Genomic DNA, 57671 nt, shown 5'->3' on the forward strand with positions numbered 1-57671 from the left:
TGTCAATACATATAAGGCTTTTGGCAAAATAAAGATGCTTTTTTTGTGTTTATATGAGTGCTATAACTAATAATTTGGCATAATAGCTACTGAAGAACCAAAATTTTATTCAATAGCTGAACCCGCTAAGAGAAAAAGTCAATAAGTCTTAATTTTCGTTAAAGTGGGATAACAATCAAAGTGTGAGGGTTGATACTGTATGCGAGTCCTACTGGTGTATCCAATATTTCCAAAAACCTTTTGGTCTTACGAAAAAATTTTGGACTTAGTCGATCGCAAGGTTTTGTTACCACCTTTGGGTTTAGTCACAGTGGCGGCGATTCTCCCTCAAGAATGGGAATATAAATTAGTCGATCGCAATATTCGCCCAGCTACCGAAGCAGAATGGGCTTGGGCTGATATAGTCATTTTCTCCGCCATGATTGTCCAAAAACAGGACTTACTCGACCAAATCCAAGAAGCAAAGCAGCGTGGTAAGTTAGTTGCTGTGGGTGGCCCCTATCCCACTTCTACACCCCATGAAGTGCAAAATGTTGGCGCAGATTTTCTCATCCTCGATGAAGGGGAAATTACCTTACCGATGTTTGTCGAGGCGGTTCAACGGGGCGAGACTTCTGGAACTTTCCGCACCAGCGAAAAACCAGATGTCACTACTACACCAGTACCCCGCTTTGATTTATTAGAACTTAATGCTTATGACATGATGTCCGTGCAGTTTTCGCGTGGGTGTCCCTTCCAGTGCGAATTCTGTGACATTATTGTTCTCTATGGTCGCAAACCGCGCACCAAAACACCAGCCCAATTGTTAGCCGAGTTAGATTACCTTTATGAGTTGGGTTGGCGACGGGGCGTGTTTATGGTTGACGACAACTTTATCGGTAACAAGCGCAACGTGAAATTGTTGCTGAAAGAGTTGAAAGTCTGGATGCAAGAACATCAATATCCCTTCCGGTTTGACACTGAAGCTTCCATTGATTTAGCACAAGACACGGAATTACTAGAGTTGATGGTTGAGTCTGGTTTCTCCGCAGTATTTTTGGGGATTGAAACACCAGATGAAGATAGCTTGCAAATGACCAAAAAGTTTCAAAATACCCGTAGCTCTTTAACTGATGCGGTGCAAACTATCATTAAAGCCGGATTGCGCCCAATGGCTGGATTTATCATCGGATTTGATGGAGAAAAAGCAGGCGCAGGCGATCGCATTGTCCGGTTTGCGGAACAAGCAGCTATTCCTTCTACTACCTTCGCTATGTTACAAGCGCTACCTAATACAGCCTTGTGGCATCGCCTGAAAAAAGAAGGCAGATTACGGGAAAACAAAGACGGTAACATCAACCAAACTACTTTGATGAACTTTGTACCTACCCGTCCACTGGAAGATATTGCCAGAGAATATATTGAGGCTTTCTGTGCTTTATACGACCCAGTTAAATATTTAGATCGCACTTATCGCTGCTTTTTAATGATGGGTGCGCCAAATTGGAAAGCACCGTTTAAATGGCCAGAATTGATCGTGATTAAAGCACTGTTAATTGTCATTTGGCGACAAGGAATTAAACGCGAAACTCGTTGGAAATTCTGGCATCACTTGTTTAGCATTATCAAGCGTAACCCAGGAGTAGCCGAGCATTATCTTTCTGCTTGTGCTCATAACGAGCATTTTCTCGAATATCGTCAAATTGTCCGCGATCAAATTGAAAGCCAGCTAGCAGAATATCTCGCACAAGGTACAGAAAAACCCTATGTAGTACCTGTGAAAGAAAAAGCTGAAGTTGTCGCTAGTTAATTATATTGGTCTGTCGCAAAAGTTTTGAGCTTACATATTTAACAAAACAATGTAACAGAATATTAGGGCACAACATGGTTGTGCCCTAATTAATATCTGCTGTGTCGCCAATATTATTTGCTAGATACGCGAGTAACGAAAATGCAGCCTGAGTAGACGTAACCAACGCATCCAAACAAGTGAAGGTTGTTCAAAAAATGTGAAAATATCTCCGAAACCTTGGTTTGTTTTTTGATGGTGTAACCAATGTCTTTCAGGAGTAGTAATAAAGAGAATTTGGCACAAAATAGTGACAAATTTTGGGGTTTTCCAATCCAAAACACTAATGTGTCTCCACCATACATGCAATTGACCTAAAATCAGCCCAGAAATCACGCCAATTGGGGAGAAAGACCACAAAATCAAAGCCATTAATAAATAAGGTAAAGCACCCAAAATTCCATCTAATAAAACTTGGGTATTTAAAGTCAAAATCGCATAATGGCGAAAGTCTTTCTTCCAACAATGATGGGTTTTTAAGTGGAGACTACCAAAAACATGCTCAGGAACGTGGTAAACGAAAGTTGAGAGAAAATCACCAAAAAACAATAATAACCAAGCAACTGCGATCGCCTCAAACATTTGTACTCCTCACATCCAAATTAAAAGAACTCTACAGCGAAAATGCAGATGTCACACTGAAGATGTAGACACTGCTCATATCAATTCGTAATTGCGAAATTTTTAGAGAATTGGTAGAACACTGTTTATGGCAAAATGCTACTCAGTCAAACAAGAGAAGCATCTATTCGGAAATTTATGCGCACAGTGTTATTCAGGAAATTCTGCAACATTAATTTCCCTAATTTCTGCTATCTATCGCTATCCGATTTGATTTTTTCAAAAACTCTAATTTTGATTTTGTCTCTGGGGTGATGGGACAAATACATCTTGACTCCAATCGGAATACCGTAGTTTAGCATATTCACCCCACAATCTTCTTATTAAGACTGACAGTATTAGCAAAGATTGAGTTAAAATTGGTAAAAATTTAGGTTAAGGCATTCTGTAAAAGTGTCTAGCCTGAATATGGGTTGATAAAGGCGATCGCCTAAATATTATAAATATAAATATTACCAAACCATAATCGAATTTTTACCAAATCTTGCAATATCAAACCAGAAACAACATTCAATACTAGGGAGCAGAGAAATTGATTGACTTTGAGGAGATCCAAGTTATAACATTCGATTGCTACGGGACTCTGATTGACTGGGAAAGTGGCATTTTAGCAGCAATCAAGCCACTTTTATCGGCTAAAGGGCATAACTTAGATGAGGAAAATATTCTGCAATTATTTGCCAGATTTGAGGCTGAAATTCAGCAGGGAGAATATTTGATTTATCGAGAAGTGCTGAAAAGGGTATTAGAAAAATTTGGCGCGCATTTTAGCTTTGTTCTTGCTAATGAAGAATTATATGCGCTGGCTGATTCAATTCGTTATTGGCTACCTTTTCTCGATACAGTTCAAGCATTGAAAGTGCTGAAGCAGAAATATAAATTGGCAATTATTTCTAATGTCGATGATAATCTCTTTGCTTTTTCGGCTCAACATTTAGAAGTAAAATTTGACTGGATTATTACCGCAGAGCAGGTAAAAAGCTATAAACCATCGCTGAATAACTTTACAGTGGCGATGGAGAGAATTAACTTACCTAAAGAACAGATATTACATGTGGCTGGCAGTATTTATCATGATATTGTGCCGGCAAAATCTTTAGGAATATCAACAGTTTGGGTAAATCGCAGAGCAGGTAAAGAAGGTGCTGGTGCTAGTTTACCAGTAGTTGCTCAGGCTGATTTAGAAGTACCAGATTTGCAGACTCTCGCCATTTTAAGTACAGGTTCTGAAGATTAATTACTACTGTGGGTAAAATTCTTCATGCCTGAATTGGGAATACTCAATCAAGGCGTGTGAGGATGAATAATGGCAGAGGAACGGGCGTATTGGTTAGCTTGGGCGCAAATTTCTGGGATTGGCCCTGTATTACTCAGGCGCTTGCAACAGCATTTTGGGACGCTGGCGACAGCTTGGAAAGCTACTGCGGCTGAATTAGCTCAGGTGGAGGGTTTTGGCGCGCAGACATTAGAAAAAGTGATCAAACAGCGATCGCGTCTCAATCCAGAGCAATTACTCCTCAAGCACCAAGCAGAAAACCCCCATTTTTGGACGCCAGCAGACGTAGATTATCCCCGCTTGCTTTTAGAAACACCCAGCCCCCCTGCAAGTTTGTACTATCGCGGAGAAGTAGAATTACAAGAAAATCTGGGAAACATACCCTTAGTTGGGATTGTCGGGACTCGTCAACCTTCAGATTATGGTATCCGTTGGACTCGCCAAATTAGCACAGCTTTAGCCAAAAACGGTTTCACAGTAGTTTCGGGAATGGCTGAGGGAATTGACACCGAAAGTCACCTAGCCACGATGAAAGCAGGTGGAAGAACGATCGCAGTTTTAGGTACAGGTGTTGATGTGATCTATCCACCGAAAAATCGAGATTTGTACAAACAGATTTTGACCTCAGGATTAGTAGTTAGTGAATATCCCGCCAAAACGCCACCAGATCGCAGTCATTTTCCTCGCCGCAATCGCATTATTGCAGGTTTAAGTCGGGCGATTTTAGTAATAGAAGCGCCAATAAAATCGGGTGCATTAATTACCGCTACCTACGCTAATGATTTCGGTAGAGATGTTTATGCATTACCTGGGAGATTAGACGATTTACCGTCTCAAGGATGTTTAAAATTAATTAGTCAAGGCGCTTCTATAATACTCAAAGAACTCGATGAACTGTTAAAAATGCTGGGAGCCATACCAAAATTAGATGTAATTACAGAATCATCAGCACCCCAGCAATTAACTTTGCCAAATTTAGCGCCAGAATTGCAACAAGTAATAGATACTTTAGCCTGTGATGCCTTACCTTTTGATTTTATTGTGCAAAAAACTGGCTTGAATACAGGCTCAGTTTCTAGCGCTTTATTACAGTTAGAATTGATGGGTTTGGTTACGCAGCTTCCAGGAATGCGATATCAGAAAACATAACAATTCAAAATTCAAAATTAAAGACATGCGATCGCAACTTAAGGACAAAATCTAACGTTCGCCATATTCCATCCCATTAGCGTCAGCATAGCGATACATAAACCGCATAAATCTTTCCCAACTATCGTCTTGCTCAATTTCAAATTTACATTCAACTTGCTTGAGTTCATCGCCTTCATCACCACCAAAAATGAAGCGCGTAGAAGAAGGTGTCACATTAATTTCGCCTTCTTCATCAGTTAATCGTAAGGAATTTAAAGACGGTTTAGTAAAGCTATTAAACCCTTCTAAGGCTTGTAATTTTTCAAAAAACATCACAACAATACGTTTCCCGGTGCGGACTTCCCGCCGCAAACTGACATTACTTAGTTCTTCACTAAGTCCGGCAAAAAATTCGATTGTAGGTGTAGTTGGTTCCATGTTAAATGAAGGATGAAATGTAAAGTATTGAAAATAAAATGGAAAATTAAGCTTTCCATTCTCATTTTCAACCTTAAGGGTAATTACTTATCCTTTTTTTCATACTTCATTATCTTTCTGTTAACTTATAGTCAACAGTCAACATTACCTGGGTGGATAATATGGGGGGTTCATCATTGGCGATGATGGATAAACAGTGTTAGGCATAGGATTAACCATGCCGTTAGGATAAGGAGTCATCACTGGGGGTGGATAACCATTCATGGGTACAGTCGGAGCCATCATGGGTGACTGATAACCTGTTGCCGGCATAGTATTTGTCGGCATATTGTTTGTCGGTATGGGTACTGCGCTATTGGGTACTGCGCTATTGGGTAGCAGATTATTTTGGCTAAATTGCTGGTAAGTTGTGCGAGAAATGGCGCTAATTAGTTTTTGGGCACGGGAGTCGTTGTTAGGTCGTTGTACCATAACTGCGGCTATATAGCGTTTGCCTGTTGGGATATCAACTAAACCCGCATCTGCTAGCATTGTGCCGATGTCGCCTGTTTTGTGGGCAATGGTAGCACCTGCTCCTAAACCGGATGGTAATAACTCATCCCTTTGGGTTTGGCGCATGATATCCAGCAAGCGATCGCGCGATCGCATATTCACTAAATTCCCTTGATGTACCATCGCCATCAATGTGGCTAATTCTTTGGGACTGGTGGTATTTGTTCCTTGTAAATCTGGAAGTTGATTGCGAATAGCTGTAGTTGTCAAACCCCAACTGCGGAACCGCTGGTTTAGCGCCTCTATTCCTCCCAGTCGCGCAATCAGCATATTTGTAGCTGTATTGTCGCTGATGGTAATCATTTTACTGGCGACTTCTAAAGCGGTAAACTGAGTTCCCGCTGGCTTGTATTGCATATTACCAGAACCACCAGCGATCATTTGTTGCTGCATGGTCAGCATTTCATCAAGGCGGATTTTCCCCGCATCCAAATCTTGGAAGAAAGCTACCAAAATGGGAATTTTAATGGTACTAGCTGCGGGAAAGCTGGCGTTGCTATTAATATCTACATAACTACCTGTATCCAAATCTACTAACATCACTCCCGGTGTGAGATTTGGATTGGCTGCTACAAGGTTTTGTACGGCGCTTTTTAACTGAAAATTTTCCTGAGATAAATTTAATCCTGAAGGCGTTCCCCCATTGGGAGTATTTTGGTTTTGGGATTGTCCGACATTGGTATTAGCTGGTGTGGAAGAACTAGGAGCCATGCGCGTAGCCGGGTCTAACACTGACAGCAGCGTCCCCATAATTGCGCCGATACCAACCCCCACAATTAACAACCGCATGGTGTACAACAAAGTTCTGGCCATTGGCTTTAAACGTGTTTTACGCGATCGCACTGGGTTTCTCGTACCTCTAGGCGATCGCGGATCTACCCGCACTGTCTTCATCTTCACAGTACCAGATTGTACTTGAGGAGCCGCCACCCTTGTTCTCGGTATTGGTTTGACCGCAGTCGGCATTACCAGCCCATTTTTTGACCCACTTTTTGACCTGGATACCCCAGTCGTCATTGGCGAGGAATTGACAGGCTTAGTTATATATGTAATTTGCGCTTCTTTCGCGACACCGCGCTTTTGATTAGGCGCTTTGACTTTCTTTGCTTCCACATTTTGGACTTTACGTGGACGCTGGCGGCGGTTTCCGGGTGGACGCCGCGAGAAAGCTCTTAGTTTGTCACTCGATTCTGACACCGCTACTCCTTGTGACCCACTTGATGGTTTTCCTGCTGACTCCCGACCCAAAACTCACTCCTCAAGTACTTTAATACTTTAATACTGAATTCACTTTTTGCCAGTAAGTAGCATTTTTGTGTTTAGTTTAAGCTATATTATCTATTTTGGGAGGGTGAATGGGTACATATTAGCGTAAGTTCCTTTCGTTGATTGAGCAAGATGAAAGACGCAGGGAATGACAACCAAATATTATTGCCCAATGCCAATGCCCAATGCCCAATGCCCCATACCCCATACCAACTATTCACGATAATTTGTAATCGCCCATTCTATCTGCCGCAAAATTCCTCGCAACATCGCGACTTCAGTGGTTTGCAGCTGTGTACGATTATATAATTGCCGAAATTTCTCCATCCTGCTAGTTGCTGTATGTGGATAAAGATAACCAATTTTGAGCAATAAAGATTCTAATTGTTGATAATAGGCTTCCAACAAATCCCAAGATGCGAGTTCTGGGGGTGTTGGGGACTCATTTGCTGGCTGCGCTGTTAATTGTGCCAATTCATAACAACAAATACCCACAGCCGTGGCTAAATTTAAAGATTGATAACTTTCATGGGTGGGAATCTGCACGAACTTCTGTGCATAGTTTAATTCTTCGTTGCTTAATCCTCGGTCTTCTCTGCCAAAAATTACGGCTACTGGTTTTTCTGGTTCTTCGAGTAACCAAGGTAAAGCTGTGCGGGGGTTTTCTAAAGGAATTTCCCAACTACTAACTCTACCTGTAGTGGCTATTACCCTGACACATCCTTGCAAAGCTTCTGGTAATGTCTGCACAACTACCGCAGATTCTAAAATTTCCTTTGCATGAACCGCCATTTTCATCGCATCCGGTGAGAGGCGATCGCATTGGGGATTGACGATCACTAGCTGATTCAGTCCAAAATTTTTCATTACCCGCGCGATCGCACCCAGGTTTAAGGGGCCAGCTGGCTCGACTAATACAATTCTTAATCCAGCTAATCCCATGTTTGTACCTCCTGCCATCTGCTCTGAATCTACTTGCACAATAGTTCAGAAGTTACCGCCAAGACAAGACCTAGAAGAATAAGGGACTTCCAAGTAAAAAAATATTCCATTGCTATTGTTCACTGTTGACGGTTGACTGTTAACTATGAACCGTCAACTGTCAACAGTCAACGTTTAACGGAATAATTTATTTTTTGGAGTTCCCTAACACTTTTTTACAACATACCCGACTTTTCAAACATACTCTAACATTGTGGGATAAAGCAGTAATTCTGCGGATTCATTTACAATTAAAGAATATAAACCCAAAAATCATTATGAATTCCTTCTTATCTTCAACATCGCAAACTAGCCAAGATGCTAACGAAGTCCTGGTCAATGTTATTGTAAAACAACAAGCTGATGGTAGAACAGTGGCTAGCGTTCCAGGGTTACCAGAATTACAAGTAGAAGCAAGCGATCGCACGACAGCCCTATCTGAACTTCAGCAACGCTTAGAAACTCATCTAGCTGGGGCAGAAATTGTATCTTTACCTGTCAAATTACCATCTAGCGATCTGAAAAATCCCTGGTTAGCAATGGCTGGAGTTTTTAAAGACGATCCACAATTTGAGCAGGTGCTAACAGCTATAGAAAACTATCGTCAGGAACTAGATAAATATACAGATGATAATTTTCCGCAAGCATAAAAGCATATTTTTTTAGGTAAAAGTCAGATGGCAAAATGGGTAATTGATACTGATCATGTTTCGCTACTCCAAAGAGTTCATCCAGTAGTAGTGAATAAAGTATCTACAGTCAATTCTGCGGAAATCGCAGTTACAATAATAACTATTGTTGAGCAAATGTACGGTCGTTTAGATGTAATTAACTGAGCAAAATCAAAACAAGAATTAGTTACAGGTTATACTTTATTAAAAGAAACATTTAATTTGCTAAGTCAAGCTAATATTCTTAATTTTAATGAAGTCGCATGTGATATCTATAACGATTTATTAAAACAAAAAATTCGTGTAGGTACACAAGATTTAAGAATTGCGTCTATTGCACTTGCGTTTAATTGTACATTGGTAACGCGCAATTTTAAAGATTTTCAGAAAATTCCTAATTTACAAATTGTCGATTGGTCGATTATATAAGGCAGTTAAATTAATGTTCTGGCTCAAAAGGACGCCTCAAGGAGTACAATATCCGAGGTTTGATTAACAATGCTGTATCCCATGCCGATCAGAAGAACCAGAAAATTGCACTTGCTGAAAGTAATCAAAAATTTCGTAATTTTACTATTAGTCTTAGTACTATTATTACTAGGATTTATTACTTATAATGTGCGTCAATCCTTTCCTGTAGAAAATGGCGCGATCGCACTTGGAGGACTAAAAGCTGAGGTAACTGTCCAGCGCGATCGCTGGGGTGTTCCCCACATTTATGCAGCCAATTCTCACGATCTATTTATGGCGCAAGGATACATCCACGCCCAAGACCGTTTTTGGCAAATGGACTTTTGGCGACACATAGGTTCTGGGCGGCTTTCAGAAATGTTTGGTTCTTCTCAAATCGCCACAGATAAGTATTTGCGGACAATGGGTTGGGCGAGGATAGCGCAGCAAGAAATCGCCCAAGTGAATGCAGAGATGAAGGCATATCTGCAAGCCTACGCTGATGGGGTCAATGCTTATTTAGCAGACCATCAAGGTAGTAAACTCAGTCTAGAATATGCAGTGTTGAAATTCCTCAATCCTGGGTATAAACCAGAACCTTGGCAAATGCTACACTCCCTTACTTGGGGTAAAGTCATGGCTTACGACTTGGGGAGGAATTTTGAGCGAGAAATCGAACGGACAATCTTACTGAAAACTCTGACTTTGGCGCAGGTAGAAGAACTTTTCCCCCCATACCCCCAAGATTTACCTGTGATTTTACCTGACCGGCAAAAAAAGCAAACGGGAGAGGAGAACAATTTTGATGAGACAGAGTTGATTGCTTCGAGTATTCAAGATGCAAAAGCAGCAATTACCCCAGCTTTGGAATCAATTACTCAGCCGATGCTGGCTGTAGAGAAATTAATCGGTTCTAGGGGAATTGGAATTGGTTCAAATAATTGGGTAATCTCTGGGAAACTTACGACTACAGGTAAGCCTATCTTAGCAAATGACCCGCACCTAGCAGTGCAAATGCCTTCGATTTGGTATGAGGTGGGATTACACTGTACAACCAAGACTGCGGAATGTCCTTTTAACGTGACAGGCTTTTCCTTTGCGGGGATGTTAGGAGTAATTATCGGTCATAGCGATCGCATTGCTTGGGGTGTAACCAATGTTGAACCAGATGTGATGGATTTATACATTGAAAAAATTAACCCTAACAACCCCAACCAATATGAGGTAAATGGTAAATGGGTAGATATGCAACTAGTCCAAGAGACAATTCAAGTTGCAGGAAGTCAACCAATTCTCCAAACAGTGCGCTACACCAGACACGGCCCCATTCTCTCTGATGTTTCACCCAAGTTACAGCAGTTACCAGGAAATCAGGTCATAGAAATCCCGCAACAATACGCTGTAGCTTTGCGCTGGACAGCTTTAGAACCATCAACCTTAGGATATGCAATTCCCCTACTAAATCGGGCGCAAAACTGGGAAGATTTTCGCGCAGCGGCGAAAAACTATGATGTACCTGCCCAGAATCTAGTTTATGCTGATATTGATGGCAATATAGGCTACCAAATGCCTGGTAAATTCCCCATCCGCGCTAAGGGTAACGGGCGTTATCCCGTTCCTGGATGGACAGATGAATATGAATGGTTAGGCTATATTGACTTTGAGCAATTGCCTAAAAGTTTTAACCCGCCTCAAGGTTACATTGCTACCGCTAACAATTTAGTACAAAATAAATATCCTTATTTAATTACCACTGACTGGGTGTATGGCTACCGTGCACAGCGGATTGTAGAGATGATTAGCCAAGCAAATGAACCTCTATCTCTGTTGGATGTAGAGACAATTCAGGGTGATAACCGCAATTTGAATGCGCGAAATCTATTACCACTATTGAAAAATATTGACCTCAATCAACAAAATTTACAACCAAATTTGGCATCCGCAAAAAAATTACTGATCGATTGGGATATGCAGCTAGAAATGCCATCCCCAGCGGCGGCTTTGTTTGAAGTATTCTGGAAACACTTACTAGCAGATACCTTTCACGATCAGTTACCTCAAGATTATTTTCCTAATGGCGGCGATCGCTGGTATGAAGTTGTCAAAAATATTATTAAGCAGCCCAATAGTAGCTGGTGGGATAACCGCAACACCCCCAAGGTAGAAAATCGCGACCAAATTCTGCGACAGGCGTTTACCGAGGCGGTGAATGAACTGGAAAAGATTCAAGGGAAAGATCCAAAGTCTTGGAATTGGGGTGATTTACATAGAATTACATTTCGTAATGCAACTTTAGGCAAATCTGGAGTTGGAGCCATCGAAGCTTTGTTCAATCGTGGTGCTTTTGCAACAGCGGGGAACGGGGAAACTGTCAACGCTAATCGCTGGAAAGCTAGCCAATCTTTTGAAGTGACAGATATTCCTTCTTTACGGATGATTATAGATTTAAAAAATCTTGATAATTCCCTAGCAATTCATGCCCCAGGACAATCCGGCCATGCTTTCCACAAACACTATACAGATATGGTTGACTCTTGGCGCAAAATTGCATATCATCCCATGCTTTGGCAACAGGATAATGTGAATGTAAATACAGCAGCAACACTTAAGTTAAGGACTTCTAAGTAAAAATATTTCATTGCTATTGTTGATTGTTGACCTTTCACAGTCAACAGTCAACAGTCAACGACTGGAAGCGGAATTTTTTTGGCGTTCCCTTAATTCCCAAAAACTTGAGATCTGATAACAATGTGAAAAAATAATGCGACAGATGGTAGGGTCAAGGCATTGCCTTGCCCTCTAGAATATATTGATGTGTCGCAAACATTATTTGAATGGGGATGAAGAAAAATATGTAAATTTATAGCCTAATAAATTAGTATAACTTAATAGTATTGAGCGAAAGTATAGAGTATAAATTAACATAACCAATCTTCACTCTGGATTGAGCAAAATATACGAGGAGAAAATCAATAAAATGCAACTTCTTAAAAGAATTACTATGATTTCCGGAACGGCAGCGATCGCTTTTGTATTTGTAGGTTGTGGAGAGTCTAAAGTTGCTCAATGTAACAAAATAATTAAAGTTGCCAATCAGGCAGTAACATTAGGTCAAGATTTCGGCAAAAATCCTAATCCGCAAAAAGGCTCTAAAGCCTTAACGGAAGTTGCTGCAAAAATAGACACAATTACTACAGAAATGAAAGGTCTGGAAATCAAAGATGAAAAATTGCAAGGTTATCAAGGGCGCTTTCTTAGTCTGTATGACAATACTAGTAAGGGTTTGAAAGATACAGCAACTGCCATAGATAAAAAGAATTTAAAAGGTGCAAATGCCGCTTTGGTAAATTTGAGAAAAAATGGTAGTGAAGAAACTAAATTGGTAAATGAAATTAATACTTACTGCTCTGGAAAATAAGAAATTTCTCATTAGTTAGTTGTCAGTTGTAAGTTTTTATTTCTGTGCTGTTTTGTGTTTGTTATTTGCTTATATACTCTATCTGGTTGGTGAGAATTACTATTAATTTAATTCTCTGCCGGGATTTTTAATAAAGGTAATACCTTCTGCTTTAACAATCTAATTAAAGCTGCTTCCATATACTCATATTCATCGGGAATATGCAAACAGATGACTCTTTTATCTTTAAGAAAGGGCTGAAAATTTTTGGTTAACTTCTGTTTATGGGACTTTTCCATCACAAAAATTATATCAGCCCATTCAATTGCTTCTGTTGACACTGGTACTTCAGCATAACGATCTAAACCTGCTGAATCTGTTTCAATTCCTGCATATTCAGAAAATACAACTTCAGCTGTTGGGCTACGCAGTCGATTTTGACTACATAAAAATAAAAGTTTCTTCATAAATTGATATTTTAAAGCATTTTTAATTATAAAAATGAGATTGGTCAGTTGCGCGATCGCACTTCCTTTTCCAATCATCCATATAGATTTTTCTGAGCTTATTTTCCTCTAACTGACAGTATCCATGTCAGTCTGAAGTTTATACAGCGTTCTGAGCCATCTCATATTTCACAACAAATGACAACCAATTGACATAGGGTAGCAATACACGATACATCATGAGTCAATCGTTCAATGATTTAAGATGCCGAATTTCTTTCATTGTCAGTTATATCAGCATCAGGAGGGATGACGATGGATAGTAGCTTAATTATATCCAACTTCCTGAATCCGCCTGTTCTGTTTTTCTTTCTAGGGATGGCTGCGGTTTTTGTCAAGTCTGATTTAGAAATTCCTGCACCAATACCTAAACTATTCTCACTTTATTTGCTGTTTGCGATTGGCTTTAAAGGCGGAGTAGAATTGATTAAAAGTGGCATCACTCAAGAAGTTGTTTTGACGCTCTCGGCAGCGATGTTAATGGCTTGTTTTGTGCCGATTTACACGTTTTTTATCCTCAGACTCAAGCTTGATACCTACGATGCTGCTGCGATCGCTGCAACTTATGGTTCAATCAGTGCTGTCACCTTTATCACTGCTAGTGCTTTTTTAACTGAGCTTGGTATTAGTTTTGATGGCTTCATGGTAGCAGCTCTGGCTCTCATGGAATCTCCTGCCATCATTGTTGGTCTGATCCTGGTGAATATATTTACGGTAGATGAGAAACGGGAATTTTCTTGGTCAGAAGTGTTACAAGAAGCATTTTTGAATAGTTCCGTTTTTCTTTTGGTAGGTAGTCTTCTCATTGGCTTCATTACAGGAGAACATGGTTGGCACGTTTTAGAACCTTTTACTCAAGGTTTATTTTATGGCGTTCTCACCTTCTTTTTATTAGATATGGGCTTAGTCGCCGCCAGAAGAATTAAGGAGTTGCAAAAAACCGGAGTTTTCCTGATCTTATTTGCCATATTAATTCCCTTAGTCAATGCAGCCATTGCCTTAGTCATATCCAAATTCATCGGTATGTCTCAGGGAGATGCACTTCTGTTTGCGGTACTGTGTGCTAGCGCTTCCTACATTGCTGTCCCCGCAGCTATGCGGATGACAGTTCCTGAAGCAAATCCTAGTTTGTACGTTTCTACAGCTCTAGCAGTCACATTTCCGTTCAACATTATTATCGGAATTCCGCTATATCTATACGGAATTAACCTATTTTGGAGGTAATAATATGCATTTAGTTAAAAAGATAGAAATTATCGCCAACTCTTTTGAACTAGCCAAAATATTAGATAGTTTAGACAAGTCAGGCGTACATGGTCATGCAGTAATTCGAGATGTTGCTGGTAAAGGATTACGGGGTACAGCAGAAGATTTAGATATGACAATGCTTGATAATGTCTACATCATTGCCTTTTGTATGCCAGAACAACTCAAGCCTGTGGTGGAAAACATTAGACCACTGCTCAACAAATTTGGCGGAACCTGTTACATCTCTGATGTTATGGAGATTCGCTCTATGAAATGTGTAGCGTCATTATAACAGGCTAATAACACACTTTATGGAACGTCGTGACTTTTTAAAATTAGGAGCCACAGGTGTATTTGGTTTAAGCCTAAGTACCAGCGATTTAATTTGGCAAGTGCAAGCAGCAACAGCAGCCGAATTACCTGCGGATAATCCCGAATCTCTGACTCCCGATGCTGCACTACAAAAACTGATAGAGGGAAATCAGCGGTTTGTACAGCATCAACCCCAATACCCAGATCAATCGGCGGCGCGGTTGCAACAAGTAGCGCAAGCACAGCATCCTTTTGCAACCATCCTCAGCTGTGCAGATTCCCGGGTTGCGCCAGAAATTCTTTTCGATCAAGGTATTGGCGATATCTTTGATGTGCGGATTGCGGGAAATATTGCCACACCAGAAGCCCGTGGCAGTATTGAATATGCAGTTACCTTACTCGGCTCACCTTTACTGATGGTACTAGGCCACGAGCGCTGTGGAGCCGTCACCGCTGCTGTCCAAAATGAAACCTTACTGGGTGATATTAGTACCTTTGTCAAAGCAATTAAGCCAGCTGTCGCCAGGGTGAAAAATCAGCCAGGTGACGCAGTGGATAACGCTGTCGTGGCAAATGTGCAATATCAAATTGAACGGTTAAAGCGATCGCCTCTGTTAAGCGATCGCCTCAAGTCCGGTAAATTTAAAATTGTCGGAGGCCGTTACGATTTAGATACCGGAAAGGTAACTATTATCACTTAGAAGCATAAATTACTAGTTCACCACATAAGTTATGAAGCTGTGTGAGGCATTATATCCCCGACTTTTCCAAAAAGTCGGGGATTTTGCTTATAGCCATCCAAAAATATGTCAATTGTAGATATTTATGATGCAATAGTTGTATGATTCTCTGATGCATCCGACAAATTAGGTATTTCTCAAATGTAAATTTCTCAATTTAAAGGAATATATTTTATTTTGGTAAAAAATTGCTGATAAATTCCACAAAATTAGTGACTTTTATATATTAAACAATTTCACGGAATGCCTGATACAAATGATTAATCTCTAATTCTTTCCCCCTGCTCCCTGCTCCCTGCCCCCTCTATTTGTATCAATCTCTGAAATATCTACTAATTAGTATTTTTTAGTTCAAGATGATCGGGAAGAATAGATATACTTGATTTGCAGACAATTTAAAAAAATATATAACCTTTGAGCAAAATAAAATTCAGTACAATCAAGAGGTATCAGTTTGAATATTTGTGAAAAAACAGTCATTTCTAACTTAGAATTTGAAAATTTTGCTACTAGACAAGATACTTTTTATGGTTTGATAATTGCTTTATTAATTATTAGTGTTTGGCTAGGAAGTTTAGTTTTTTTATTAAGTATTAATTATCAGCAAATGCCAAATTGGTCGATACCAATTGCGGTAATTTGGCAAACTTTTATCAGTACAGGACTATTTATTACTGCTCATGATGCCATGCATGGTTCCGTTTATCGCCAAAATCCAAAAATTAATCATTTAATTGGTGCCATAGCGGTTACACTTTACGCTTTATTTCCCTACCAACAGCTTGTGCAAAAACATTGGTTACATCATAAACATCCAGCGAGCGAAATTGACCCCGATTTTCACGACCAAAAACGCAAAAATGGCTTTTTTTGGTATTTCCGCTTCATGATGGAATACTCAACTTGGCAACAATTACTTGGGTTCACAATCATATTTAATTGTGCGAGATTTGTTTTGCACATGCCGATGATGAATCTTATCTTATTTTGGTGTATTCCGCCAATTTTAAGTTCTATTCAACTATTTTATTTTGGGACATATTTACCTCATCGCGAACCTAAATCAGGATATATTTATCCTCATTGCACCCAAACAATTGCATTACCAACTTTTTGGTCACTTATTGCTTGCTATCACTTCGGTTATCATCAAGAACATCATGAATATCCCCATGTAGCTTGGTGGCAACTTCCTGAAGTTTATCAACGAAAAAAGGCAGAAGGCAGAAGGCAGATGACAGAAGGAAAACAAGGAGGATAAATGACTACTGACTACTGACTACTGACTATTGCCTTCATTAAATATTGTGTCAAAGTAAAGGCATCTACGCCTAATTCTGTACGCTCTTGGGCTGCTATAATTCCAGCTTGAGAATGCCACCAAGAAGCAGTAGCGACAATATCTTCAATGGGAATTTGTTTTTTAATTGCTTGTGCTAGCAATCCGCCCATGATTCCCGTTAATACATCGCCGCTACCACCACGAGCTAAGGCTGGGGTACTTTTGGGATTTAGCCACAATGAACCTTGAGAATTAGCGATCGCAGTTCTCGCACCTTTTAACAAAACTATCGCCCCACTTTGTGCGGCTGCTTCGCGCACAGCTTTGACTCTATCTTGCTGTAAATCAGGAATATTGGGAAATAAACGCTTAAATTCACCTTCGTGAGGTGTAAGTATTGTGGGCGCTTGGCGTTTTTGTAAGGTGGGGATGGTTCCCATTTGTGCCAAAATATTTAAAGCATCAGCATCCAAAACTAAAGGGCGTTTGCTGGCGATTACCTGTTGCACAATGGGAGTGCTATCTGTAGTTAAACCAGGGCCAATGGCGATCGCATCAAAGGCACTTAAATCGGTTTTCTCTGGTAATTTTAATTGGGCGATGGCTCCTGTTTCAGTCTGGGGACAGTCAAGTACCAACGCTTCGGGTAAATGTGACACCAAAATTGGCTTGAGATATTCTGGCACAGCAATTGACAGCATCCCCACACCACTAGCACGCGCACCTAAAGCTGTTAAAATTGCTCCCCCAGCATAACGATAAGAACCGCAAATTAGCAGTAAATGTCCTTCTTTATATTTGTGGGTGACTGGACGACGGGGTATAGGGAGATTGGCGATCGCTTTTGCAGTGGTAATGCGGGTAATTTTTGGCGTATCTTTGAGTACAACTTCTACATCCGCAACAGGGATATCAAAATCAACTAACTCTGCATTACCAAGATAATCTAAAGCCTGATCTTGTAAAAAAGCCAGTTTCCATAAACCTAAGCAAAATGTGTGATTCGCGCGAATTGCAGTTCCTAACACCTCACCTGTATCGGTGTGTAAGCCAGAAGGTAAATCTATGCTAAAAATTGGCTGCTTCCATGTGTTGAATTGCTCGATAGCAGCTGCGATCGCATCTGTCAGCTTTCTTTCTAAACCAAAGCCAAATAAGCCATCAACCAACACATCACAATCTGGTAACTGCTCAATTGCTTGATAACAAGGTATACCCAAACTCTCAGCATATTGCAAATGTTGTGTAGTTAATTCTTTCATCCGCGAAAAAGGCTGATAAATCCAAACCTCATATCCGCGAAAGTACAATTCCCTTGCTACTACTAAAGCATCGCCGCCATTGTGTCCCGGCCCGACTAAAACCCCCACACGGGATTTTCCTTGGGGAATCATTGCTGCTAGGCGGTGGGAAATTAATCCTGCTACCTTTTCCATTAAAGCTACCACAGGCATTCCGGCGGCAAATATCTTCTCTTCAATCTCCCGCATCTGTGCTGCGGTAACGACAAATTGAGAAATTTCTGCTTCTCGGCGCTGACGATCAATCATGAGTCGTAAGTTTTAAGTAATAACTTCTTCATTTTGATGCTTTATCGGCTGAGAGTTTATAAATGTCCAGTTAGATCCATCAGCATCGCATTTTCTTGAATTTACAAAAGTTTACCACTCTTCCTAAATGACAAAAATCTGGTATTATGGATTACATAACGTGGGTTTGCCTTAAACGAAAAACAATTCCAGAAGAGACTTTAAGTCTGCATTAATTGCTGTGCGATCGCTCGTTAGTGAAGTCTGAAGTCATCTGGCAGTTAAAAATAAAGTAAATATACCGAAGGCACGCTAGTAAAATATTAGCTATGTTTTAATTGCAAAAATGAAGGACTTTCGTTGCCAGCGCAACCATATTGAAAAAAGTTTACAAACTAAAGTTCAATGATTAGTAATATTCCCATTCAAGAGCCAGTATGGAAACAAACTGAGCCAACTCGTCTGCCGATTGTGACCGTCGCAGCTTTAGTGACAGACGCTAACTCAGATCGAGTTCTCATTGTCAAAACCACTAAATGGAAAGGTTTATGGGGCGTTCCAGGGGGTAAAGTAGAGTGGGGCGAATCCCTAGAAGCTGCTCTCATCCGTGAATTTCGCGAGGAAGTGGGATTAGATATTACTAATATTCGCTTAGCTTTATTACAAGAATCACGACTTGACCCCCAATTTTGTAAAGAAGCTCACTTTGTCATGCTCAATTACTACGCAGTATCGGCAACAGTCAGCGTCACACCTAACGAAGAAATTGTCGAGTGGCAATGGGTTAGTCCCCAAGAAGCATTAAACTACCCTTTAAATACCTATACTCGGATACTCATAGAAAATTACATACAGCAGATCGATGGTGAGTCGTAAAAAAGCTTTGGTAACTGGTGCAGCTAAAGGTATTGGACGAGCCATTGTACTGGATTTAGCCAGTCAAGGCTTTGATGTTGTAGTACATTATAACCGCAGTTGGGAAGCCGCAAAAGAAGTCACCCAAGCAGCAGCAGCCTATGGGGTGAAAGCTGTTAGCTTACAAGCAGATGTCACCCAAGCAGAACAAGTACGCCATTTAGTAGATACCACAGCCGAACTGCTGGGAGGAATCTCAGTAGTCGTTAATAATGTGGGCAATTACTTGAAAAAATCCATCGAACAAGTTACTCCCCAAGAGTGGCAAGAAATATTAAATACTAACTTGAATGCGACCTTTTATGTGAGTCAAGCAGCCTTACCTCACCTCAAAACAATGGGTTGGGGTCGCATCATCAACTTAGGTTTTGCAGGGGCCCAGCAGTCAGTTGCGCGTCCATTGATTACTCCTTATGTAATTGCAAAAAATGGAATTATTCTCTATACAAAAGCTTTAGCCAAGCAGTTAATAGAACATAAAATTACCGCCAACGTTGTTTCACCAGGAGTCGTAGAAAATTCTTTGAGTCAACCCTTGCATGAAATTCCTTGCCAACGGCTAGCGACTTTTGACGATGTGGTAAAAGTTGTCAATTTTTTTGTAGATACAAATGCTGACTATATCACCGGACAAGTTGTAGAAGTTGCTGGTGGTTGGAATCTCTAACTACGATTTATCTACAATTCAAATCTAGAAATTTAACTAGAGATTGAATCAAATTCGTAGCGACAGTTTATATATGTGCGAAGCTTGGGTAATCGCACATTAATACAGTGGCAAACAGTGGCAAAAATTATCTAGTTTTGATTGCCAAAACTATTGCTGACTCGAATATGTTTTATCGCTCTCATCAGAGCTAATTTTGTTCATCAAAAAATAATGGAGACAATAGATCTATGCAAACATTAGAATCCCCGATTTGTGAACTTAAAACCCTAGAGTTAGAACCAGAAACTCAATTGAAAGTTACTGAACAGGACATGGTTCAAGCTGTAAGAACTTTGCTCATTGGTTTAGGAGAAAATCCAGACCGTGAAGGGCTATTAAATACTCCGGAACGAGTTGTTAAAGCCTTAAAGTTTTTAACTTCCGGTTACCATCAATCTTTAGATGAACTATTGAATGGAGCAGTTTTTACTGAAGATGTCTCTGAGATGGTTTTAGTGAGAGATATTGATATTTTCAGTTCTTGCGAACACCACATTTTACCAATTATTGGTCGCGCCCATGTAGCATATATTCCCAATGGTAAGGTGATTGGACTATCAAAAATTGCGAGAATTTGTGAAATGTATGCTCGCAGATTACAGGTACAAGAACGCTTAACTGCCCAAATTGCTGATGCACTTCAAGAATTACTCAAACCCCAAGGTGTTGCAGTCGTCATTGAAGCCACTCACATGTGTATGGTGATGCGCGGCGTGCAAAAACCACGTTCTTGGACTACTACTAGCGCCATGCGGGGTATGTTTGCAAATGATGACAAAATGCGTCAAGAGTTTATGGGATTGATTCAGCATCAACCTCATTTCCATTGAAAACGTTGAAAGCGACGGGACATTCTATCCCCTTGTAGGTTGAAAGAGATAGTCGTCCCGTCGCTTTGGGCATAGGGCATTGCTAAAATACCACGCTGTAGGGTTAAAAGCAATGCTGTTCCCTGATAGTAGATGTAGTTCAAATACACGAATACTGCTGTTAGGCGATCGCTGTCATAAATCTTAAAATTTTTAAGGATACACATTCCCAGTCCAAGACTGGGAACGAGGTAATCTCTCACAGCTTTATCTAAAAGAAGTTATGCGCTAAGTTGATACCAATGAGCATTTTCATGCCCTGACAAAAATCTATACATATCAAGATTTGCCTAAATTTGGTATCCAAGGGGAAATCTTCACTATTTTCCCCTTGTCCTCCTCACGATCGATAATCTCTGTAGAAACAGTGCTGAGGAGGAAATGAGAGGATGAGATATGTAGCGGTTTTCCAGGAAATCCTGATTAGTAATGATTGAGGTTAATTCCAGCTTCTTTGGCCATTGCTTCTATACCTCTTTTTTCTAAGGTTTTAATTGCTTTGGTAGATAGCTTGAGTTTTACCCAACGATTTCCACTAGGCCACCAAACGCGCTTGCTTTGCAAGTTAGCTTGCTGAAGGCGTTTAGTACGACGGTGAGAGTGGGAAATTGCAAAGGCGTTATTTGCCTTTTTACCTGTTAATTCACAGCGACGAGACATAGCCTGTTTCTCCAGATTGCTATTTCAATACAACCTTTCTATTCTAAGAGGTTTGTGATGAAGATTTGGATCGGGAACTTGCAAATAAATGAAATATCCCAATTATCAGGTTACTAGGAGTGTAATCCTTGAGGACGGGGAAACCCCGCCCCGACAATTTGCGATGATTGATGCTAGGCGGTTTATTTACTGACCTGTTCTGTTAACTTGGTAAGTACTTCGTTTGAGCGTTCTACAAAGGATTTCATCCCTTCAGCGTCAAAGCCTTTTTGTGACATCAAGGCTAAATCGTAGACATGTTGGCAAATCATGTTCGCTAATTGGGCGCTGGGAGATAAGCTATCGCCTTGAATAATGCTACCTTGACTGAGATTCGCTAAATTTTGAATCAGCGGGTGTGCGGTATTTACCAGCAAAATATGATCTTCTGGAAACTCTGTAGTTTGCTGCTGCATCATGGCGTTCATTTCCCGCAAGCGACGGAGAATCTCTGGTAGCAATACCATTGCTGGTGGGGTTCCTTGAGGATTCTCCGATTTTAAAGCTTCGGTACGGATGTTGACCTTGGGTTTGTTGAGGGCTTTCTCAAAGAGTTCTTTGATTACTTCACTCTTGGTTTTGTTGGTGGTGGGGTCGACAATTTCCCCAGCTTTATCTTGATCTAACAAGGTGTTATCCAAGTCGGAATCTACCCGGGTAAATTTAACATCGTTATATTCCCGTTCCAGGAAGTTGATGAAATGGGTATCGATGAAGGAGTCCATAAATAGGACTTCTAGACCTTGGTTTTTATGTAATTCTACATATGCTGCTTGTGTCGCTTCATCGGTACAGTAGAATACTTTGTTTTCGTGGGGTTCTTTGTTCCGTTCTAAGTATTCTTTGAGGGTGGTGTAAGGAATGCTAGTGGATACATTATCTGCACTGGGTGCAGCTGGAGTAACATCTTGCCAAACATCACCTTCAGCAGATTGTACTTCCACCCCTGGAGTATCAGCAGCTTTTTTGGTAACTTTTGCGGTGGTGCGAAAGATGATGATGTCTTCAACTTGTTTTTTAAACTTATCATCGTTGAGAACACCAAATTTCACAAAAGTGCCTAGGTCTTTCCAAGCGCTGATGTATTGTTCGCGGTTGTCGCGGTAAAGTTCTTTGAGGCGATCGCCTACTTTCTTGGCTATATAGTCACCAATTTTGCGGACAGTGCGATCGCCTTGCAATGCACTCCGCGAGACATTTAGGGGAATATCGGTGCTATCAATTACCCCTCGCATGGGCATCAGGAACTGTGGGATAATTTCTTCACAGTTGTCACTGACAAACACTTGGTTGCAAAATAGCTTAATCTGTCCTTTTGTGACATCAACATCCGGCCTCATTTTGGGAAAATACAAAATCCCATTAATAATGAAGGGATAGTCAGTGTTGAGATGCACCCAAAGTAATGGTTCTTCTTGAAAAGGATAGAGATAGCGATAGAACTCTAAGTAATCTTCTTTGGTGAGGTTACTCGGAGATTCCCGCCAAGGTGCTTTTTGCCTATTTAAGACTTCACCGTCCAGTTTGATGGGTACTGGCATGAAGTCGCAATAAGTCTTAACAAGATTTTTAATCCGTGATGATTCTAAATACTCTTCTTCTTCTGCTTGCAGAGTCAGGGTAATGGTGGTACCGCGAGTTGTCCGGGATGATTCTTCTAAAGTGAACTCTGGTGAACCATCACAACTCCAGTGTACTGCTTGCGCCCCTTCTTGGTAAGAGAGGGTATCAATTTCGACTTTTTGCGCCACCATGAAGGAGGAGTAGAAGCCTAGACCAAAGTGGCCGATGATCGGTTGGTCTGATTTACCTTCATACTTGTGAATAAATTCTTCAGCACTAGAGAAAGCAACCTGATTGATATATTTTTTTACTTCCTCTGCTGTCATCCCGATGCCATTATCGGAGATAGAAAGTGTTTTTTTGCTTTTGTCTATGGCTATTTCAATTTCTGGTTCGCCAATCTCTCCCGCATAATCTCCAGCGCGGGATACCATTTTCAGCTTTTGGATCGCGTCTACGGCGTTCGATACCAGTTCCCGCAAAAAGATTTGATGATCGGAGTAAAGAGACTTCTTGATAATCGGGAATATATTCTCAGTATGAATACTGATGGTTCCTTGTTCTAGCATGTTTGGTAATCTTCAATGCAAGGATCTAAATGATGAATATAGCAAATACACCTCACCCCTCGGCTGAAAGGATAAATCCCAAGAATTTCCAAGGGTATGACACCAATTAGGATTTTAAAGGTATAACTTAGCGATCGCTTGCAGTGTAAAGGATTGTTTGCCGTCTATTACTGATTCGGATTTCCCTACTCTACCAGAAAAAATTTGTTTCTCAAGATGAAAAAAGGTGAAACGCCCGATAAAATTTATCAAAAATATACTTAGAGTAGCAAGTACTAAAAATAACTTAATATTATCAGCACTTAATACTCTATAAATATATTTATTATTGTTTAGAATTAAGCTACTAGATCTGTTCAAGAAAGGTTCAATCATGATTTTCTTAATACTAAGAACCAATGATAAGGATTCATTGGTTCTATAAACTCACGTTCTATTTTTAGTCCTGCTGAATTAATATTATCTCTAATTGTTTCTCTGGAGTAACCTCTTAATCCAGCCTCCCAATAATGCTGATTTGATATGGGGATTTTACTCCAAAATTTAGGAATTTTTAATGATAAATGTCTTGCTCTTTCTAAAAATGTAAATTTTATTTTTAAAGAAATTCCTAAAGTGTTATAAGGTAATGAAATTATTAGATATTTGCTATTGAGTGAAAGCTTTTCTAGGATTTTTGAAAACTGAGTAAAATCTATGTGTTCAAGTACTTGAAAAGCTGTAACAACATCAAATCTATCTAGAATAAAATCAGAATTTAGATCTAAAATTAAATCTGGATTGAGATTATGATCGATATCAGCCGTTGTAATTTTATAGCCATGATTCTTTAATAATGTGGCTAATATAGAGTTAAAAATTCCTATTTCTAAAACTTTATCACCAGGTTTTGCATAAATTGTAGTCAGCCTTAGTTGATGACTATAACTGATAAATCTATCAGCTGACAGGTAGTCATTGATGTCTAGATTTAATTGTGTAATCATCACTTTTTCCCTTTAATCTACAAAAGTTATCAGGTTGGTAAACTGGCAGTAAATTGAGATGATATCAATCTACTTTCTAAAACGTAAATTTCAAAATGGTATTTAGAAATCAAGAGTCACAAATAGGAATTTATCAATTACGGTTCCGAAAGTAAATTAGTATAATTAACATCATCTCAATTTTGGTCTCAATGCCAATCACCTTAGTATTCCCATAATCAGGGATTGAATTAATAATTTGTGTAAATTAAAAAGAGAAATGTCAGGAACATCTGTACTGTGCCGTTCTAACTTTGAGAATGGGTAACAGAAAATAGGGAAATCTCTGAAGAGTTCCTTATTTTCAGAATTTCTTTACGTAAATATCCAGAGAATTATCCCAGTTAGCAAGACACAAAAAATACCAGCTAACCCTGCTAGGGGTTTTTTGTTCTTACCCGTCAACCATTCGGATACTTTCCCCGTGTAAGTAATGAGTTCGGCTGTGTCTAAAGTAGCGATCGCCCATACCCAGCCAGCATGTAATCCCCAAGCTATACCCAAATTACCGCCATCGACAAACCTGGCCAATACCAACACTATCCCCATTAGCCACAATCCAGGGAGTTGGGGGATAGTTTCTTTTTGTTCCCAAACAAGGTGAAGTAAAGCAAAAATGACGCTAGAAATGACAGCAGCTAACCAAACTGGGTATTGTTGAGTTAACTCTGTTATTAAGAAACCGCGAAAAATTAACTCTTCGATAGCACCTACTAATAAAGCTATCAAGGGAATTGGTAGTAAATTGGCTAGTACTAACTTGTTATTTTCTGTTTGCCATTGACACCAACCTAGTAAGAATTGTAAGGCAAACACAATAGCTAGGCTAATTACTCCCAAGGCAAAGCCAAAAAGTAAAGAACTTAAAGTGGAAAAATTAACAACAAAGCCGTAATCAGCGAAAGATCCTACACCTAATGAACTCATCCCCCATAAAATTAATGGTGCTAATAAGTACAGAGGTATTAATAATGGTAACTTTTGCTCTGGCTGTAAACTTTTACCAGGTTTCCATTTAAGTGCGATCGCAATGACTATTGCTATTGGTAACCAGCAGAATACCCAAAACATAAAAAAAGCCATCACGACAACTAATACTGGTGCATCTTGGAGAAATACCAGTAGGGTGTTGGCTGATGGCTGCAACAATGTTATTAAAATAGGCATAAAAAACACGACTAACTTCTTGCAACAATAGATTTCTTGATTTTAATCAAGACTCTAATAAAATTAGTCACTTATGCAAGAGGTATAATCGTATTTTTCCGGATACTGCAAATTTTCCAACGACAGTCGTTAGTTTGTTGTGTTGCTAGAGATAAGTTATTCAGCATTAGCTTCAACCTATCCCTATCATCAAAACAACTTACTCTTCGTCGTCTTCTAAATCTTCATCATCTATATCCTCAACGTCCAAATCTGCCGAGGTTAATTTTTTGTCGCTTTCACCAAGTTGAATCAAGTGAATATGCTTGTAACCTAGACGAATTTCAAATTCATCACCTGGCTTTAAGCCCATTGCTTTGGTGTATGTAGCACCAATAACAATTTGACCGTTTTGATGAACGCTAACTCGATATGTCGGTTCGCGACCCCGGCCATCTTTGGGTGCTTCTGGGCTGAGAGGAATTCCTCTAGCAGATAGCAAAGCGTCATAAAAATCGGTGAGATTAACACGAACTTGATTATTCTTAGTGACCGTGTAATAGCCGCACTGCTTTGCTCGTTCACGACGGGGTAAATTGGAAAGCTCTTTTACTTTAGCAAGCAATGCTTTTCCGGTTAATGGTGCGGTTGCAGTTTCAGTCATTATGCTCAAAATTTCCTTAATTTCTCCAAACTAATAAACAGTGTCGTCTGCCAGAATTTAGCTTTTTAGCATCTGCACAGAGCCAATCTGGAAGTACATCTGTGGGTAAATTCCTGCTGCTATGGGGAAGCTCAAGTACCTCTATTATGGTTGCCCACAAATAAATTAGAGGTCATGGCGATCGCAGGCATCAATTTTGGTGATTTTACGTCACTTTTAACCATGATTCGCCAACGAAAATGAAATTATTTTTTCTTTTGGCGCTAATGTAGCGGTGTAACTTTAAGCCACCTTTACAAATTTTGTGGGTTCTACTGCAATCAGTCCAAAAGACTAATAAATTGCAGATTCTCCACTGTCACTGCTTGCCATTATTGCCAGTGAGTTATCAGGTTTACCCTACTATTACTCTTAGGCTTTAGACAGCATGAGATTTGAATATGGTCATACAGGCATACACCCTTTTGGCCTGCTAGTAGAGACGTAAAATTTCTTGTCTCTAAATTACGAAATCAACAAAGCAGTAGTAGCCGCGCTTATACGGCTATTGATACTGGTTTTGTTCCTGCGTAATTTTATATTAAATACTAGCATGGACTAATAATAACAAAATAGTTGTTTTATTTATAATTAAACTTGCTGGTAAATTTTTATTGAAATCTCTTAGCTCCAGGAAGTAAAAAACGGTGAGGATTTTTCTTGCCCTTGATTGCGGTTATGAGGATCTTAGCAGTGGTTTTCTCAAAATTACTTTAGTTTAGACTGTCAGTTTTGACAAGTGAGTTCATCTCAGATTTATTTGATTGTGAGTACACAAAAAGTCATGAGGATGTCCCTAGCTGTTGTTAAGCAACAGACAAAAAGCAGCCAGAGGATTCTTTTCGTCTGTCTTTGGGAAGATTACTTTTTCTTCCTCTGTCTATTGCATTATTGCCACTACTAGATGTTGACGATCGCTGTCACAGTTGTAGATCAACAAAAAGTTCTCAATTCATAACCTTTTGCGGTATCTTTCCTCTAAGGTCTTGACTGCTGTTGACATTAAGATGTAGTGCTAACCTCAGATAGATTTCGTTTGTTAATTTTTGCTAGGACTGTAATTCACACTAATCTATATGCTGCCAAACAGGTCAATGAAATGTAAAGCAGTAATAATTTTTTTGATGTAGGCTCAAGAGAACTAGACAAATATTACCTGCCTAACCCAGGAAACTAAAATTTTAATGGTTATCCTGAAACTAGTGGCGCTCTCAAGTAAGTCAAAAGTGACTCATTTACAAGTCAAAAGACTTTGATGCTAGGCTCTTGTCAGGTTTTAAATACTGGGCTGATTGACGTGCCTGCTGTTCTAGTACCTCTGTGTCTGATGCAAAATATTTTTCAGAAAACTACTCTGGAGGTAGCTGCAAAATTCATCATACTTGAGAATCAGCTAGCTTAAGGACAAAGAGAAAAACTTCACATTTTAATCTTTTGAGCTATTTTTGGGCATTACTCTATTACTGGGGCAGTGTACTAGAATCAGTAGGTCTTTAATCACTAGCATATTAATAGCTAGCTGGAGTAAAGGGCAACAAGAGTATAGCTGATTTCTCCCAGTAACCTGTCTGTAGTTGAGACGATCGAGTGGGTAAGAAAATTTAAAAATTTTGGTTGGTAGTAATGGAAGTTCTTTTTAAGGTTATTCGGCAGCAACACAATTCCTCTCCTGTTTTACAAAGCTACCTTTTAGAGGTAGAACCAGGCAATACCATCTTGGATTGCCTCAATCGCATTAAATGGGAGCAAGATGGCACTTTAGCGTATCGCAAAAATTGTCGCAATACAATTTGTGGCAGCTGCGCTATGCGAATTAATGGGCGATCAGCTTTAGCTTGTAAAGAAAATGTTGGCAGTGAAATTACCAGATTACAAAAGATGCGATCGCCTGCGTCTTCTGAAAATACGATTCCAGAAATCACAATCGCACCTCTGGGGAATATGCCCGTAATTAAAGATTTGGTCGTGGATATGAGCAGCTTCTGGAATAATTTAGAAGCAGTGACTCCCTATGTTAGTACAGCTTCCCGACAAGTTCCAGAAAGAGAATTTTTGCAAACTCCCCAAGAGCGATCGCGGCTCGATCAAACTGGTAATTGTATTATGTGTGGTGCTTGTTACTCGGAATGCAATGCCCGTGAAGTAAATTCAGATTTTGTAGGCCCCCATGCCCTAGCCAAAGCTTACCGAATGGTAGCCGACTCTCGCGACCAAGACACGGAAAATCGCTTAGAAAATTACAACGAAGGGACTAAAGGAGTTTGGGGTTGTACCCGTTGTTTATACTGTGATTCTGTATGTCCAATGGAGGTAGCACCACTAGAGCAAATTACCAAAATTAAACAGGAAATTCTCAGCCGCAAGCAAGCCAGCGATGGGCGTTCAATTCGTCACCGAAAAGTGTTAGTCGAACTTGTGAAAGAAGGCGGCTGGATCGATGAACGTAAATTTGGCTTACACGTTGTCGGTAATTATTTTCGTGATTTGCGAGGATTACTCAGTTTGGCACCCTTAGGTTTAAAGATGATCGCCAAAGGTAAATTTCCACTTTCCTTTGAATCTTCCGAAGGTACACAACAAGTGCGATCGCTTATTGAAGCTGTGCAGGAAACTGTAGAGACTAGAGATTAGGGGCTAGGGGTATGAAGCAGAGGGGCAGGGTGCAGGGGGGAAAGAAATGCTTAAGCAATGCCCACTAGCCTTGAGCGAAGTCGAAAGGATGCCCAATGCCCAATGCCCAATGCCCAATGCCCAATGCCCAATGCCCAATGCCCAATGCCCAATGCCCATTGACTCCCTCACCTTGGATCTTGAGGTATATTTATCGGTTGTCCAAAGCGGTTATAGACAAAAATATCCCATTGCCCATTATTAGTAGTTTCAAAGGCAATTCTAGTACCATCAGCGCTAATCGTGGGATTGCGGACTTCTGCTTGCAGATTCGCAGTTAAATTCCGCGATTGGCGTGTATCGCGATCATAGAGAAAAATAGCCGATCGCCCTTGACGACTGGCTGCAAAAACTACATAACGCCCATCTTCGGACACACTGGGATGAGATGCGATCATATCTAAGGAATTTAAACCAGATAAATCAACTAAATTGCCAGATATGCGATCGAATAAGTAAACATCTTGGCTACCCCGTCTGTCACTAGTAAAAACAATATATCTGCCAGCAATCTGTGGGTTTGATTCCGAGGCTGAACTGTTAAGGCTGCGCCCACCTGGATCGAAAGGATAACTTAAAAGGCGGGGATAGCCAAAACAGCCAGTCAATAAACTTGAGCAAGCAACTACAGATATAACAATAGATTTTTTCATATAGCAGTCATTAGTCATTAGTAAATCGTAAATAGTCTAGTAACTAATAACTCATATTTTTTCTTAACGAAGCGAATGAAAATAAACCAAACTAGCTTAAGAAAGCTTAATAAAATTGAAATCCTTACCAATACATTACCTATGGTGCTGTGGGTGGTGGAGCGATAGTTGCACCATTAGGAATATCTAACTCAATATTGGGGCCCCGGTCTAGGACTTCAATGTCCCACTGACCGCGGCTAGCAGTTTCAAATACTATATAACGCCCGTCTGGGCTGATCCCTGGTTTTCTAACCCAGCCGCGATAAATTGGGGTGAGAATTTGTGACTGTTGGGTAGCGCGATCGTAAAGGGCGACAACAGGTCTACCTTGGTCGCTAGTCAAATAAGCAATGTAACGTCCTGTGTAGCTCAGACTAGGACTCTCAGCAATAGTCTCCGGACGGTTTAAGCCAGGAGTAGGTATAAAACTTTGCCTTTCTAAGTCGTACACCAAAATTTGGTGACTGCCATTGCGATTAGAAACAAACGCTAAAAATCTCCCATTGCCGCTCAAACTTGCTTGCTCTTCTGTGTAACGACTGTTGAGGGAAGTAGGCCCAATCGGGATATTGCTGGAACTGCAAGATACAAGTACAGTTGCCAAGCTAAAAACTAGGCTCCAATTCATCGGTCTTTGGAGCCAAAATCCTGGTGTAAATTTTTTCACCTCACCTGTATTCCATCGCCCCTGACAGTTTTAAATATCATCAAAATTGTTTGAATCATCCGAATTGACATCTGGTCTTTCCAGCGGTTTATACTCTACGTAATCAGTTGGTATCGCCTCATCATCATCACGTTCTCTGCGAGGAGCTTGATCGCTAGCTGGACGGCGTCTTCTGGATCTGGGAGTGACATCCTCATTTCGAGGTTCAGAACGCTGCGGTCGGTTATTGGTACGGCGAGAAGGTTTTCTCACTTCTGATTCCGAACTGTCCCAATCATCAACTTCTCTAGCAGCCGAACCCCAATCTTCTTGTTCTAATGTATCAGTAGGACGGCTCACAGAACGCCCAGAATTACGGCGACGGCTTCTATCCCCTGAGTCTTGTTTATCAGTACTGCTAGACCGTTCTGAACGTCGGGGAGATGAATCTGTGTAGTAATCCTCACGAGATGAACGCTCTTCTCTGCTAGCTCTAATTCGTGGACGTACGGGGCGTTCTTCTTCCTCATAAGGTAAGGGATCTAAATCGTCATCCACTTCAGCTTGATACCCTTGTCGTCGTCGCTTGTCATAAGTATATTTGTTGCTTACTTCTCGCTCATCATCCACAATTGGAGTATTGCGCTTGGCTTGTTGAGTAGCAATACTACGCAAACGAATACTTTCAACGGCAAAAAATACAGTTGTACCCACTAAAAGTAGCTGACCAAATTGCAAAATAGGGTCTAGTCGCCAACCTTGGAAGATTAAAATAAAACCGCAAAGTAAGCCTACTGCTGCAAAAAATATATCTTGATCTCGAGACAGCTCTGGACGCACAGTCCGCAAAAAATACAGTGCTGCCCCAGCCACAGCCAGGAAAATTCCTAAAATACTGGCTGAGTTTGTCCCAAAATTTACTTGAGCCAGAATACTGGCTGAGTTCAGCCCAAAATTTATCATTGATCTATATCCCAATATCAAATCTATGTTAGCGAGTCACAATTAAAATCACTACTCTAATTAGGCACAATAATATTTAAGCTTCAAAGCTTCAGGTAAAGAAGCTTTGAAGCTATCCACCACAAGCTAAAAAATTTTGTGTCTGTCAGCTAAGTATACCCTGTCTCCTGAAAGAGAAATTGCAGTGTACACAGCAATTAGGTAGATAGCCAACAGACAAGCACTTATCAGAGTCAAACTGACTCCCGCTAAGATTATGAACGCTGGATTTTATCTTTTTGGCTAATGAAAATCAAACCAACTGTCGCTGGAATAACGACAATCACACCACCCCAAAACAGACTCCAAAGAAAATTTGCTAAAGCAGGTGTCATAGTTCTCAACCATTTTTTACATACTTCATCATAATTCTAATGGTGTATCAGTTCCTTGAGAAGCACCTAAGTCATGAGCTACAAAAAGACCACTCCCTTGATAAATTAACTGAACGGTTACTCCTAATTTACTTTTCTATGCTTCAGAGGAAGTGGCAGCATTTGGTTAAAATTATAGAGAGTGCTTTACAATGCTTAAAATTTTTGCAATCTCGCCCAGGTTTTTTCTGCGTTCACAGATAGTACTTCAAACCAATGACTGGTGTTAACCTAACTACTTGGATTCTCAATCCTCTATTGGGATTGATGATATTTTTGTTCATTTTTCGCATCATTCTCACTTGGTATCCGCAAGTGGATCTAAATCGGTTCCCTACTAATCTTGTAGCTTGGCCTACCGAACCATTTTTAGCGTTGTTGCGCAAGCTAATACCACCGATAGGTGGAGTAGATATTACCCCGATTATTTGGGTCGGGATTTTCAGTTTGCTACGCGAAATTTTGCTCGGTCAGCAAGGATTACTGACCATGATGTCCCGTGTAAGTTAGGAATGGGTCATGGGGCATTGGGCATTGGGCATTGGGCATTGGGTATTTATGTTGCTTGTCCCCTAGCCCTCATCCCTAGCCCAAGCCTCTTAGCTTTTTAACTCTTGCACGAAATTGGTGTAAACATTACCCTGTAAGAACTGTGGGGTTTCCATGATTTTTTGATGAAAGCCGATAGTGGTAGGCAATCCGGTGATGGCACACTCCCGTAAGGCGCGTTTCATGCGGTTAATGGCAGTAGGACGATCTGGGCCCCAAACAATTAACTTGCCAATCAGGGAATCGTAGTAGGGGGGGATTTGGTAATCAGTGTAAACATGGGAATCAATGCGCACACCAGGGCCACCAGGTGGAAGATAGCCGCTGATACGTCCGGGAGAAGGGCGAAAGTCATGGTCTGGATCTTCGGCGTTAATTCGGCATTCAATTGCATGACCCTTTAACACTACTTGGTCTTGAGTCAGCTTGAGTCTTTCCCCTTGGGCAATGCGGATTTGTTCGGCAACCAAGTCTACTCCTGTGATCATCTCTGTTACGGGATGCTCAACTTGAATCCGGGTATTCATTTCCATAAAGTAGAATTTACCGGATCTATCTAAAAGAAATTCGATAGTACCAGCCCCGGTGTAGTTAATAAACTGGGCAGCTTTTACCGCAGCTTGCCCCATTTTTTCCCGCAATTCTGGGTCAATAGCAGGGCTAGGAGCTTCTTCTAACAGCTTTTGATTGCGTCGCTGAATTGAGCAATCACGTTCGCCTAAATGGATGACGTTGCCGTAATTATCTGCCAAAATTTGAAATTCAATATGGCGTGGACGCTCAATAAATTTTTCTATATAAACGCCAGAGTTACCAAAAGCAGCACCAGCTTCTCCTTGTGCTGCTAGGAAGAGTTTGACGAAGTCGCTTTCACAAGTTACTAGGCGCATACCCCGGCCACCACCACCTGCTGTGGCTTTGATCATCACTGGATAGCCAATATCTTTGGCTAGTGCTAATCCTTCTTGCTCAGACTCAACTAAACCGTCACTACCCGGTACTGTAGGTACACCAGCTTTTTGCATGGTTTCTTTGGCTGTGGATTTATCGCCCATTAAGCGTATGGCTTCGGGGGTTGGGCCAATAAAAGCAATATGATGGTCAGCACAAATTTCGGCAAACCGGGCATTTTCAGCTAGGAAGCCATATCCAGGATGAATGGCGCTGGCATTCCGGGTTAAGGCGGCAGCAATAATATTGGGAATGTTCAAATAACTTTTACTGCTGGCAGGTTCGCCAATACAAACTGCTTCATCGGCAAGTTGTACGTGGAGAGCATTACGGTCAACAGTGGAGTGAACGGCAACTGTTGCGATTCCCATTTCGTCACAGGCTCGGAGAATACGAAGGGCGATTTCTCCCCGATTGGCAATTAATATTTTGTCAAACTTCATTTTTTAGCTTCGATATCTGTACCAGTAGATTGACATTCTCTCCCATTCAACTTGCAACAATGCTTTCCGCTTCATTTCAAATTATGACAGGAGATTCCCCAACCTCTTCCTAAGAAAGGTGTATAAACCCTCAGGGTAGTTTCCTAAGGGGTAGGATTTGGCTGAGAGCGCCTACGGGGTTTAACTAGATTAACAATATTGCTACTGTTAGTCTCTTACATTTACCTGAACTAGGTTTTTGCAAGCTTACCCTGCATCCCACGTTGGCTTATTCCTTTTAATATCTCTCGTGAAGTGACTATATTTCTGTCCATCTGATATCCACTAGCAGAAAATTTATGCTATATTCTAAATTCAGTGATAAAACCGTGCGGATGTGGCGGAATTGGTATACGCGCACGCTTGAGGTGCGTGTGGCTTTGCCTTGCGAGTTCGAGTCTCGCCATCCGCATTTTTCAGTGAATAGTTAAAATTTAAGGTCGATAGTTAAGGATTAAATGCCTGAAACTGTTGACCTTTTACCATATAAATTTGAGATTTTCGGCTTGACGATGATTTCGCCAAAATCGCCACATTAGCGTGGAATCAAGATTTTGTATTCAAAATTTAACATCCATGATTGATTTAGATATGGAATGCAGGGTTTAGTCATGCTAGTAAGCTAATGGGCGTCTAAATTGCATAACTCTAATAAGGAATGTTGAGTGTTGACTGTCAACAGCCCTCACGATGGATTGTGCAACCTAAAAGCAGAATAGCTTACTCTAGGAGTGATGTGGTGTCTCCTAATAATTGCGCAAATCCTGACTTTTTGAATTCGGTAAATTTTAAATTCCCCGCATCTGTACTAGTTTTTTATGCTTTTATAGAAATAGATGAACTTTTGTAAAGAACATTGACTGCAATCTTTAGACCGACAGACAACTTAACAATGCCAGCAGCATGGCATCGTCTGACTCCAATTTGGCAAGCTGGGGAAGATGTCATTAAGCAAAGTTTACCGCATTCAAAGCTGGCACCTACTTGGCAAATGCTACTTTTGGGCGATGGTTCACCAACACGCCACCTCGAATTACTCACAGGTGAACCAACAGAAGTAGATGTGATTGATATGTCATTGATTGGCATGGATGCTGATGCTGCTCCCGATTTGATTCAAGCTGTACCCGGCCCGAGGCTGCGGCGACAAGTTTGGCTGCGGACTGCTTCTGGTCAGCGATTGGCTTATGCTACTTCTTGGTGGGAAGCTAGCCATGTAGATGAGTATTTACAAAACCGTTCGTTACCGATTTGGGCAAGTTTAGCTCGTTTGCGTACTGAGTTGTATAGGGATGTACAGGGAATTTACTATGGCTGTTCGCCTGCTTTAGAGTCTGGTTTTGGGGTGAAGGGGCCTTTTTGGGGTCGCCATTATTTATTTTGGCATCATGGGCAGCCTTTGACTTTGATATATGAGGTTTTTTCGCCTTATTTAACTAAATATTTAGGCCCTATGCAGCTATCTTCTCAATAATTACTAGAAAGCTCAAAATATTTTTGTTTTTGAACTTTTAGCTACAGCCTTTATTCCTGCCGATCTCAAATTAGGGGCGTAATTGGGCTGTCTATAATTAACCACTAAATTACTGATAAATTACTGATTACTTGGGTAATAGAAATTAATAGTAACATTATATAGTTTAGTAAATCGAGTAATTTGATTTAAATATAAAATGGGCAAGCTAAAGATTACTCAAGTTTAGAAGCATTATCTTAAGTTAATTTAGATTATTTTGTTTTATAAAGGTAAAATTGGCTATTTTGGCAGCAAAATAAGGAATAATGTGTTTAATTTAGAGGGTTTAGTGTTGGTAAAAATGTGATTATTTTTACTCTAGGTTACGTTGGCGATCGCCTTTACATGAGAAACAACTAACAGCTTAGTAGCTGAATAATATAGCTGTACTGATGACTTGCAGCTTTGTCAAGTTAGTTATATCCTCAGATTGCTTGGGATAACGGACTGACTTTGGGAGAATTTTCACTTTGTCCAGCGAAATAAACTAAAGTGTGTTAGCAAAGGTGATTAACCACAAACACAAGGCTGGTGAAATAGTTGGTAAAGTAAATGCTCTCAGGAGCGTTACTATCCAGAGTGGATAAATTAATCTAGTTAGTTGCCCTAGAACATGGGAAACCTTTTGGTTTACTTGACCAATCAAGTAATGAGTTCGTAAGTGTGAGGTATAGGTTTTAATGGCACTGCCTATTGTGTCTGTTCCGATGAAGAAAACCAAGAAACCATCTTTGGTGCTGACACTCTCTGTTGCTGGGTTATTGATAGGTTTAGGAAGTGCAGCATACTGGCTATTAAGTCAGGGACAATTATTTTCTCGAGATTTGCCAGTAGGTGCCACAATTATTCCTCAAGATGCCTTATTTACAGTTTCTTTAACTACAGATCCGAAACAATGGCAGCAATTGCGACAGTATGGGACAAAAGAAACTCAAGCAGAACTGGATAAGAATTTAGTGAAGCTGCGCGATCGCTTTCTCACTAATAATGGTTATGATTTCCAAAAAGATATTCAACCTTGGGTAGGTAATGAAGTCACCTTAGCAATTCTTGCACCCCAAGCTAGTCAACCAGCTCCCAAACCAGTTTCGACTAACGCAGCAGCTGTTAGTAGCCAGCAGTCGATGGTGATGGTTCTGCCAATTAAAAACCCAGAAAAGGCGAAAAGCCTATTAGCGCAGCCGAAAACTTTAAAACAAAGTCAATGGATCGATCGCACATATCACGGTTTCACGATTAAACAAACCGACGCTCAAACTGGGGAAACCCTTTCAGCTACAGTATTAGATGGGCAATTCTTAATTATTACTGATAATCCTAAAGCTACAGAAAGAGCAATTGATGCTTATAAAAATAAAACTTCCTTAGCTAATACGGCAGGATTTACGGCAAATTTTCCGAAAATTGCTAATTATCAGCCTTTTGCTCAGTTTTATATCAATGTACCCACAGCTGCGAGGATAGCCGCAGCAGCACCTAACCGCCAATTACCTGCCCAAGTTTTGGCGCAATTGCAAAATAACCAAGGCTTGGCAGGGACAATTAATTTAGAACCAGAAGGTATACGTTTAAAAGGCGTTTCTTGGCTCAACCCGAATAGTCAGCGAGTGCTGGCAGTGGAAAATAAAGCAGGCAGAATGCAAAGCCGAGTGCCAGCAGAAACCTTAATGATGCTTTCTGGCGGAAATTTACAAAGACTTTGGGATGACTATGAGAGAACATCACGAGGAAATCCCCAGTCACCAATTATTCCCGAACAATTACGAGGTGGTGTGAAATCCTTAACAACGCTGGATTTGGATCGGGATTTGCTGCGATGGATGAAAGGCGAGTTTTCTTTATCGGTAATTCCCAACACCCCAAAAGATGTGGCAACAGCAGATTTTAGGGCTGGACTGCTGTTTATGGTACAGGCAAGCGATCGCAATTTAGCGGAAGCATCTATCAAACAGCTTGATGAAGTGATGAAAAATCAATACCAGTTCCAAATTAAACCAGCTACGGTTGCAGGTAAACCCGTTACTAACTGGGTTGCACCTTATGGTACCTTAACGGCTACTCACGGTTGGTTAGATGGAGACATTGCTTTTTTGATAGTAGGTGCGCCAATTGCCGATAAAATCGTTCCCAGACCTAGCATGACTTTAGCTAGTACCATACCTTTTAAACAAACAGTACCGACAGAACCCAATCCCACAAACGGTCAATTTTTCCTGGATGTGGAACAAACAGCGAAAAATTTCCCCTTACCGACTTTATTTCCTAATCAACAAACTTGGCTAGCCGCCACCCGTTCGATTGGTGTAACAACGGCTGTCAGTGATAATCGCAGCACCCGCTATGATATATTTTTCGCCCTGAAGAAAGCGGATCGTTCTTAGGAAGGGGATAAGGGAAGGGGGACAAACAATTCAAAATTCAAAATTAAGAATTCTATTTGACTTTTGCCCAATGCCCAATGCCCAATGCCCAATGCCCAATATAACCGCTAAACAGATAGGATCAGAACAGTCAGAATAAATATTTAAAGAATGACTGGGGAGAACACTTTATGAATCTGGTTGTACTCCAGAACTGGCTGGATAATGCTTCCTTTGCTGTCTTATTCCTCACCATGTTGGTGTATTGGGTAGGGGCGGCTTTTCCGAATCTGCCGGCCTTTGCTGCTATGGGGACAGCTGGAATGGCGATCGCAAATTTGTGTATAGCTACCTTATTAGGGGCACGATGGATAGAAGCTGGCTATTTTCCTCTCAGTAATTTGTATGAATCGCTGTTTTTCTTGACTTGGGGTATTACCGCAGTTCATCTGATTGCCGAAAATTCTAGTCGCAGTCGCTTAGTGGGAGTGGTAACAGCGCCTGTGGCGATGGGGATTACAGCTTTTGCGGCTTTAACATTACCATCGCAAATGCAAGTGGCAGAACCTTTAGTACCAGCACTCAAGTCTAATTGGCTGATGATGCACGTTAGTGTAATGATGTTAAGTTATGCGGCTTTGATGGTGGGTTCATTGCTAGCGATCGCTTTTCTCATTGTCACTCGCGGTCAAAATATCCAACTACAAGGCAGTTCTGTTGGTACTGGTGGCTATCGTAGCAATGGCTATAAGTTACGCAAAGCAGGTGAATTAGTGACTGAACCACAAGTAGCTGCGGCTGAAAATAATGGTTTTGTACGCTATGAAAGCAATAGCAATGGTAACGGTAAAACCGCAGTTTTAGATTTAGTAACTGCGCCGCAGTCGGAAACTGTCACAGATGCTGAATCCCTTTCACCCCAACGGCTGAGTTTAGCTGAAACTCTAGATAATATCAGCTATCGCATTATTGGTTTGGGATTTCCCTTACTGACAATTGGGATTATTGCCGGTGCTGTTTGGGCTAACGAAGCTTGGGGTTCTTATTGGAGTTGGGACCCTAAAGAAACTTGGGCATTAATCACTTGGTTAGTTTTCGCCGCCTACCTCCACGCCAGAATTACTCGCGGTTGGCAAGGTCGTCGTCCGGCAATTTTAGCTGCTAGTGGCTTGATTGTTGTTTGGGTTTGCTATTTGGGTGTAAATCTTTTAGGTAAAGGTTTGCATTCTTACGGTTGGTTTTTATAAGGAATTTATCCCTTTCTCTGTTAGTAGAGAGAGGGATAATTAAGTTTTAAACGCAGAGTCACGCGGAGTCAGCGCCAAGGTACGCAGAGTTTTGATGAGATTAAATTCTGTATTTAGTTGTTAATTAATATGGTTCAGATTCCAGTTCAGAAAATAACTTTTGCGGATTTTTTAGAACAGTACCCTGATGGTTCTGGCATTTATGAATTGGTAAATGGAGAGATTATCAAAGTGGAACCTACTAGGGCGCATAAGAATGTCGCAAGATTTCTGATGTTGGGTTTCAATGATGAAATTAGGCGCTTAGAACTTGATTATATTGCTGATAAGGATGTGGTAGTTAGGACATTTTCTAGCACGGGTGAAGAACAAGGTAGAAACCCCGATGTGGGTGTAGTTAAAGCATCACAGTGGAATATTAATGTGCTAGCTTATGGGGCGTTAATTGATCCGATTCAATTGGCTGTAGAAGTGACTTCAACTAATTGGGATGATGATTATATTGATAAATTAGATGAGTATCAACGCCTTGGTATTCTTGAATATTGGATTGTGGATTATTTAGCGATCGCGTCTCGTGCTTATCTGGGTAATCCTAAATTACCTACGGTGTTTGTTTATCAATTAATTGATGGACAATATCAAGTACAAAAATTTACAGGTAATGACCGAATAATCTCTGCCACTTTTCCAGAATTACAAATTACTGTTAAACAAATTATAGCTGCTAGTCAGATTCAAAAACTTTAATTTCAGTTGATTTATAAAGTACATATACAGCGTTTTTCAGGTAAATGAGGTATACGGGTAAGGGTACAAGAATGTTTTTATTTTTACTTAAGTTTGTAGGATAAAATCTTCTGGATCTATACCCCAATTTACCCAACTAATAGCCTCTCTTGCAGATGCTATATTTGGAGGTACGCGCAATATATGAATATTTCCTGTACTGGGACAAATCATTTTTAATAAACACATAGATTCTAGAGATGTAGAACCACGTCGATTTATTTCTTGGTAATTATCAATTCTTAATAAAGTGTATTTTTGCCAACTATCTAACTCAATTGCACCCAATTCTTCACAAATGCGTTTGTAGCCTATACCTTGAATCAAAACTCTTCTGAGTTCTGCGTTACGTTCTTCAAGTAACCATGCTGCTTCCCATTGATTTGCAAATACTTTACCGTATTTTTCAGGTAGTCTAACACCTTGATAAGCATAGACTTTAAAACCATCAGCATACTCTAATGCTGGTTCCCCTTCTGCGTGGAGACGGTTTTGATTGTTGAAAGATAGTTTAGTAGGGCGATCGCAAATTAAACAAGCTTCTTTATACGCATAAATTCGTCCGCAATTTTTCAGAATATTTTGGTAAATATCCCATGTAGAATGTTTATAAAATCCCAGTTCTGAAATACAAAAATCCGACCAGCCACATTCATAACAGATACTGTCTGTTTGCATGTGACCAGATTCAAATTCATAAGGTAGGTCATCTCCAATTTCTAGCTCTCGCATTTCTCGTTCAGAAATTTCCTCTATATTGCTTATTATTTCCCACAGTTGACGATCTGTATCAAAATCTGTTTTAAAATCCTCATTACCGATATCGTTAAACACGATACACATGAAAATTTCTCTGATTTGAGGTAAAAGATCACTATAATCTAATTCCGAATATGAGCCTTGAAAATAAAAGTGTTTAGCAGCAGTGTAAGGGCTATCAAAGAAAATAATCTCTGGCTCATCTTCACCAATTAAATCATAAGCAGCCTTCACTGCCTCAGATGCTTTTTCTCTATCAATTCTCTCAGTTGACAGCGCAATTCCTCTCCACTTCTGTTGATAAACAGGAATTAAAGCTTCTTGCTCTGGAGTTAGTGTTTTAATCTCTTGATTAGACATTCTCAGCTAGAAAATCATGACTGTTCAATTTTGGCAACAGGCACATCAATATTTAATATTATTTATATACGAGTGCAGAAATAACAATTTTAGTATGCGAAATGGCTCTAAAGCACAACTACAAGCGTTTTAGATTTTTTATCAATGCATTAAAACACAACTTTACCACTTCAAATAAGCAGCTTCAATTCCCTGTTCGCGCTTGATTTTACTATCTTTTTCAAACCAAGCAATTACCTGTGCTGTAGTTAAATCTTCTATAGTTACACCATACTCTTGGGCAATATGTGTTAAAAGTTTCAGAGATGAAATTGTCAATCTTGTTAAAAATTTTTCTGAAGAAGATAACAAAGCTGCGTCTACTTTTGCTGATTCTTCCAAATTTAAAAATTGTTCTGATGGCGAATTTGTCATTTGTCCTTGGTCATTTGTCATTTGTTAGTTGCTTTCTTGTCCCCCTTCTAGCCCCTAGCCTCTAGCCCCTAGTCCCGCGCTTGAACTAAATACCCACAACGATGCTCACCGTTGATAATCCAGTGGGTGCGCTCGACTGTACAATCGGGGAGGACGGCGGCGAACATTTCTAGTTCATGACCGCAAACGCTAGGAAAAGATTCGGCAACATTAGAAATAGCACATTTATGCTCGATGAAGAGAAAGCGATCGCTCTTTGTGGAATCATCAGGCTCTACAGCATGATACTCCGCCATGAAGCCTTCTGCTTTTCTAAATTCTACTAAATGGGCGACACGTTCTTTTAAGGAACCGTTACCGAGGCGATCGCGATATTCTTGGGCTTTGCGTTCCCATTGTTTTTGTAAAATGTTCTTAACTTGGTCTTTGCCTACCGTTTCTGCTAAAGTATCAAGCAGGGAAACAGCAAAATTTCCGTAACTATCACCCAAGCGATCGCTATCTTGACGATACAGGCGATCGCGTCCTCTAGAACTCAGTTGATATACATGCTGCGGTCTCCCCATCCCCGCTTGTACCATTGTTGAATATAAAATTAACTCTTCCGCCTCTAAATCCTTAAGATGGCGGCGAATCGCTTGGGGGCTAATATCCAACTCTTCGGCTAGCTCAAAAGCGGTGGCTTGTGAGTGTTTCAGGAGATACTCTAGAATATCTTGCTTCGTTGAGGACTGGTGGGTAGTCGTCATTTCTTTGCTAGACGCTGCGCGAACGTCCCAAAAAATTTATTTGAAAATTTGACTTTAACAACATTGTTGTTGTTAATCTAGCGTAAAATGAAGATAAGTTAAACAACAAGGATGTTGTTTTAGTCTTCATCCTTATTCTAACAGCCGTGTAACCACTCTGTAACCCCAGATGGGAATCGGCTACAAAACCAAGCCCGTCTCCCATCCTTAAAGAGATTTTCACGAACACGAGAGATTACTACCGATGAGCGCCACTGTCAAAACCTTAGTCAACCAACCTTACAAGTACGGCTTTGTCACTGATATTGAGGCCGACACTATTCCGCGTGGACTAAACGAGGACGTTATCCGCTTGATCTCCGCCAAGAAGAACGAGCCGGAATTCATGCTGGAGTTTCGCCTCAGAGCGTATCGCCAGTGGCTGAAAATGACAGAACCAACTTGGCCTAACGTCAAGTATCCCCCCATAAATTATCAGGATATCATCTACTATTCCGCGCCGAAACAGAAAAAACAAAAGCTGGAAAGTTTGGATGAGGTAGATCCCACTTTACTAGAAACCTTTGAAAAGCTAGGTATCCCCCTAACTGAACAAAAGCGTCTAGCAAATGTCGCCGTTGATGCAATTTTTGATAGCGTTTCCATCGCTACTACATTTAAGGAAAAGCTAGCTAAAGATGGCGTAATTTTCTGCTCCATTTCCGAAGCATTGCAGGAACACCCAGAACTGATCAAAAAATATCTGGGTAGTGTGGTTCCGGTAGCTGATAATTACTTTGCGGCTTTGAATGCTGCTGTATTTAGCGATGGTTCTTTTGTCTATATTCCTAAAGGCGTAAAATGCCCAATGGAACTGTCTACCTACTTCCGCATCAACTCTGGTGATACTGGACAATTTGAGCGCACGTTGATTGTGGCTGAAGAAGGTAGCTATGTTTCCTACTTAGAAGGTTGTACAGCACCAATGTATGACAGCAACCAACTTCATGCGGCTGTTGTGGAATTGGTAGCTTTAGATAACGCGGAAATTAAATATTCCACAGTGCAAAACTGGTACGCTGGTGATGCTAACGGCAAAGGTGGGATTTATAACTTTGTTACCAAGCGCGGTTTGTGTCAAGGTGTGAATTCTAAGATTTCCTGGACGCAAGTAGAAACAGGTTCAGCAATTACTTGGAAGTATCCTAGCTGCGTCTTGGTTGGTGATAACTCTGTGGGTGAATTTTACTCGGTGGCGCTGACAAATAATATGCAGCAAGCTGACACAGGTACCAAGATGATTCATATTGGTAAAAATACTCGCAGCACAATTATTTCTAAGGGTATCTCTGCTGGTAACTCTAATAACAGCTATCGCGGTTTGGTAAAAGTTAATCCGAAAGCTGAAGGCGCGAGAAACTATTCTCAGTGCGACTCGATGCTAATTGGCGATAATGCCCATGCCAATACTTTCCCTTATATTCAGGTACAAAATAATACTGCGAAAGTAGAGCATGAAGCTTCTACATCGAAGATTGGTGAAGATCAGCTATTCTACTTTGCGCAACGAGGTATTTCCCCAGAAGACGCTATTTCGATGATGATTAGCGGCTTCTGTAAGGATGTATTTAATCAGTTACCAATGGAATTTGCGGTGGAAGCTGATAAATTATTGAGCCTGAAGTTGGAAGGTTCAGTTGGATAATCTAGATAATTTACCTTCGTTTCTTCGTGTCTTTGTGGTTAAAAAATATTAACGAACCGCGAAGGCGCGTTCACGAAGTGTCTCGAAGAGAAGAGCGCAAAGAAAGAAAGAGAGAGAGAAGAGAGAGAAGTAGAGAGAACATGATTATTGAAAATAGTGAAGTTGTGCTGTCAGTTAAAGATCTGACAGCTACAGTTGATGAAACGCCGATTCTTAAAGGTGTAAATCTGGAAGTTCGTGCCGGCGAAATTCATGCGATTATGGGGCCGAATGGTTCTGGTAAAAGTACCTTTTCTAAGGTTTTAGCAGGACATCCAGCATATCAGGTGACTGGTGGCGAGGTAATTTTTCAAGGACAAAATCTGCTGGAATTGGAACCAGAAGAACGGGCGAGAACTGGTGTATTTTTAGCGTTTCAATATCCTTTAGAAATTCCTGGCGTCAGCAATTTAGATTTCTTGCGGGTGGCTTATAATTCTCGCCGCAAAGCACAGGGTTTAGAAGAATTGGATGCTTTTGATTTTGACGATTTGGTAGAGTCAAAGTTGGAAGTGGTGAAGATGAATCCATCTTTCCTCAACCGCAGTGTGAATGAAGGGTTTTCTGGTGGTGAGAAAAAGCGCAATGAAATTTTGCAAATGGCGCTGCTAGAACCGAAGTTAGCAATTTTGGATGAAACCGATTCTGGTTTGGATATTGATGCGCTGAGAATTGTGGCGAATGGGGTAAATCAATTAGCTAGTCCAGAAAATGCCACGATCATGATTACCCACTACCAGCGGTTACTCGACTATATTGTGCCCGACTTTGTCCATGTGATGGCGCATGGGCGGATTCTCACCAGCGGTGGTAAGGAATTGGCGCTAGAGTTGGAATCTCGCGGTTATGACTGGATTTTGGAAGAAGCTGCGGTTGAGGTGGGTGTGTAATGACTATTCAAGTTTCTCCCAGTTCGATTGCTAATTTGTTGGATAAGGATGAGGATTTAACTGGGTTATTAGCACAGGTAACTACCCAAAAAGCAGCAGGTTGGTTAGAAGATTTACGTCAAGGCGCTGCTGATGGGGTACGTCATGCGAATATCCCTACCACCCGCGAGGAAGAATGGCGCTTTACTGATTTGTCAGGGTTGCGCAAGGTGGAATTTCAGCTAGGGAAGCAAGTTTCGACTGATATTTCTGGGTTTGCTTTACCAGAAGCGGCGAATAGTCGCTTGGTGTTTGTTAATGGTGTGTATGCGCCAGAGTTGTCGGCTATTGATTTACCTCCGGGTGTGGTTGTCGGGAATTTGACAGCTTTGTCGGATGAGGTACAGGCAGGGATTAGCAAGTATTTGGCTAAAACTGAGGGTGCGCAAGAGGTTTTTACGGCGCTGAATACTGCTGGCTTGGCTGATGTAGCAGTGGTATTGGTGAGAAAGAATGTAGTATTTAAAACACCAATTCATTTGTTGTTTGTTGCTGTTGCTGGGGAAGAAGCGACGATTTCCCAACCACGTTGTTTGGTGGTGGCGGAAAGTGGTTCCCAGGTGACTTTGGTGGAAGAGTATACGAACCGCAAAGGCGCAAAGAACACGAAGGAAGAGGAGGAAGTTTATTTTACGAATGCGGTGACGGAGATTTGGGTGGCTGAAAATGCCGAAGTGACTCACACTAGGGTTGAGCGGGAAGGTGCAGAGGCTTTTCATGTTGGGAAGACTGCGATCGCTCAGGCGCGTGATAGTCGGTATACTTGTAACGCGATTAGTTTTGGTGGGAAGCTGTCACGCCATAATTTAGAGGTTTTGCAAACTGGCGAACAAACGGAAACCACTCTCAACGGGTTGACGATGATTTTTGGGAATCAGTTAGCTGATACTCATAGTGCGATCGCTCTGAATCATCCCTATGGTAAAAGTGAACAGTTGCATAAGTGTATTGTAGGCGATCGCGCTCATGCAGTATTTAACGGTAAGGTTTTTGTCCCCAAGCCAGCACAGCTAACAAACGCAGCCCAATTAAACCGGAATTTGCTACTATCATCGAAAGCGAGAGTTGATACCAAACCTCAACTGGAAATTACCGCAGATAATGTGAAGTGCGCTCACGGTGCTACTGTTAGCCAGTTAGAGGATGATGAAATATTCTATCTCCAAAGTCGGGGCATTGATGAAAATGCCGCCCGGAACTTATTAATTAACGCTTTTGCTGCGGAAATCATCAATAAAATACCCGTTGCTTCCCTGCGAGAAATTCTTTTAACCACAGTCAATAGTCTCAAGCCATCTAATGACTAATGACAAATGACAAATGACTAATTACCAATGACTTTTACTTCTACCAAAACTCTAGCCGATTTAGTTCGCGCTGACTTCCCGATTTTGCATCAGGAAGTCAACGGTAAACCCTTAGTTTACCTAGATAATGCGGCTACTTCCCAAAAACCTCTCCAGGTGTTAAATACCCTGCGAGATTATTACGAAAAGTATAATGCTAACGTCCATCGGGGCGCGCATATTCTCAGCGCTCAAGCTACTGATGCTTATGAAGGTGCTAGAGATAAAGTTGCCAAATTTATTAATGCTACATCGCGTCAAGAAATTGTCTACACCCGCAACGCGAGTGAGGCGATTAACTTGGTGGCTTATAGCTGGGGAATGAATAATTTGCAGCCAGGAGATGAAATTATTCTGTCAGTGATGGAACACCACAGTAATATAGTTCCTTGGCAATTTGTAGCCCAAAAAACGGGTGCGGTACTCAAATTTGTTGAACTGACTCCAGAACAAACTTTTGATTTTGAACAGTTCAAAACACTAATTTCTGCTAAAACTAAATTAGTGTCAGTAGTTCATGTTTCTAACACCTTGGGTTGTATAAATCCAGTGAAAGAAATAGCTGCGATCGCTCACAGATACGGTGCGAAATTCTTAATGGATGCTTGTCAAAGTGTCCCTCATATGCATATTGATGTACAGGATATTGACTGTGATTGGTTAGTCGCCTCCGGTCATAAAATGTGCGCCCCAACTGGGATAGGCTTTTTGTATGGCAAATTAGAACTGTTAGAATCTATGCCACCATTTTTTGGTGGTGGTGAGATGATTGCTGAGGTATATTTAGACCATTCCACCTATGCGGAATTACCCCATAAATTTGAAGCGGGTACGCCAGCAATTGGGGAAGCGATCGCTCTTGGTGCAGCAATCGATTATCTTACTAGTATAGGTATGGATAAAATCCATGCTTATGAAGCCGAATTAACAGCTTATTTGTTCCAACAATTAGCGCAAATTCCCCAAATTCAAATTTACGGGCCGAAACCGAATGCTAAAGGTGAAGGTAGAGCCGCTTTAGCCTCATTTACCGTAACAGATATTCACGCCAATGATTTATCTACATTATTAGATCAAGAAGGCGTTGCTATTCGTTCTGGACATCACTGTACTCAACCATTACACCGTTACTTAAATGTGGCGGGAACTGCAAGAGCAAGTTTATATTTCTACAATACCCGTGAGGAAATTGATATTTTTATCAAGGCTTTGAAGGAGACTATTGACTTTTTTGCCGGAATATTTGCTTAATTTTAGGTGGGTATAACCCACCTTTTTTAATCTGCAAATTTTAAACTTTTTCTAACTGTTCAACCTCTGCACCTGCAATTAAATTCTTCAGATAGTCGCGGGTTTCAGCGAAGGTTAAATACAAAAAATTGTTGTACTGAACCAGAATTTCGTATTGATCGAGAATAACTTGGTTGGCATCTTCACGCCAACTCAGACCGTAAATTAATCCTAAATTACAAGCCTTGCTTCCCAACTCCCCGATTTCTAAGAGTATCTCTTTATATTCCGGTTTGAGTTTCCCTGTTTTAATCATTTCATCAAGTAGGGCTTGATATTCAGTATTGGCTGCACTCATAAGTCGTATAAAATTTAGCAACAAGCACCTGTAATTATAACCGCTAAAAATTAAAAGTATTGAAATTGAGACATAGCCTATTTGCGCACGCGATTATGCGCCGCTCCTGAATTTGTGTGTTGCCAAAAGTCTACTATATAAAAATTAATGTTTAGTGCAGCTGCTACCAAGTTGCAATAAAATGTAGTATCTGTCATTGCAACCAAGATTGCCACACAACGCTTGCAACAGGCTCCGTGAAGAGAAGCAATCTCATTAATTTAAAGCTACTACAACAGACTGCAATTTAGTATGATTTTGGTAGTTTATCTATAAGCTTATCTTATAAGTCATTCTTCATAACTACTTTTTGTAAATTTTCCAAAAAACAGTATTACACACTACTATTTTTCAGTAATCACAAAAGTTTTTGGTTTACTGACTATATCTTAAGTTTTTTTAGCTCCCTCTACTTAATAATGCTGACGTAATAACCGAAGATTCTGCCAAATTGGCATGACAAATTTACTATTAGCGCTTTTAATCTTAAATATCAAATTGGCATTATATAAATAAGGAATAAATAGACAATTTAAACAATTCAAGTTTTATTCCAAGTTGAGTGAAATAATTTTACGAATAGATAGCTAGAGTTATGAGAAGTAAAAATCATGTAACTCTGCTTATCAATAATTTCATAATTATATAGCCAAGAAATTCTGAACACAGCAACACTACCAACTTTATCAGCTTTTAATTTTTTATCAAAATTAAAAAATTGGGTGATCTACTACTCAGGTAATGAGTCTTAATTAAGAATTTTATCACTGTACTGTTTGATGATTAAGATTATACCCAATGATAAATTATCAAAATGATTTTTTATTAAAAGTACCATCTGGTAATTTACAAATTTCCGATCTAACTCTAACGGATATCAGCAAAATTGATCAACAAGTATATTTTTCTCTGATTATTCCCACATATCAAGAGCGTGACAATATCAAGAATGTAGTTAGTAGACTGAGTCAGGTATTAGATGAGTTTATACCAGGTGATTACGAACTGATTATAGTAGACGATGATAGTCCAGATGGCACTTGGGAAGTAGCAGTTTCTTTGATCCCAGAATACCCTCAGTTACGAGTAATGCGTCGTCAACATGAGCGGGGACTTTCTTCAGCTGTAATTCGTGGTTGGCAAGCAGCTAGGGGTCATATTTTAGGGGTGATTGACGGAGATTTGCAGCATCCGCCTCATGTGTTATTGCAACTTTTAGATGCAATACAACAAGGAGCAGATTTGACAGTAGCAAGTCGTCATACTGAAGGTGGTGGTGTTAGTAGTTGGAGTTTTGTTAGACGTTTTTTATCCCGAGGTGCGCAACTATTGGGATTAGTAATTCTTCCCAGTGTATTAGGTCGGGTTTCTGACCCGATGAGTGGTTATTTTATTGTGCGTCGTCAGTGCATCACAAATGTGACCCTCAATCCTGTAGGATATAAAATTTTGCTTGAGGTGATTGGACGGGGTAAAGTCAGACAAATTTCTGAAGTTGGTTATGTATTCTCTGAACGCAAACAGGGTGAAAGCAAAGTTACTTGGAAGCAATATTTAGATTACATTCACCACTTAGTAAGATTGCGATTCTCTACAGGGAAATTGGGGCAATTTACTCAAAGTATTGATTTTCCCATTAATCGATTTATCCGCTTTGGTTTAGTGGGGCTGATTGGGGTATTTGTAGATATGGCAATTCTATACTTACTTAGCGATCCAACAACACTAGGGTTGCCTCTAACTCGCGCTAAAATCATTGCGGGAGAAATTGCTATTATCAATAATTTTCTCTGGAATGATGCTTGGACTTTTGCAGATGTTGTTATGCAGCAGCAACAATGGAGTCAGCGTTTAAAACGGTTTTTAAAATTCAATTTTATTTGCATGGCCGGACTAGTATTAAATGTGCTAGTTTTGAATCTTGTGTTTAATTTTATAATTCACAACCGCTATATTGCTAATTTGATTGCGATTGCTGTTGCAACTATCTGGAATTTCTGGGTTAATTTGAAACTTAGTTGGCGAGTAACAGAAGTTAAATAAAGATTTTTATACCAGAACTATGCTGATCTAGGTGCATCCCTAATCAAACTCTACAAAATATATTTTCTTTTGAAAAAGCAATCACGTCATTTGGATCAGATTTGTCTCATGCAATTTAATAAACTTTTATGCTTGCTTATTAATGGCAAATATATCAAACGTCCGCATATTATACTTGGCATTTTGATGCTAATTGGTCTGTTACTACGTCTGCCAAGCCTAAAATGGGGTCTATGGCGGGATGAAGGTTCGACTTATTTCGATGCAATGCCAATAGATTTACATGAAGTAATTAATACTGTCATCTATAGCGAACTAAATCCACCTGGTTTTTACATAATTATGCACCAATGGATGCAGTGGTTTGGTAGCGATGAAGTAATTTTAAAGATACCTGCATTGATTGTTAGTGTTTTACTAATTCCTGCGACTTATAAACTAGGTTCTCTAATAAGTTCACCTCTAGTAGGAATTGTAACTGCGGCTATAACTACTGTTGCGCCAGAGGCTATATATTATTCTCAAGAGGCTCGTCCATACGCTTTAGCAGCTTTATTATCTTGTTTAGTAATATTTTTATACTGCAAAGTCATCGATAGTAAAAAACAAATATGGTATTTATTAGGTTTTGTAATTTGTGCAGATTTACTACTTTATGTACAGTATACAGGTTTGATTTTGCTGACTAGCCTTGCGATCATTACTCTTTACTTGCAATGGCGTAGTATGGCAAATATTCGTCTAATGCATTTTTTTGTAGCTTACTTAATCATTTTTTTGCTATTTACACCGTGGTTGCAAGTTTTTTTTACACATCTACATACTGGTCTTCCTTGGGTTACTAAAGAATCTTGGTTAATGCGACCTAAACTCTTATATGAAAATTTTCTTTATACTTTACCTGTAACTGGAGGAAAAAAAGTCTTAGTAGCCCTGAGTGTGTTAGCTTTAATTTTTCAATTGAGTCCGGTTTTTTCTTATAGTCAAAAATTTATTCACCAATGGAAATTAAAGTTAAAAACATCTACATTCATATTGAGTTTCAGCGTCTTACTATCAGCTATTATGCTAGCTGCACTTTCCCATCAAGGACGCTATATGTTTCCTTTTACGCCTCTTGCTTGGGTAGTCTATAGTAACTTTGTGATTAATCTTTTCAAGCGCATAGATAACTACTGGAGTAGAGAATTTAATCGTTTTATCAAGCAGATAATTGTTGTCTTGGTTATTTTTTCAATCGTTTTACCCAATGCAAAATACGCTATATCTTTAGGGAATACCGATAAATCGGGAATACGATCGCTAGCCGCTGATGTTCAGAAAAAGCATCAAGAAAAGACTATCTACCTGATTAGCCCTGACTTGTTAGGCCCTACATTTGGTTATTATTTTGCACAGAACCCAGTTAAGTTTTATGGTGTTGGGCGATGGAATAGACCAGAAATATTCAGCCCTCAAGGCTATGCAGAAGTATGGGAAAGCTCAACATTAATATCAGATATAAAACAGGGTATCCAAGGTGAGATTGACAATGGTTATAGACAATTAGTTCTTATTCAAGATATGGGCGTTACAAGTGATGCAGGAAAAATGAAATATAGCCGAGTTAATGAAGCTTTGGCAATGTTAAAGCAAAAATATTCTTTACTAGAAAAAACTGATTATCCTGGTACCCATGAATCTATAACTGTTTATAAGTTCACACTAATAAAAAACTAATAAAGAGAAAAATTTTTTGCTGTTTTTTCAGGGGAATATACAATGTCCGCCACGAATGGAACGAAGCGAAATCAATGGTAAAGGGGTAAAGGTTGGGATTGCTTCGCTCCCTACCATGCAGAAACCCTCTTGTTTGCCAAAGACAGTGTAACTCTTTTGGCGCTTAATAAAGCTATGCCTTACCCCTACGGGGAAGCAAGCTATGCACAACGTCTCTTAGCTTAATCAAGACTATTGCAATGTCCATGCAGCTTGAAAAAAGTCACGCTCGCAGAACATGGCGTAACGATAGGTAGATTGTACCAACGGTGTAGCACTGGCGTAATTATCAACTAAAGTTTCTAATTGTTGTGCTAAAGGTTGAAATTCTGCGCTGCTGTAAGTTTGAATCCAGTTTGTATATGCATGGTTAGGAATACCATTTACAGCTAACTGTTCTCCCAAAAAAGCATACAGGCGCATACATGGAGACATCGCCGCCGCTGTTAATCCCACATTTCCACCCCAAGCTGTGGCTAATAAAAAGTCAGTGTAGCGGCGGGTAGCTGCGCCTGGTTCTACAGCCTGTAAGTTAACTCCCCATTGCGCAGCATAGCTTTCATGCAGCTTGAGTTCTTGCAACACGCCATCAGCTAGGGCGTGAAATGTGGTGAATCCCTGCCAATCTGGTGCTTTAGCGGCGGCGACACTGTAAGCACGGGCAAAAGCTTCTAAGAAAAAAGCATCTTGTCCGACATAATAAGCAAATTTTTCTGCCGCTAGACTACCATCAGCTATGCCTTGCACAAAAGGATGCTCTAGACAAGCTAAGGCTAAATCTTGATTAACTGTCCATAATTCAAGGGATAGGGCATTGGGCATGGGGCATTGGGCATGGGGCAAGTCAAATATAATTCTTAATTCTTAATTTTGAATTTTGAATTTTGAATTGTTTGTCTCCCTAGAAGGGAAAGAACTGTAACAATACAGAACCAAGGCTACCTAAGAAGTCAAAAAAGCTTGGTTTGCCAACATTTACTTTACCATCTGGGGGTGTTTGTAATTCTTTGATAAATGCTTGGGCTGTTTGGATACCAGGAGCGTTTTTTTGCTCTGTAAAGAGTTTGGCGGCAATCTCCGCATCTTTGAATGCGCCTTGTCTATCTAATATTTGGTAACGGGCAACACCACGGGCTAGGTAAGCTTCACCGTAGCCGGTTTTGGTGGCGATCGCTTGATTAAAATAATCAATAGCTTGTTGTGTATTGCCTCTTTGGGCTTCTGCTATCCCCCAAGCATAAAATTCTTCTGGGGTGGCAATTTGTGTGGGTATGCCAATTGCACCCTGTAAATAAGTACTATTGAGATTGACGCCAGTTAATTCTGCATTAACTAGATAGGAGTTTCTGAAGTCTGCACTTGCTAAATTTGCGCCTGCAAGTCTGGCGGCGCTGAGGTTCGCTCCAAATAAACTCGCACCGGCTAAGTTTGCACCGCGCAAATCAGCACCAGTTAAGTTTGCACGGCTGAGGTTTGCACCGGCAAGATTAGCTCCGCTTAAATTCGCTCCCGTTAAGTCAGTCAAAACTAAACCTGCACCTATCAAGTCACAGTTTTGACACTGTTTGGTCGATAATAATTGTCTAATATGTTCGGAATTCGCTGCTTCGACTCTCGTTGTCAAGCTAATTATTGTTAAAAATACGGTTGTGGCTAAAACTTGGCTTTTCATACTCTTTGCCGCCATATCGATGACTGAGTTCTCAACTTTCGCTGAGATATATTTATACTTCAGCCTATGATATGAACAATCTTAGCGAGTCGCCACAATTAGTATTAAAGATTACTTAGAGTTTGAGTATAAATAAAGGCTTGTTTAGGATTTAAGTTAATATTGCCAGTTTGTTTAGGATTGGACAAACTCAATCCTGTAAATAAACTAAGGCTGAGTGTCAAACCAACCGCTAGTAATAATTTTTCGAGCATAATAGTTACTCCACATAGTTGCCAAGAAATCACTGAAGATGAGGTTGATCGTAAGTATTATTTATTTTTCGGCAACGCTAAGTGATAACCGCTGCTATTTACTGTGATATAAGTCCGATAGGGTTGTGATTGCGATCGCCATTTTAGGGGCTAGGGCGTGTCTTCAAACCCCAAAAGCCTTCAGGCTGGAAGCCTGGGGCTATCGTTACAAAGCCCACCTTCGTGGGCTAAAGAATTCAGCCTACGAAGGTGGGCTTCGTGTGATTAGCCCCACCCTTGAGGGTGAGGGCGTTAATGTGCAGCCTTACGTGGTATTAGCTGAGGAAGTTTAAACCACCTGTAGCGGCGATGACACCAGCGATCGCACTTGCAACTAGTGAAGTCAAAGCTGTACCAAATAGCCACCATGCAGCAGTTGCAACGCTTTTCTTGGTTTCTTCCACTTGCTTTTTGGCTTGGTGTTGGATGGCTTTGATGCGTTTTTGCGTTTCTTGTTGAATGCGTTCGGCGCGGTGTAATACGCTATCTCGTGCAGCTTCTACGCGATCGATAATTCTGTTAGCATCTTCCTCAGATATATCGCTGCGCGAACTGATTAACGCTACTAGGGTATCGCGATCGAAGTTGCTGAGGCGATCGCGTAAGGCTTCAAATCCAGCTTGGGGATCGTCAAACAATTTCGCAAAGTCTTGCTGGATGTTTTCGTAGTTCAATTCTGGACGATCTAAGGAGTTGAGATAGTCGCGAATTCGGCTAGTGGAGTTATCTAGCACTGATTGGACTTTTTGCTGAATCTGTTGATATTGCTGACTCAAGGAGTCGCGCACAGACTCGATTTGATCCATGATGCGGTTAGCTTCTTCTTCGGAGATGTCTTCCCGTTGGGAGAGTAAGCTGACAATTGTGGAACGATCGAATTTGGATAAGCGATCGCTTAAGTTACCAATTCCCAATCTTGGATCTTGCAGCAGTAATTGTAAATCGCGCTTGATACCTTCAGGGTTGAGTTCTTCTTTATTGGTATGACGCAGGTAATTTTCTAAAGTCTTACCAAAGTCTACAACTTTTTGGGTAGTGCGCTTTGCTAAACGTTGCGGTGCGTTGACAATATTATTAATCGCTGTTTGGAATTGATCGATAGTACGATTAATTTGTTCTTCGCTGAGGTTTCCGCGTTGGCTGAGGAGTTGTACCAAGGTATCGCGATCGAATTGCGATAGGCGTTCTCTTAAAGCTACAGCACCTTCTTGCGGATCTGCGAGTAGAGTTTCTAAATCACGGCGAATACCTTCGGGGTTGAGTTCTTCTAAATTGGTATTGCGGAGATATTCAGCAATTTTAGCGCTAGTTTGTTCGTATTGTTCCTTGGCTTTACCTGCTAAGGCTTGCGGTGCTTGTAAGATGTTATCTCTAACTTCTTCTAAGCGATCGATAGTTTGATTAATCTGCTCTTCGCTCAAATCTTGACGCTGAGATAGCAGTTGTACCAAAGTATCGCGATCGAATTGCGATAAGCGTTCTCTTAAGGCAGAAATTCCCGCTTGTGGGTCTTCAAGTAAAGTTCTAAAATCGCGTTTGATACCTTCAGGATTGAGTTCATCCTTATTGGTATTACGCAGATAATCTTCTACTCGTTGACGCAGTTCAGCCGTTTTAGCTTGTGCTTGCTCTTGCAGTTCTCTCACATTATTTAAGACAGAGTCGCGAGTGCTTTCGAGTTTGTTAATAATATTATTAACTTCCTCGTCGCTCAAGTCTTGACGTTGCTGAAGCACTTGAATAAATGTCTCGCGATTCAATTGTGAGAAACGTGCTTGTAAATCTTCTAAAGCTGCTTGTGGATCTGCTAACAAGTCAGAAAAATTCTGCTGAATATTTTCTGGCGTAAGTTCTTCCTTACCTGTGGAACGCAGATAATTTTCGATTTGCGTCTGTACATCTTGCCATTGTTTTTTGGCTGTACCTTGTTGTACAGTTGCTAAAACTTCTTGGCGAATACTTTCTAGCTGCTGGACAATTTCTTTAACTCGCGCTTCGCTCAGATCGCTGCGTCTAATTAGCAAGTTTGTGAGATAGTCGGGATCGATTTCTGCTAATTCTCGGCCTGTGGTTTCTGGATCGGCTTGTGGATCGTAGATGATATCTTTAAATTCATCTTTAATTGTCAAGCGATTAAAATGCCAAGGGAAGGAATTAGAGATGTATTCCTCGACATCAGCTTTAATATTGTTGGGGTTTGATTGTGGTAAATTCTCAGATATTTGTTCGGTAGTTTTATCTGTGAATTTTTGTAGTTCGGTTGTAATTTTCTCAACATCAATGTCTTGAACTTTGTCTTTCAGCTTTTGCAACTGATTGGTAATCTTGTCTACATCGATATCAGAAAGATTAACTCTATCTAATAATAATGGGACAGCCGCACCTACACCATATTTTACAGCTTGCTTCAGTCCACCGTTGCTACTACCATTACCATTTCCACCACCAACTGTAACTAATTCCTGAAGGCGTTCGCCTAAGTTTTCGGATTTTAATTCTTCAGGTGTGGCAGATTTGAGAATGTTAATTACTTGCTCTGTGGGATTTGTGCGCGATGCAGCTTGTTTCCAAGCGGCTTCTAATTGATCGGCAATTTTGTTGATATCGCCTGAAGATAAATTTAAGCGATCGCTAATTAAATCCACAAAGGTTTGGCGATTAATATTGCGGATTGCATCGCTATTAGCAATATCCTGGAAATTGACATCTTTGAGTATCTGCTGAAATTGATTGCCAATTTCTTTGACATTTAGGTTTGGTACTTGCAGCGAATTTAAGGAACTTTGTAGCGTATTGCGAATACTATCAGCATCAAAACCTGAAGTTAATTCTCTCCGTACTGCTGCTGTGATTTCTTCAGCAGTGGAAACCATTTGTTTTTGGGCTACATTTGCACCTATACCCGCAGTTGCAGCACCAGTTAGGGTTTGCAACCCAGAAGTAAAGGTACTGGCGAGAGAACCAATTAAGGAACCGACGGTTGATGAACCTAACCAAACTACCAAAAAGAAAAAGGTAGACCAGATAACTATACCGATAATGGCTCCAAATAAGGCACTTTGGATTAAACTTAGTTTCACTGCTAAAAAACTAGCAGCAAATATAGAAATTGTTGAGGTAATTAATGCCCAAATGCCAATTTTAGATTCTACTTCGCGAATTTTATGCCCCAAACTTTCTGAGCCTTCGTCATCATCGTCATCATCAATATCCCACGAGGAAATCCCCGCAGCTACAGAAAAGTTGGTTAACAGCAATTGAAAGGCTAATGCCATTAAAGTACCAGCCAAGAATGCCACAAAAAACTTTGGACTAGAAAAGATAATTGGCAATCTTTCGGAACTGATAACTTCTGGTATACCGTTAGTAGATGTTACTCCCAACGATAGCCAATCCCATCTCAACATAGTTTCAAAATTATGAAACATAGAATTATCTCTCTTACGTGTGATGGTTGAAATGCCATTTCTGGAAAAAATGGCTTATTTATTAGTCTAGAAAGTAGTTATAGTTACATACACTTTCCTAAGTCATAAATTTAGTAATCAAAAGATATACTTCTTTCTAAATAAGTATATATATGGTTGATTTTTCAATTAACCTTATTTGGCCATCAATACCCGATAATTAAGTTAATTATTTGCTGGATTAATTGGCAAATAAATGTTCATTAACAACAGTTTTTATCCGGATATGCCCGATTTAAGATTAAAAATAATTATGATAAAAATTATCTATAAGTTCAATCAGATTTCTAGATATTACTCTCATGATCTTTGCAAATATTTACAATTCTTTTTTAAAGAAAATCGATTCATAAAATTAGATTTTCAAACTATATATCTGGATATATTTTAGGTATTTTCTAATTATCTATATCCAATGATAGATAAATAATTTCTCCCAAATGATTGATGAAAAATGATTTTAAAAAAAGCATAAATAAGCTTAGAGAGCTTACATAATTTAGCTGTTTAAGTAATTTTCTTATTGGGGAGAAAAAAATGACTGTAGTAACTAGACGTGCTATAGGCGTATTTCATAATCGTAGTGATGTTGAACAAGCTCTGCGCGAGTTAGGTAATGCCGGCATTGTTATGGATAGAGTATCCGTAATTGCTAGAGATAGAGACCATAACGGTGAAATTGCTGGCGCACAAGTGACCGAGAAGGTTGGCGATAAATCTGATGAAGGTGCAAAAGTTGGTGCAGTTTCCGGTGGTGCGTTGGGTGGTTTAACAGGTTTATTGGTGGGTCTTGGTACTTTAGCAATCCCCGGAATTGGCCCCAT

The 57671-nt window shown here is 40.3% G+C and carries 52 protein-coding genes and 1 tRNA gene (1 of these 53 running past the window's edge); 28 read left to right on the forward strand and 25 right to left on the reverse strand.

Translation table 11 applies throughout. The features are described 5' to 3' along the window. Positions 1 to 199: 199 nt before the first annotated feature. Entirely contained in the window at positions 200 to 1789 is a 1590-nt protein-coding gene (locus tag H6G41_RS24495) for a B12-binding domain-containing radical SAM protein (RefSeq protein ID WP_190749495.1), read from the forward strand. Between the two features lie 120 nt (positions 1790 to 1909). Here H6G41_RS24495 and H6G41_RS24500 read toward each other — a convergent pair whose 3' ends face one another. Next, positions 1910 to 2410, reverse strand: coding sequence for a sterol desaturase family protein (locus tag H6G41_RS24500; protein ID WP_190749497.1), 501 nt, complete (start codon positions 2408 to 2410; stop codon positions 1910 to 1912). Positions 2411 to 2981: 571 nt separating this feature from the next. Here H6G41_RS24500 and H6G41_RS24505 point away from each other — a divergent pair. Both H6G41_RS24505 and dprA read left to right on the forward strand, forming a co-directional pair. Further along, the gene (locus tag H6G41_RS24505; RefSeq protein WP_190749499.1) at positions 2982 to 3686 is read left to right on the forward strand and encodes a haloacid dehalogenase type II; all 705 of its coding nucleotides are present in this window, start codon (positions 2982 to 2984) and stop codon (positions 3684 to 3686) included. 69 nt (positions 3687 to 3755) lie between these two features. Beyond that, the gene (dprA, locus tag H6G41_RS24510) at positions 3756 to 4874 is read left to right on the forward strand and encodes a DNA-processing protein DprA (RefSeq protein WP_190749501.1); all 1119 of its coding nucleotides are present in this window, start codon (positions 3756 to 3758) and stop codon (positions 4872 to 4874) included. A 51-nt stretch (positions 4875 to 4925) separates the two neighbouring features. On the opposite strand, the gene psb28 is transcribed toward dprA, so the two are convergent. The 3 genes from psb28 to H6G41_RS24525 form a co-directional block, all read right to left on the reverse strand. Continuing rightward, positions 4926 to 5294 (reverse strand): photosystem II reaction center protein Psb28, encoded by a 369-nt coding sequence (gene psb28 / locus H6G41_RS24515; RefSeq protein ID WP_190749502.1) that lies wholly within the window; start codon positions 5292 to 5294, stop codon positions 4926 to 4928. A gap of 144 nt (positions 5295 to 5438) precedes the next feature. Then, complete coding sequence (locus H6G41_RS24520) at positions 5439 to 7043, reverse strand: serine hydrolase (RefSeq protein ID WP_190749504.1); 1605 nt, start codon at positions 7041 to 7043, stop codon at positions 5439 to 5441. Between the two features lie 282 nt (positions 7044 to 7325). Further along, complete coding sequence (locus tag H6G41_RS24525) at positions 7326 to 8054, reverse strand: RNA methyltransferase (protein ID WP_190749598.1); 729 nt, start codon at positions 8052 to 8054, stop codon at positions 7326 to 7328. Positions 8055 to 8371: 317 nt separating this feature from the next. Here H6G41_RS24525 and H6G41_RS24530 point away from each other — a divergent pair, with 317 nt between their 5' ends. The 4 genes from H6G41_RS24530 to H6G41_RS24545 all read left to right on the forward strand — a co-directional run bounded on the left by H6G41_RS24530 (position 8372) and on the right by H6G41_RS24545 (position 12632). Next, entirely contained in the window at positions 8372 to 8743 is a 372-nt protein-coding gene (locus tag H6G41_RS24530) for a hypothetical protein (RefSeq protein WP_190749506.1), read from the forward strand. Positions 8744 to 8770: 27 nt separating this feature from the next. Next, positions 8771 to 8929 carry a hypothetical protein gene (locus H6G41_RS35355; protein WP_242038036.1) on the forward strand — a complete coding sequence of 53 codons (159 nt, stop codon included), beginning with the start codon at positions 8771 to 8773 and terminating at the stop codon, positions 8927 to 8929. A 345-nt stretch (positions 8930 to 9274) separates the two neighbouring features. After that, positions 9275 to 11842: a penicillin acylase family protein gene (locus H6G41_RS24540; RefSeq protein WP_190749508.1), complete on the forward strand. Its 2568-nt coding sequence runs from the start codon at positions 9275 to 9277 to the stop codon at positions 11840 to 11842. Positions 11843 to 12191: 349 nt separating this feature from the next. Next, positions 12192 to 12632 carry a hypothetical protein gene (locus H6G41_RS24545; protein WP_190749510.1) on the forward strand — a complete coding sequence of 147 codons (441 nt, stop codon included), beginning with the start codon at positions 12192 to 12194 and terminating at the stop codon, positions 12630 to 12632. A gap of 107 nt (positions 12633 to 12739) precedes the next feature. Here H6G41_RS24545 and H6G41_RS24550 read toward each other — a convergent pair whose 3' ends face one another. After that, on the reverse strand, positions 12740 to 13078 hold the full coding sequence (locus tag H6G41_RS24550) for a low molecular weight protein tyrosine phosphatase family protein (protein WP_190749600.1): 339 nt from the start codon (positions 13076 to 13078) through the stop codon (positions 12740 to 12742). Between the two features lie 294 nt (positions 13079 to 13372). Between H6G41_RS24550 and H6G41_RS24555 the strand changes: the two genes are divergently transcribed. The 4 genes from H6G41_RS24555 to crtW all read left to right on the forward strand — a co-directional run bounded on the left by H6G41_RS24555 (position 13373) and on the right by crtW (position 16678). After that, the gene (locus H6G41_RS24555; protein WP_190749512.1) at positions 13373 to 14341 is read left to right on the forward strand and encodes a sodium-dependent bicarbonate transport family permease; all 969 of its coding nucleotides are present in this window, start codon (positions 13373 to 13375) and stop codon (positions 14339 to 14341) included. 4 nt (positions 14342 to 14345) lie between these two features. Next, the gene (locus tag H6G41_RS24560; protein ID WP_190749514.1) at positions 14346 to 14657 is read left to right on the forward strand and encodes a P-II family nitrogen regulator; all 312 of its coding nucleotides are present in this window, start codon (positions 14346 to 14348) and stop codon (positions 14655 to 14657) included. Between the two features lie 19 nt (positions 14658 to 14676). Continuing rightward, the gene (locus H6G41_RS24565) at positions 14677 to 15378 is read left to right on the forward strand and encodes a carbonic anhydrase (protein ID WP_190749516.1); all 702 of its coding nucleotides are present in this window, start codon (positions 14677 to 14679) and stop codon (positions 15376 to 15378) included. 493 nt (positions 15379 to 15871) lie between these two features. Next, entirely contained in the window at positions 15872 to 16678 is an 807-nt protein-coding gene (gene crtW, locus H6G41_RS24570; RefSeq protein ID WP_190749518.1) for a beta-carotene ketolase CrtW, read from the forward strand. Positions 16679 to 16689: 11 nt separating this feature from the next. Here crtW and H6G41_RS24575 read toward each other — a convergent pair whose 3' ends face one another. Then, entirely contained in the window at positions 16690 to 18249 is a 1560-nt protein-coding gene (locus H6G41_RS24575; RefSeq protein ID WP_190749520.1) for an NAD(P)H-hydrate dehydratase, read from the reverse strand. 384 nt (positions 18250 to 18633) lie between these two features. On the opposite strand from H6G41_RS24575, the gene H6G41_RS24580 reads away from it, so the two are divergent. The 3 genes from H6G41_RS24580 (at position 18634) to folE (ending at position 20682) form a co-directional block, all read left to right on the forward strand. Then, on the forward strand, positions 18634 to 19104 hold the full coding sequence (locus H6G41_RS24580) for an NUDIX domain-containing protein (RefSeq protein WP_190749523.1): 471 nt from the start codon (positions 18634 to 18636) through the stop codon (positions 19102 to 19104). After that, positions 19091 to 19810 carry a bifunctional dihydropteridine reductase/dihydrofolate reductase TmpR gene (tmpR, locus tag H6G41_RS24585; protein ID WP_190749525.1) on the forward strand — a complete coding sequence of 240 codons (720 nt, stop codon included), beginning with the start codon at positions 19091 to 19093 and terminating at the stop codon, positions 19808 to 19810. The genes H6G41_RS24580 and tmpR overlap by 14 nt, the downstream gene beginning before the upstream one ends. A gap of 230 nt (positions 19811 to 20040) precedes the next feature. Continuing rightward, positions 20041 to 20682 carry a GTP cyclohydrolase I FolE gene (gene folE / locus H6G41_RS24590; protein WP_190749526.1) on the forward strand — a complete coding sequence of 214 codons (642 nt, stop codon included), beginning with the start codon at positions 20041 to 20043 and terminating at the stop codon, positions 20680 to 20682. Here the strand turns inward: folE and H6G41_RS24595 are convergent. The 6 genes from H6G41_RS24595 to H6G41_RS24620 form a co-directional block, all read right to left on the reverse strand. Beyond that, the gene (locus H6G41_RS24595) at positions 20670 to 20924 is read right to left on the reverse strand and encodes a hypothetical protein (protein ID WP_190749528.1); all 255 of its coding nucleotides are present in this window, start codon (positions 20922 to 20924) and stop codon (positions 20670 to 20672) included. The two genes, folE and H6G41_RS24595, sit on opposite strands and share 13 nt — an antisense overlap. Positions 20925 to 21144: 220 nt before the next feature. Further along, positions 21145 to 21381, reverse strand: coding sequence for a 50S ribosomal protein L28 (gene rpmB / locus H6G41_RS24600; protein WP_190749530.1), 237 nt, complete (start codon positions 21379 to 21381; stop codon positions 21145 to 21147). A gap of 182 nt (positions 21382 to 21563) precedes the next feature. After that, entirely contained in the window at positions 21564 to 23552 is a 1989-nt protein-coding gene (gene htpG / locus H6G41_RS24605; RefSeq protein WP_190749532.1) for a molecular chaperone HtpG, read from the reverse strand. A 371-nt stretch (positions 23553 to 23923) separates the two neighbouring features. Then, positions 23924 to 24538, reverse strand: a complete 615-nt coding sequence (locus tag H6G41_RS24610) for a methyltransferase domain-containing protein (protein WP_190749534.1) — start codon at positions 24536 to 24538, stop codon at positions 23924 to 23926. A 354-nt stretch (positions 24539 to 24892) separates the two neighbouring features. Beyond that, a complete protein-coding gene (locus H6G41_RS24615; RefSeq protein ID WP_190749536.1) occupies positions 24893 to 25753 on the reverse strand; it encodes a CPBP family intramembrane glutamic endopeptidase in 861 nt (286 codons plus the stop codon). Between the two features lie 190 nt (positions 25754 to 25943). Next, the gene (locus H6G41_RS24620; RefSeq protein ID WP_190749538.1) at positions 25944 to 26387 is read right to left on the reverse strand and encodes an AbrB family transcriptional regulator; all 444 of its coding nucleotides are present in this window, start codon (positions 26385 to 26387) and stop codon (positions 25944 to 25946) included. A 1662-nt stretch (positions 26388 to 28049) separates the two neighbouring features. Between H6G41_RS24620 and H6G41_RS24625 the strand changes: the two genes are divergently transcribed. Further along, on the forward strand, positions 28050 to 29057 hold the full coding sequence (locus H6G41_RS24625) for a succinate dehydrogenase/fumarate reductase iron-sulfur subunit (protein WP_190749540.1): 1008 nt from the start codon (positions 28050 to 28052) through the stop codon (positions 29055 to 29057). A gap of 167 nt (positions 29058 to 29224) precedes the next feature. Here H6G41_RS24625 and H6G41_RS24630 read toward each other — a convergent pair whose 3' ends face one another. From H6G41_RS24630 to psbX, 4 genes are all read right to left on the reverse strand, one after another. Continuing rightward, positions 29225 to 29749: a PD40 domain-containing protein gene (locus H6G41_RS24630; RefSeq protein WP_190749542.1), complete on the reverse strand. Its 525-nt coding sequence runs from the start codon at positions 29747 to 29749 to the stop codon at positions 29225 to 29227. A gap of 139 nt (positions 29750 to 29888) precedes the next feature. After that, entirely contained in the window at positions 29889 to 30458 is a 570-nt protein-coding gene (locus tag H6G41_RS24635) for a PD40 domain-containing protein (protein ID WP_190749544.1), read from the reverse strand. A gap of 30 nt (positions 30459 to 30488) precedes the next feature. Then, on the reverse strand, positions 30489 to 31400 hold the full coding sequence (locus tag H6G41_RS24640; RefSeq protein ID WP_190749546.1) for a Ycf66 family protein: 912 nt from the start codon (positions 31398 to 31400) through the stop codon (positions 30489 to 30491). Positions 31401 to 31654: 254 nt separating this feature from the next. After that, complete coding sequence (psbX, locus tag H6G41_RS24645) at positions 31655 to 31774, reverse strand: photosystem II reaction center X protein (RefSeq protein WP_190749548.1); 120 nt, start codon at positions 31772 to 31774, stop codon at positions 31655 to 31657. A gap of 255 nt (positions 31775 to 32029) precedes the next feature. Between psbX and H6G41_RS24650 the strand changes: the two genes are divergently transcribed. Next, positions 32030 to 32323, forward strand: a complete 294-nt coding sequence (locus tag H6G41_RS24650) for a YggT family protein (protein WP_190749550.1) — start codon at positions 32030 to 32032, stop codon at positions 32321 to 32323. A gap of 89 nt (positions 32324 to 32412) precedes the next feature. Here the strand turns inward: H6G41_RS24650 and accC are convergent, their stop codons facing one another. Continuing rightward, entirely contained in the window at positions 32413 to 33756 is a 1344-nt protein-coding gene (gene accC / locus H6G41_RS24655) for an acetyl-CoA carboxylase biotin carboxylase subunit (protein ID WP_190749551.1), read from the reverse strand. Positions 33757 to 34126: 370 nt separating this feature from the next. Here accC and H6G41_RS24660 point away from each other — a divergent pair. From H6G41_RS24660 to H6G41_RS24680, 5 genes are all read left to right on the forward strand, one after another. After that, positions 34127 to 34207 (forward strand) — tRNA-Leu (locus H6G41_RS24660). Positions 34208 to 34651: 444 nt separating this feature from the next. After that, complete coding sequence (locus H6G41_RS24665; RefSeq protein WP_190749553.1) at positions 34652 to 35269, forward strand: chorismate lyase; 618 nt, start codon at positions 34652 to 34654, stop codon at positions 35267 to 35269. Positions 35270 to 35991: 722 nt separating this feature from the next. Beyond that, on the forward strand, positions 35992 to 37692 hold the full coding sequence (locus H6G41_RS24670) for a DUF3352 domain-containing protein (protein WP_190749555.1): 1701 nt from the start codon (positions 35992 to 35994) through the stop codon (positions 37690 to 37692). 170 nt (positions 37693 to 37862) lie between these two features. After that, complete coding sequence (ccsB, locus tag H6G41_RS24675) at positions 37863 to 38918, forward strand: c-type cytochrome biogenesis protein CcsB (protein WP_190749557.1); 1056 nt, start codon at positions 37863 to 37865, stop codon at positions 38916 to 38918. 129 nt (positions 38919 to 39047) lie between these two features. After that, positions 39048 to 39668 (forward strand): Uma2 family endonuclease, encoded by a 621-nt coding sequence (locus H6G41_RS24680; RefSeq protein WP_190749559.1) that lies wholly within the window; start codon positions 39048 to 39050, stop codon positions 39666 to 39668. A gap of 87 nt (positions 39669 to 39755) precedes the next feature. Here H6G41_RS24680 and H6G41_RS35360 read toward each other — a convergent pair whose 3' ends face one another. The 3 genes from H6G41_RS35360 to sufR form a co-directional block, all read right to left on the reverse strand. Further along, a complete protein-coding gene (locus H6G41_RS35360; RefSeq protein WP_190749560.1) occupies positions 39756 to 40826 on the reverse strand; it encodes a DUF6745 domain-containing protein in 1071 nt (356 codons plus the stop codon). A gap of 162 nt (positions 40827 to 40988) precedes the next feature. After that, on the reverse strand, positions 40989 to 41261 hold the full coding sequence (locus H6G41_RS24690) for a hypothetical protein (protein ID WP_242038037.1): 273 nt from the start codon (positions 41259 to 41261) through the stop codon (positions 40989 to 40991). A 47-nt stretch (positions 41262 to 41308) separates the two neighbouring features. Next, positions 41309 to 41989: an iron-sulfur cluster biosynthesis transcriptional regulator SufR gene (gene sufR, locus H6G41_RS24695; protein ID WP_190749562.1), complete on the reverse strand. Its 681-nt coding sequence runs from the start codon at positions 41987 to 41989 to the stop codon at positions 41309 to 41311. A 244-nt stretch (positions 41990 to 42233) separates the two neighbouring features. Here sufR and sufB point away from each other — a divergent pair, with 244 nt between their 5' ends. The 4 genes from sufB to H6G41_RS24715 all read left to right on the forward strand — a co-directional run bounded on the left by sufB (position 42234) and on the right by H6G41_RS24715 (position 47238). After that, positions 42234 to 43673 carry a Fe-S cluster assembly protein SufB gene (gene sufB, locus H6G41_RS24700; protein ID WP_190749564.1) on the forward strand — a complete coding sequence of 480 codons (1440 nt, stop codon included), beginning with the start codon at positions 42234 to 42236 and terminating at the stop codon, positions 43671 to 43673. A gap of 140 nt (positions 43674 to 43813) precedes the next feature. Beyond that, entirely contained in the window at positions 43814 to 44602 is a 789-nt protein-coding gene (sufC, locus tag H6G41_RS24705) for a Fe-S cluster assembly ATPase SufC (protein WP_190749566.1), read from the forward strand. Further along, entirely contained in the window at positions 44602 to 45948 is a 1347-nt protein-coding gene (sufD, locus tag H6G41_RS24710; protein ID WP_190749568.1) for a Fe-S cluster assembly protein SufD, read from the forward strand. The genes sufC and sufD overlap by 1 nt, the downstream gene beginning before the upstream one ends. A gap of 27 nt (positions 45949 to 45975) precedes the next feature. Further along, positions 45976 to 47238: a cysteine desulfurase gene (locus H6G41_RS24715; protein ID WP_190749570.1), complete on the forward strand. Its 1263-nt coding sequence runs from the start codon at positions 45976 to 45978 to the stop codon at positions 47236 to 47238. Between the two features lie 40 nt (positions 47239 to 47278). On the opposite strand, the gene H6G41_RS24720 is transcribed toward H6G41_RS24715, so the two are convergent. Beyond that, positions 47279 to 47575, reverse strand: a complete 297-nt coding sequence (locus tag H6G41_RS24720) for a hypothetical protein (RefSeq protein WP_190749572.1) — start codon at positions 47573 to 47575, stop codon at positions 47279 to 47281. 837 nt (positions 47576 to 48412) lie between these two features. Here H6G41_RS24720 and H6G41_RS24725 point away from each other — a divergent pair. Together H6G41_RS24725 and H6G41_RS24730 are read left to right on the forward strand one after the other, a co-directional pair. Continuing rightward, complete coding sequence (locus H6G41_RS24725; protein WP_190749574.1) at positions 48413 to 49657, forward strand: glycosyltransferase; 1245 nt, start codon at positions 48413 to 48415, stop codon at positions 49655 to 49657. 108 nt (positions 49658 to 49765) lie between these two features. Next, positions 49766 to 51376 carry a glycosyltransferase family 39 protein gene (locus H6G41_RS24730; protein WP_190749576.1) on the forward strand — a complete coding sequence of 537 codons (1611 nt, stop codon included), beginning with the start codon at positions 49766 to 49768 and terminating at the stop codon, positions 51374 to 51376. A gap of 231 nt (positions 51377 to 51607) precedes the next feature. On the opposite strand, the gene H6G41_RS24735 is transcribed toward H6G41_RS24730, so the two are convergent. From H6G41_RS24735 to H6G41_RS24750, 4 genes are all read right to left on the reverse strand, one after another. Next, the gene (locus H6G41_RS24735; RefSeq protein ID WP_190749578.1) at positions 51608 to 52237 is read right to left on the reverse strand and encodes a TenA family protein; all 630 of its coding nucleotides are present in this window, start codon (positions 52235 to 52237) and stop codon (positions 51608 to 51610) included. A 79-nt stretch (positions 52238 to 52316) separates the two neighbouring features. Then, positions 52317 to 53087, reverse strand: coding sequence for a pentapeptide repeat-containing protein (locus H6G41_RS24740; RefSeq protein ID WP_190749580.1), 771 nt, complete (start codon positions 53085 to 53087; stop codon positions 52317 to 52319). Positions 53088 to 53191: 104 nt separating this feature from the next. After that, positions 53192 to 53341: a hypothetical protein gene (locus tag H6G41_RS24745; protein WP_190749582.1), complete on the reverse strand. Its 150-nt coding sequence runs from the start codon at positions 53339 to 53341 to the stop codon at positions 53192 to 53194. 314 nt (positions 53342 to 53655) lie between these two features. Then, complete coding sequence (locus H6G41_RS24750) at positions 53656 to 56808, reverse strand: MFS transporter (protein ID WP_190749584.1); 3153 nt, start codon at positions 56806 to 56808, stop codon at positions 53656 to 53658. A 576-nt stretch (positions 56809 to 57384) separates the two neighbouring features. Between H6G41_RS24750 and H6G41_RS24755 the strand changes: the two genes are divergently transcribed. After that, positions 57385 to 57671, forward strand: the beginning of a protein-coding gene (locus H6G41_RS24755; RefSeq protein ID WP_190749586.1) for a histidine kinase. Its footprint extends 1009 nt past the window's final position; the window shows 287 of its 1296 coding nt (coding positions 1–287); its start codon is at positions 57385 to 57387; the stop codon falls past the right edge of the window.

It is taken from the genome of Tolypothrix sp. FACHB-123, assembly GCF_014697075.1.
Classification (GTDB): domain Bacteria; phylum Cyanobacteriota; class Cyanobacteriia; order Cyanobacteriales; family Nostocaceae; genus Aulosira.

Bases quoted from the DNA above. Each gene is read 5' to 3' on its own strand.
- H6G41_RS24495 (WP_190749495.1), top strand. From the start codon at position 200: ATGCGAGTCCTACTGGTGTATCCAATATTTCCAAAAACCTTTTGGTCT.
- H6G41_RS24500 (WP_190749497.1), bottom strand. From the start codon at position 2,410: ATGTTTGAGGCGATCGCAGTTGCTTGGTTATTATTGTTTTTTGGTGAT.
- dprA (WP_190749501.1), top strand. From the start codon at position 3,756: ATGGCAGAGGAACGGGCGTATTGGTTAGCTTGGGCGCAAATTTCTGGG.
- psb28 (WP_190749502.1), bottom strand. From the start codon at position 5,294: ATGGAACCAACTACACCTACAATCGAATTTTTTGCCGGACTTAGTGAA.
- H6G41_RS24525 (WP_190749598.1), bottom strand. From the start codon at position 8,054: ATGGGATTAGCTGGATTAAGAATTGTATTAGTCGAGCCAGCTGGCCCC.
- H6G41_RS24530 (WP_190749506.1), top strand. From the start codon at position 8,372: ATGAATTCCTTCTTATCTTCAACATCGCAAACTAGCCAAGATGCTAAC.
- H6G41_RS35355 (WP_242038036.1), top strand. From the start codon at position 8,771: ATGGCAAAATGGGTAATTGATACTGATCATGTTTCGCTACTCCAAAGA.
- H6G41_RS24540 (WP_190749508.1), top strand. From the start codon at position 9,275: ATGCCGATCAGAAGAACCAGAAAATTGCACTTGCTGAAAGTAATCAAA.
- H6G41_RS24545 (WP_190749510.1), top strand. From the start codon at position 12,192: ATGCAACTTCTTAAAAGAATTACTATGATTTCCGGAACGGCAGCGATC.
- H6G41_RS24550 (WP_190749600.1), bottom strand. From the start codon at position 13,078: ATGAAGAAACTTTTATTTTTATGTAGTCAAAATCGACTGCGTAGCCCA.
- H6G41_RS24555 (WP_190749512.1), top strand. From the start codon at position 13,373: ATGGATAGTAGCTTAATTATATCCAACTTCCTGAATCCGCCTGTTCTG.
- H6G41_RS24560 (WP_190749514.1), top strand. From the start codon at position 14,346: ATGCATTTAGTTAAAAAGATAGAAATTATCGCCAACTCTTTTGAACTA.
- H6G41_RS24565 (WP_190749516.1), top strand. From the start codon at position 14,677: ATGGAACGTCGTGACTTTTTAAAATTAGGAGCCACAGGTGTATTTGGT.
- H6G41_RS24575 (WP_190749520.1), bottom strand. From the start codon at position 18,249: ATGATTGATCGTCAGCGCCGAGAAGCAGAAATTTCTCAATTTGTCGTT.
- H6G41_RS24580 (WP_190749523.1), top strand. From the start codon at position 18,634: ATGATTAGTAATATTCCCATTCAAGAGCCAGTATGGAAACAAACTGAG.
- tmpR (WP_190749525.1), top strand. From the start codon at position 19,091: ATGGTGAGTCGTAAAAAAGCTTTGGTAACTGGTGCAGCTAAAGGTATT.
- folE (WP_190749526.1), top strand. From the start codon at position 20,041: ATGCAAACATTAGAATCCCCGATTTGTGAACTTAAAACCCTAGAGTTA.
- rpmB (WP_190749530.1), bottom strand. From the start codon at position 21,381: ATGTCTCGTCGCTGTGAATTAACAGGTAAAAAGGCAAATAACGCCTTT.
- htpG (WP_190749532.1), bottom strand. From the start codon at position 23,552: ATGCTAGAACAAGGAACCATCAGTATTCATACTGAGAATATATTCCCG.
- H6G41_RS24610 (WP_190749534.1), bottom strand. From the start codon at position 24,538: ATGATTACACAATTAAATCTAGACATCAATGACTACCTGTCAGCTGAT.
- H6G41_RS24620 (WP_190749538.1), bottom strand. From the start codon at position 26,387: ATGACTGAAACTGCAACCGCACCATTAACCGGAAAAGCATTGCTTGCT.
- H6G41_RS24625 (WP_190749540.1), top strand. From the start codon at position 28,050: ATGGAAGTTCTTTTTAAGGTTATTCGGCAGCAACACAATTCCTCTCCT.
- H6G41_RS24630 (WP_190749542.1), bottom strand. From the start codon at position 29,749: ATGAAAAAATCTATTGTTATATCTGTAGTTGCTTGCTCAAGTTTATTG.
- H6G41_RS24640 (WP_190749546.1), bottom strand. From the start codon at position 31,400: ATGATAAATTTTGGGCTGAACTCAGCCAGTATTCTGGCTCAAGTAAAT.
- psbX (WP_190749548.1), bottom strand. From the start codon at position 31,774: ATGACACCTGCTTTAGCAAATTTTCTTTGGAGTCTGTTTTGGGGTGGT.
- H6G41_RS24650 (WP_190749550.1), top strand. From the start codon at position 32,030: ATGACTGGTGTTAACCTAACTACTTGGATTCTCAATCCTCTATTGGGA.
- accC (WP_190749551.1), bottom strand. From the start codon at position 33,756: ATGAAGTTTGACAAAATATTAATTGCCAATCGGGGAGAAATCGCCCTT.
- H6G41_RS24670 (WP_190749555.1), top strand. From the start codon at position 35,992: ATGGCACTGCCTATTGTGTCTGTTCCGATGAAGAAAACCAAGAAACCA.
- ccsB (WP_190749557.1), top strand. From the start codon at position 37,863: ATGAATCTGGTTGTACTCCAGAACTGGCTGGATAATGCTTCCTTTGCT.
- H6G41_RS24680 (WP_190749559.1), top strand. From the start codon at position 39,048: ATGGTTCAGATTCCAGTTCAGAAAATAACTTTTGCGGATTTTTTAGAA.
- H6G41_RS35360 (WP_190749560.1), bottom strand. From the start codon at position 40,826: ATGTCTAATCAAGAGATTAAAACACTAACTCCAGAGCAAGAAGCTTTA.
- H6G41_RS24690 (WP_242038037.1), bottom strand. From the start codon at position 41,261: ATGACAAATGACCAAGGACAAATGACAAATTCGCCATCAGAACAATTT.
- sufR (WP_190749562.1), bottom strand. From the start codon at position 41,989: ATGACGACTACCCACCAGTCCTCAACGAAGCAAGATATTCTAGAGTAT.
- sufB (WP_190749564.1), top strand. From the start codon at position 42,234: ATGAGCGCCACTGTCAAAACCTTAGTCAACCAACCTTACAAGTACGGC.
- sufC (WP_190749566.1), top strand. From the start codon at position 43,814: ATGATTATTGAAAATAGTGAAGTTGTGCTGTCAGTTAAAGATCTGACA.
- sufD (WP_190749568.1), top strand. From the start codon at position 44,602: ATGACTATTCAAGTTTCTCCCAGTTCGATTGCTAATTTGTTGGATAAG.
- H6G41_RS24715 (WP_190749570.1), top strand. From the start codon at position 45,976: ATGACTTTTACTTCTACCAAAACTCTAGCCGATTTAGTTCGCGCTGAC.
- H6G41_RS24720 (WP_190749572.1), bottom strand. From the start codon at position 47,575: ATGAGTGCAGCCAATACTGAATATCAAGCCCTACTTGATGAAATGATT.
- H6G41_RS24725 (WP_190749574.1), top strand. From the start codon at position 48,413: ATGATAAATTATCAAAATGATTTTTTATTAAAAGTACCATCTGGTAAT.
- H6G41_RS24730 (WP_190749576.1), top strand. From the start codon at position 49,766: ATGCAATTTAATAAACTTTTATGCTTGCTTATTAATGGCAAATATATC.
- H6G41_RS24735 (WP_190749578.1), bottom strand. From the start codon at position 52,237: ATGCCCAATGCCCTATCCCTTGAATTATGGACAGTTAATCAAGATTTA.
- H6G41_RS24740 (WP_190749580.1), bottom strand. From the start codon at position 53,087: ATGAAAAGCCAAGTTTTAGCCACAACCGTATTTTTAACAATAATTAGC.
- H6G41_RS24745 (WP_190749582.1), bottom strand. From the start codon at position 53,341: ATGCTCGAAAAATTATTACTAGCGGTTGGTTTGACACTCAGCCTTAGT.
- H6G41_RS24750 (WP_190749584.1), bottom strand. From the start codon at position 56,808: ATGTTTCATAATTTTGAAACTATGTTGAGATGGGATTGGCTATCGTTG.